Below are 57,671 nucleotides of genomic sequence, written 5' to 3' on the forward strand. Positions count from 1 at the left end.
GGGGGGCGTGCGGGGCCCCCCCCCGCGGGCTTGCCAGCCGGGCGGGCCCGCGGGTGCCTACCCCGGGTGTGGGGGGGGGGGGGGGGGGGGCCCCCCAAGCCCCGCCCAGGTGAGCCCCCCGTCCCCCTACACCCCCGCCCCCACCCGGCCCGAGCTCACGGTCGACCGGCCCCGGGGCCCCCGGGGCAGCCACCGCGGGGAACGCCAGTTCCGCTCGCCGAGGAGTGCCATCAGCGAGGGCAGCAGCACCATGCGTACCACCGTCGCGTCGAGGAGGACGGCCACGCCGAGCCCCACGCCCATCTGCTGCATGTCCTGCATGGACAGCATGCCGAACACCGCGAACACCGCGACCATGATGACCGCGGCCCCGGTCACCGCCCCGGCGGTGCGGGTGATGCCCTCGCGGATGGCGGACAGGTTGTCGAGGCCCCGGTCACGGGCCTCGCGGATCCGCGAGACCACGAACACGTGGTAGTCCATCGACAGGCCGAACAGGACGACGAGGACGAACAGCGGCATCCAGTTCTCGATGGCGCCGACCTTCTCGGAGCCGATCAGGGAGGCGCCCCAGCCGTGCTGGAAGACCGCGGTCATGACCCCGTACGCGGCGCCCACGGAGAGCAGGTTGAGGGCGATCGACGTCACCGCGATCACCACCGAGCGGAAGCTGACCAGCATCAGCAGGAAGGTGACGGCGGCGATGAAGAGGAAGACCGGGAGGATGCCGTCGCCGAGCTGGTCGGTGAAGTCCCGCGACTCGGCCAGGTCCCCGCCGACATACGCCTCGACGCCACCGCCACCGCCACCACCGCCACCGCCACCGCCAGCACCAGCACCAGCACCAGCACCAGCACCAGCACCAGCAGGGCCAGCACCGCCCTCAGCCCCGCCACCGTCAGCACGGCCACCCTCAGCCCCGCGAGACCCATCAGCCCCGCCGCCACGAGCCCCGGCCGCCGTCCCGCGTACCTCGTTCCGGAACTCCCGTACCTCCGACCGGAGGTCGTCCAGGGCCTTCCTCGCGGCCGCGTCCGTGCCCGTGCCCGGCAGCGGCACCTCCAGGACGGCGACGCGTTCGGCGCGGTGGAGGGTCAGCTCGGCGCCCTTGCCCGCCTTCGCGGTGAGCGCGCGCAGCCCGTCCCGGACCGGGGCGGCGTCGAGGCCGCCGGCGGTGTCGGCGCGGACGACCACGCGGGCGGGGGCCGGGCCGCCCGGGAACGTGCCGGTGATCTCCCGGTACGCGACGGACAGCGGCGCGTCGGAGCCGAACTGCTTCTCCAGGCCCAGCTGTTCGGTCTTCATGCCGAGCGCGGGCGCGGCCAGCAGGAGCAGCAGTCCCGCCGATGCGGCGGCGAAGAGCCGCGGCCTGGCGAGCACCGGCCGCACGAGGGACCCGGCGAGCGACCCGCCGGCGTGGGCGCCCTTGCGGGAGCGGCGGTGGAGGAAGGGGACGCGTCCGGCGTCGACGCGGTCGCCGAGCCAGGCGAGCAGCGCCGGCAGGACGGTCACGGAGCCGAGCATGGCCACGCACACCACGAGGATGGTGGCGACGGCGAAGCCCTTGAAGAGGAGCAGCCCGGACAGGAACAGTCCGGCCATGGCCACCATCACGGTGAGGCCGGAGACGAGGACCGCGCGCCCGCTGGTGGCGGCGGCGATCCGCAGGGCGGTGTCGGCGTCGTGGCCCGCGGCCCGCTCGTCGCGCTCGCGCCGCAGGTAGAACAGGCAGTAGTCGACGCCGACGGCGAGCCCCATCAGGAACATCACCGAGTACGTCGTCTCGAACAGGTGCACCGCGTGGCTGACCAGGCCGAGGAGCCCGAAGGCGGCGACGCACGCGGTCAGCGCGAGCCCGACCGGCAGCAGCGCGGCGACGACCGCGCCGAAGGCGACGACGAGGATGCCGAGGGCCAGCGGCACGGCCGTGAACTCGGCCTTCCGCAGGTCGTCGGCGAGCAGGTCGTCCAGGTGCTTCTCGGAGCTGGCGTCGCCGAACTGGTGGATGGCCACGCCGTGCCCCGCCCGCGCGTCCCGGACGTCGTCGACCGCGTCGAGCACCGGCTGGACCCGGTCGGCGGCCCGGTCGGACGGGCCCTTGATCTCGAAGCGGAGCAGCGCGTCCCGGCCGTCGGCGGAGCGCAGCGGCGCCCGTACCCTCGTCGTCTCGCCGGTCCGCTCGACGGCGGCGGCGACGTCCGCGGCCGCCTCGCGCCAGCCGTCGGGCGTACGCGCGCTGACGAGGACGAGTTCGCCCGCCGGGTCGTCGATGCCCGCGTCGTCGAGGATCTTCGCGGCCCGGGCCGAGTCGCCGGTGCCCATCTCGCTCTCGTCGGCGGTGACGACCCCCGTCGCGCCACCGACGACCGTGGCGAGCACCACGAACAACAGCCAGCCCAGGATGGCTTTCCTGCGATGGTGTGCGCTCCACACCCCTAGTCGTGCCGCGAGGTTCCGCCTCTTGGCGTCCATGGCCTTCGCCCCCATTGCTCTGCGTGACGTGAACGGATCCGTGTGGCGTCGACGAGCCCGTCTGACGTGTACGGATCGACGCGGTTCACGCTAGGAACGGGCGCGGGGCGGCCCCAGCCGTCGAGGCCCCCTGCCGCTGAAGCACAGGGCGAGGCCGGGAGGTGTCGTCAGGTACACCCCTGGTGCGGGGGCGGGGCCGAGTGACCGGACCCGCCCCCACCAGGGAGACTGTCCTCGTGCCCGGCGGCCCGAGCACGAGCGGGACGTACGGGGCCGGGGGCGGCAGGGCGCGTGGGGACACCGCCGGGCGCGTACGCGGCACGCCGGACGCCGCGGGGGCGGTCGGATGAGGAGAGGGACAGCATGAAGACGTCGAGGGTGCGCGAGAGCCTGCTCGCGGGAGCGCGCGGCCTGTATCTGGCGAGCGCGTCGCTGGCCGGGTCCATCACGCTGTTCGTGTTCGCGGTGGTGTCGCTCGTGCTGATCCCGCTGGGGATCGGGCTGTTCACCACGCCCTCGGTGCTGCTGGCCGTACGCAGGTTCGCGACGCTGCACCGGGTGCAGGCCGGGGAGTGGGCGGACGTGGGCATCGCGGTGCCCTACCGCCGGGAGCCCGCGCGGCCGCGGCCCGGCCTGGCCGGGCAGGTGGCGCGCTGCACGCGGATGCTGAAGGACCCGGCGACCTGGCGGGACCTCCAGTGGCTGCTCGCCCACATGACGTTCGGCACCGTGCTGGCGCTGATCCCGCCCGTCCTGGTGCTGTACATGCTCTACGGCTGGGTGCTCGCCTGCGGCGTGTGGAAGCCGATCTACGAGGCCGGCGGCGGCGAGTGGTACGCGTTCATCCACGTCACCTCGCAGAGCGCAGCGTTCGCCGCGGCCGCGCTCGGCACGGCCCTGTTCATCGTGAGCCTGTACGTGAACCGGCCGCTGCTGCGCGCCCACTTCCTGCTGTCGCGGACCCTGCTCGCGCCCACCGCCACCATGCGGGAGCGGGAACTGGCGCTGCGCGTCGGCCGCCTGGAGGAGACCCGGCACGACGCGGTGGACAGCTCCGCCGCCGAGCTGCGGCGCATCGAGCGCGATCTGCACGACGGCGCGCAGGCCCGGCTGGTCGCCATGGGCATGGACCTCGGCACCATCGAGGCGATCGTGGAGAAGGACCCCGCCAAGGCCAAGGAGATGATCGCCAAGGCCCGGCAGAACTCCGGCGAGGCCCTGACCGAACTGCGCGACCTGGTCCGCGGCATCCATCCGCCGGTCCTCGCCGAGCGCGGCCTCGGCGACGCGGTGCGGGCGCTCGCGCTGCGGCTGCCGGTGGCGACGGACGTGGACGTGGAGCTGCCGGGCCGGGTGGACGCGTCGGTGGAGGCGGCGGCGTACTTCGCGGTCAGCGAGGTCCTGACGAACGCGGTGAAGTACGCGCACGCGGACCGGGTCTGGGTGGACGTGCACCACGCGGACGGCATGCTGCGGATCGCGGTCACGGACGACGGCAGGGGCGGTGCCGTGATCGGCGCCGGCACGGGGCTGAGCGGCGTCGAACGGCGGCTCGGTACATTCGACGGCGTACTGGCCGTCAGCAGCCCCGTTGGCGGCCCGACCATGGTGACCATGGAGATCCCTTGCGAGTTGTCCTAGCCGAAGATCTCTTCCTGCTGCGTGACGGCCTGGTGCGGATGCTGGAGGCGTTCGACTTCGAGATCGCGGCTGCCGTCGAGTCCGGACCCGAGCTGACCAAGGCCCTCGCGGAGCTGGAGCCGGACGTCGCCGTCGTCGACGTCCGGCTGCCGCCGTCGCACACCGACGAGGGCCTGCAGTGCGCCCTCGCCGCGCGCCGCGCCCGGCCGGGCCTGCCGGTGCTCGTACTCTCCCAGCACGTCGAGCAGTTGTACGCGCGTGAGCTGCTCGCCGACGGCAACGGCGGGGTCGGCTACCTCCTGAAGGACCGGGTGTTCGACGCCGAGCAGTTCGTCGACGCGGTACGCCGGGTCGCCGCGGGCGGCACCGCCATGGACCCGACCGTCATCCAGCAGCTCCTCACGCGCCGCTCCGGCAACGAGCCGCTGGGCGCGCTGACCCCGCGCGAGCGGGAGGTCCTGGAGCTGATGGCGCAAGGGCGCTCCAACGCCGCGATCGCCGCGCAGCTCGTGGTGACCGAGCGGGCCATCGCCAAGCACACGTCCAACATCTTCGCGAAGCTCGGCCTGCCGGTCTCGGACGACGACAACCGCCGTGTCCTCGCGGTCCTCGCCTTCCTCGACCAAGGGCGCTGATCAACTGACGCCGCGCGAAGGGGACTTCACGGACTTCCCCCGGGGAACTTCCCGCCGCTTTGAACGCGGTGGGTCCGTGGCGCGTACGTAGTCCCATGGGACGCACCACACGACGCACGTCACGAAAACGACCGAAGCTGGCCGGCCGGGCGATCACCGCGTCGGCGGCGCTCATCCTGGGCGGCGGCGGACTCGTCGCGGTGAATGTCTACGCGAACGCCGAGGACAGCCCGCCGCCGGACGCCCGGAGCCGGAGCCAGGTCCAGGGCGGCGCGGCGGAGGCCACCACCATCCGCTGCCCGGACGTGGGCAACGAGCTGCCCGAGGTCCCGGCGGACGCCCGGGCCGAGGTGGACCGCGAACTCGCCGCCCTGGACACGCAGATCACCCAGGCCTACGCGCGGTTCGCCGAGGCCGACACCGCCGGGGAGCGGAACGCGGTCCTCGGGCCGCTGGAGGAGCGGCGGCGGCCGGCCATCGACACCATCCAGGCCGCGATCGAACGCGGCGGCCGGGCGTCGGCCCCGGCGTCGGCTCCGGCCGCGAAGGAACTCGACCGGCTCGACAGCATGGCGCCCTGCACCCTGCGCGCCGACGACGACGGCCCGCCGGGAGGCGGCCAGGACCAGGGCCCGGGCCAGGACCAGGACCAGAACTCGGATCAGGGGCCCGGGCAAGGGCAGGACCAAGGCCAGGGCCAGGACCAAGGCCAGGGCCAGGATCAAGGTCCGGGGCAGGGGCAGGGGCAGGCGGGGAACGGGCCCGAGGCCGGGGACTTCGTCGACATCACCTCCGTACGGCCCAACGTCCAGAAGCCGCGCAAGCAGCGCGGCGCGTCACGCGGAACCTTCACCACGCGCTGCGGCACCAACCGGAACGGCAAGTTCAACCCGGACAACGTCATCGTCGCGCCCGGCGTGAGCAACGGCGCCCACCACATGCACGACTACGTCGGCAACCAGGAGACCGACGCCTTCTCCAGCGACCAGGAACTCGCCGGGGGCCGCACGAGCTGCCGCAACCAGGGCGACAGGTCGACGTACTACTGGCCCGTGCTGCGGCTCCAGAACGGCACCGACGAGGACGACGCCGACGCGGACGGCGGCGGCCGGGACAAGAACGTGGGCGAGATCCAGACACCGGAGCAGGTCACGCTGGAGTTCGTCGGCAGCCCCGTCGGCAAGGTGACCGCGATGCCGCGGTTCCTGCGCATCATCACCGGTGACGCCAAGGCGTTCACCAACGGCGACGCGAACGCCAACGCCTCGTGGAGCTGCACCGGGTTCGAGAACCGGCAGCTCAAGGACAAGTACCCGATCTGTCCCGAGGGCAGTGAGGTGGTGCGCACCTTCGCCTTCCAGAGCTGCTGGGACGGGCGGAACACGGACAGCGCCAACCACCGTACGCACGTGGCGTTCGCCGACCCGCGCAGCGGGCGCTGCCCCCGTGGCTTCCGCGCCATCCCGCAGCTCGTGCAGCGCGTGGTGTACGACGTGCCGCCGGGGCCCGGGTTCGCCGTCGACTCCTTCCCCGAGCAACTGCACAAACCGGTCACCGATCACGGTGACTTCATCAACGTCTTCGACGAGCGGTTGATGCGGCGGGTGGCGCAGTGCATCAATGAGAACCGCCGCTGCGCCTGAGCACCACGGCTGCGCTCCGCTGGGGCGCGGGGTTACCGCGGCTCGGCCCTGGCCGGGTGCGCAGTTCCCCGCGCCCCTTACGGGGCGTCCGTGTGATGGGTGGAGTGTTCCAGGGTTCCGCCCAGGTGGGCGCGCAGAGTGGTGAGGGTCCGGGGGGTGCCTACGGCTACCCATTTGCGGCCGACCAGGTACATGCCGCCGTAGTCCTTGGCCTGGTTGAGCCAGTCGGGTTCGCCGCGGTCGGTGGCGAAGGTGGCGAGGACGAAGCGGCCGGCTCCGGTGCGGCAGTTGGCCTGGCGCAGCTCCTGCGCGTCCGTCTGCACGGCGGGCGCGCACTCGGCCTTCGCCGCCAGCTCCTCCAGGGTGCCGGTCGCCGTCGGCGGGACCCGCTCCCCGGGGGCGTCGCCGTCGGCCGCGAGGCCGGCGGCGATCACCAGGCCGATCGCGGTGGCCGAAACCGCCCCCGCCGCCCACACCATGCTCCTCATCCGTCACTCCCGTCTCGCCAGGTGATGTGAACGCGCCGTGTCCGTTCGTTCCGTTCCGCCCCGCTGACCGCGCGGATACCGTGCGCCGCAGCCATCGACGTGACGCAGGGGGTACACATGGACGGACCAACGCGACGCTCGGTACTCGGCACCGCCGGCGCCCTCGGCCTCACCGGCCTGGGCGCCGCCTACGGCCCCGCCCTTCCGGCCCGCGCGGCCGAGAGCCCCGTACGGGTCCCCGCCTTCGATACGGATGCGGCGCGCGCCGTGCTCAACCGGCGGCTTCCGCACCACGCGGACCAGTTCCGGCTCAGACTCGTCCCGGCCGCCGGAGGCCGGGACCGCTTCCGGGTGTCCGGTGCCCCGGGGCGCGTCGAGGTGACCGGGACCACTCCGGCCGTCCTGCTCACCGGGGTCCACTGGTACCTGAAGTACGTCTGCGACGCGCACCTCACCTGGAACGGCGGCCAACTCGACCTGCCGCGGCGGCTGCCCGCGCCCGCGCGCCCGCTGACGCGCTCCACCGCGCTCCCGCACCGGTTCGCGCTCAACGACACCAACGACGGCTACACCGCGCCGTACGCGGACTGGCCGTACTGGGAGTGCATGATCGACATCCTGGCGCTGCACGGCTGCAACGAGGTGTTCGTCATCGCGGGCATGGAGGACGTCTACCACCGCCTCCTGAAGGACTTCCGGTACACCGACGCCGAGTCCCGCTCCTGGCTGCCCGCGCCCTCGCACCAGCCGTGGTGGCTGCTGCAGAACCTGTCCGGCTACGGCGGCCCGCTCTCGCCCGAGCTCATAGCCCGGCGCGCCGCGCTGGGGCGGCGGATCGTGGACCGGCTGCGCGAGCTGGGCATGGCGCCGGTGCTGCCCGGCTACTACGGGCACGTCCCGGACGGCTTCGTCGAGCGCAACGGCGGTGACGCGCGGGTGATACCGCAGGGCACCTGGCACGGCTTCGAGCGCCCCGACTGGCTCGACCCGCGCACGGACGCCTTCGCGCGGGTCGCCGCGTCCTTCTACCGCCACCAGCGGGAGGTGTTCGGCGCGGCCGGGCACTTCAAGATGGACCTGCTGCACGAGGGCGGCACCGCGGGCGACGTGCCGGTACCGGACGCCGCGCGCGGCGTGGAGCGGGCCCTGCGCGCCGCGCACCCCGGCGCGATCTGGGTGATCCTCGGCTGGCAGGACAACCCGCTGCCCGCGCTGCTCGACGCCGTCGACAAGTCGAGGATGCTGATCGTCGACGGCGTCTCCGACCGGTACGCGAGCGTCACCGACCGCGAGAAGGACTGGGGCTCCACGCCGTACTGCTTCGGCACCATCCCCAACTTCGGCGGGCGCACCACCATCGGCGCCCGCACCCACCTGTGGCAGGAGAGGTTCTTCGCCTGGCGCGACAAGCCCGGCAGCGCGCTCGCCGGCACCGCGTACCTGCCCGAGGCCACCGACCGCGACCCGGCCGCCTTCGAGCTCTTCTCCGAGCTGGCCTGGCGCGACGACCTGGACCGGACTGCGTGGTTCCCCGCCTACGCCGACTTCCGCTACGGCGGGCGCGACCGCGCCGCCCGCGCCGCGTGGCGCGCCCTGCGCGACACGGCGTACCGGCACACCGCGCTGGAGCGCAGCGACCCGCACGACTCGCTGTTCGCCGCCCGGCCCGACCTGTCCGCGAACCGCGCCGCCGAGTACGCGCCACGCGCCCTCACCTACGACCCCGCCCGCTTCGACGCCGCGCTCGCCGGGCTGCTCGCGGTGGCGCCCGGGCTGCGCCGCAGCGCCGCGTACCGGTACGACCTCGTGGACGTGGCCCGCCAGGCCCTCGCCCACCGCAGCCGTCAGCTCCTGCCGCAGCTCAGGTCGGCGTACGAGCGCAAGGACCAGGACACCTTCCGCGCCCTGTCGACGCTGTGGCTGCGGCTGATGCGGCTCGCCGACGACGTCACGGGCGCCCACGAGGCGTTCCTGCTCGGCCCCTGGATCGAGGACGCGCGGCGGCTGGCGACGAACGACACCGAGCGCGCCGAGTTCGAGCGCACCGCGAAGGTCCTCATCACGGTGTGGGGCGACCGCCCCACCTCGGAGGGCGGCAAGCTGCACGACTACGGCAACCGCGAGTGGAACGGGCTGCTGCGCGACTTCTACACTCCCCGCTGGCAGCGCTGGCTGGACGAGCTGGCCGACGCGCTCGCGGCCGGGCGCCCGCCGCGGCCGGTGGACTGGTTCGGCGCGTTCGAGGAGCCGTGGACGCGGGAGCGCAAGGACTACCCGCTGCGGCCGGTCGCGGACGCGCACCGCACCGCCGCGCGCGTCCACGACGTCCTCGCCCGGGCGCCCTACCAGGGCTCCCTGGACGTCACCGCCGAGCCGCCCGCGTTCCCGCCCGGCGGCAGCGCCCGCCTGGAGGCCCGCTTCCGCAACGTCAACGGGCTGCGCGCCACCGGCCGCGTCGACTTCACGCTCACCGGCCTCGACGCCGCGCCCGAAGGACCGACGTCCCTGCCCCGCGTGCCTCCGGGCGGCACCGGCACGGTCGCCTGGCGCGTCAGCGCCTCCGACACCCCGCTCGACCGGCCCCTGCGCCCGCTCCCGTACACCCTCACCGCGCGGTACGGCCCCCTGGGCGAGAAGCGCGTCCGGACCGTGCACGAGGGCACCCTCTTCGTGGCGGGGCCGATCGGCCCCGGCTGGCGCACGTACACCACCAACGACGCCGTCTTCGGCGAGCTGGACGGGCGGTACGCGATCCACGGCGGCGGCGCCGACCTGTGGCGGGCCACCGCCGAGTTCGGCACCCTCTACCGGCCGGGGGCCCTGCGCGACGGGGTCTCCGTCACGGTGCGCGTCGACTCCCAGGCGGCCACCGGCCCGTGGGCCCGCGCGGGCCTCATCGCCCGCAACTCCCTGTCCACCCCGGGCTCCCCCGGCTTCCTCAACCTGGCCGTGACCCCCGCGAACGGGGTCGTCCTCTCCTACGACACCACCGGCAACGGCACCCTGGACACCTACCGGCGCGTCACCGGGGTGAAGGCACCGGTGCTGCTGCGGCTGTCCCGGGCGGGCGGTTCCTTCACGGGAGAGCTGTCCACGGACGACGGGACGACATGGCGCACGGTCGCCACGGTGCCCGTCCCCGGCGCGGCCGCGACCCAGGACGTAGGGATGTTCATGACGGCCACCAACGGCGGCACGGAAGCCCGCGGCACAGCGGAGTTCAGCGCCTGGCGCCTGACCTGAGCCCCCGGCCGGGGCTTCGCCCCTGGCCCCCCGGACCCCCTGCACCACCGTTGTCGGCTGTCCGTGATCCGCCGCTCCGCGACGGATGTTCCCCCACCCGCCCGCCCTCCCCAGGGCGGGCGACCGGGCGAGTCAGGGGCATCCGAACTGGACGCGCCCGGCGAGGAATTGGACGACGCCGTCCGGGCGACGCTCGCCCTGTGTCTGGCCGACGCCGGGCGTGCCCGCGAGGGCGTCGGTCTCGCCGTCGGCGCCCTCGCCGCGCTACCAGCGCTCGATGGCCGCCTACGCCCGCCTCCTCGCCGAGCCCGAGGCCGGGAGGTCCAGCCCGTCCGGCGCTTGAGGACAAGACCGGGAGATCCAGCCCGTCCGGCGCTTGAGGACGAGGTGCGGAGCGCCGAGGGAGCGGGGTCCATGGGCGGTGGCCCCTGGCGGTGCCCCGCGCGGGTGCCGGGCCCCGCCGGGTGACCGTCGGCGCATTCGCTCGTTTTGCCGAACGTGCCGTCATCCCAGTCCACCTCGCCGCCCCCGCCCTCCGCACCGACCCCGCGCGACGCCCCGGCCCCCGGCCGGACCGGGCGCCCGGCCGGCCCCGCCGCGGCCGTCGTCGACGTCGAGCAGGCCGAGGCCGCCCTCGTCGAGCACTACCCCCGCCTGGTCCGCCTCGCCTACCTGGTCCTGCCGCCCGGCCTCGGCCGCAGCCGCCGGGTCCTGACCGCGCACGCGCTCGCGCAGCGGGCCCTGCCCCGCGGCCGCGCCCGGGCGGCGGTCGTACCGGACCAGCGCGGCACGGGCCAGGGCCGGGCCGGGAGCCCCGGTTACACGTACGTACGCGGCCAGGTGCTGCGCGCCGCGCTGGAGGCCGGGCTGCCGCTGCGCCGCCGGGCCTGGCCCAAGCGGGCCCAGCTCCCGCCGGGCCTGCCCCAGGTGTGGGGCCTGCGGCTGTTCCCGCGCTCGGGCGGCGCCGACGAACTCGCCCTGGACCAGCGGCTCGCCGCGCTGTCCGGGCCCGCCCGGGCCGCGTACGTGCTGCGCGGCCTGGAACGCCTCCCGGACGACGAGGTGCGCCGCGCCCTCGCGGCCGCCGGAGCCGCCGACCCGGACGCCGCGCTGACCGAGGCCGACGGCGTCGGGGCCCGGTACGCGCTCCTGGAGTCGCCGGAGTTCGACCCCTGCTCCCTCCAGGCCAGGCCCACCGACCTGGTGCGGCGCAGGCAGCACCTGCGGGCCGCGGCCGTCGCCGCCGTCGCCGCCCTGGTGTGCGGGGCGCTGCTCGCCATGCCCGGCGACGGCTGGGGCCCGGACGGCGCCGCCGCGCCCCCGTACGCGAAGAACCCCGCGGCCGAGGCCGCCCTCGACCCCGCCAAGCTGACGAGGGTCGCGCCCGCCGCCTGGAAGCGGTCCCCGCGCACCGACTTCACCGCCTGGCCCGCGCGCGGTGAACTCACCGGCGACACCGCCCTGCTGCGGCGCGCGCTCGCGGTGTGGGCGCGGCCCGGCGCGTCCGTGCGGGTCTCGGCGACGCCCGGCACGCCGGCGGGGGCGCCGCCCGGCCCCGCGCAGCTCCTGTTCGCCGGGGAGGTGGACGCGGCGCGGGTGGTGCTGCTCCACGACGGCCTGCGCGTCGCGCGGTACGCCGAGCCGAAGGAGGGCACCGGCGGCGCCGCGCTCGACCTCGCCCGGACCGACGGCGCCACCGCGGCCGACGCCGGGGCCGTCGTCCTCGGCCGCTCCGACGGCAACGTCCGCTATCTGACGGCGCCCTGGGTGCGGGAGGCGGCCGTCCGCGACCTGCTGGAGCCGTCCGCCGCGGCCGCCCCCTTGACGCGCGGTGCCGACGGCGTCACCGCGCCGTTCGCGAGCCCCGCCCTGGCCCGCGACTGCCGTACCTGGAACGCGCTCCAGCTCCGCGACCGGGACGGCACCACGCGGCTCGCCACCGACCTCGGCGAGCTGGTCCCCGCGCGCCTGACCGCGGGCCGGCCGGACGCGCCCCGCGAGGCCACCGCCGCCGACTGGACGCGCACCGCGTGCTCGCTCGCCGCCGCGCGGTCGCACGGCGTACGGGCCGTGCACGCCTGGTCGTACGCCGCTCAGCCCCTGCCCGACGGCAGCGGGCAGGCGCGCTGGGTGTGCACGCGGGCGGAGACCTGGCGCGGCGCGGGGAGCCGGGTGCTCGCCCAGGTGGTGACCCCCGGCGCGACGGCCGGCGCCGTCGCCGCGAAGGCGGAGGGGGTGCCCGCGTGCGGCGAGCGGGAGCCCCGGGTGCTCGCGGGCGTGCTGTGGAAGGCCCGGACCGGCGACTGGTACGTGTTGGCCGCGGGCAGCGAGGACGTGACGTCGGTGCGGGTCTCGGGCCGCGACCCGGTCCCCGGCAGCGCCGCCGTGCTCCCCGCCGAGCGCGGCGAACGCCTCCACCTCACCGCGCGGCTCGCCGACGGCACGCGGCTCACCTCCCTCCACTGAGCGGCCCGGCCGCCGCGTACGGCACCGCGTCCGTCCGCCCCCCCTCCCCGGGGGCGGGCGGACGCGGAAAAGCGGGTTCCGAGGGGTGTACCCGGCGGTTACCCGGCCGTACATTGACGCCATGTCTCATAAGCAGGCCCGGTTCCCCCAGCCCGTCGCCTCCGAGCACATACCGCTCAAGGCCCGCGCCGTCTCCTTCTCCTGGGACGACACGCCCCTCCACTGGCTGCCGGGCGACCCCTTCACCACGCACACGATCAACGTCCTGCACCTGCTCCTGCCCGCCGGTGAGCGGTGGTTCGTGCACGTGTACAAGCAGGCGCTGCCCCTGGTGCGGGACGAGCGGCTGCGCGCGGACGTCATCGGGTTCATCGGCCAGGAGGCCATGCACTCCCAGGCCCACGACGCGGTCCTGCCGCACCTGCGGGAGCAGGGCCTCGACCCGGCCCCGTACACCGCGCAGGTCGACTGGCTCTTCGAGAGGCTGCTCGGCGACCGGACGCTGCCGCCGGGCCGGGCGCGCCGGTGGTGGCTGCTCGAGCGGGTCGCCCTCATCGCGGCCATCGAGCACTGCACGGCCTTCCTCGGCGACTGGGTGCTCAACGCCGAGGAGCTGGACCGGCGGGGCGCCGACCCGACCATGCTGGACCTGCTGCGCTGGCACGGCGCGGAGGAGGTCGAGCACCGCTCGGTCGCCTTCGACCTGTTCCTGCACCTGGACGGCGGCTACCCGCGCCGCGTCCGCACCTGGGCCACCGCCTTCACCGCCCTGGTGTTCCTGTGGCAGCGCGGCACCCGCTTCTTCCTGGAGCACGACCCGACGCTCACCGGTGCGGCGGCCCGCAAGGCGACCTTCGGGGACTTCCGCCGCAGCGGGCGCGCCGGCACGCTGCCCACCACCGGCGCCATGCTCCGTTCCATCCCCCGCTATCTGAGCCGCTCGTACCATCCCTCGCGGGAGGGCAGCACCGCGCAGGCGGTCGCGTACCTCGCCTCGTCCCCCGCCGCCACCGCCGCCGAGGCCCGCGCGAACGGAGCCGCGTGACCATGGTTCCACCGCGCCCCCTCCCGCCGCGCGCCTTCCCGCCCGGCACCGCGCTGCCCCGCACCGCCCGCGCCGCCCTGCTGGTCACCGGGGCCGCCCTCCTCGCCGGCCGCGCCCGGCGCGCCCTGCGCCGCCGCGTCGCGGCGTCCCCGCTGTGGCCGCTGCCCGCCCTGGACGAACCCGTCTCGGGGCGGCCGCGCCCCCGGCCGCTGCGGCTGCGCGTCGCCCGGCACGAGCGGATCGCCGACGGCGTCGTGCGACTGCGCCTGGAGGGCGCGGACCTGCCCGCCTGGGAGCCGGGCGCCCACCTGGACCTCGTGCTGCCGTCGGGGCGTGTCCGGCAGTACTCGCTGTGCGGCGACCCCGCGGACACCTCCTCGTACACCGTCGCCGTACGCCGGATCGGCGCGGACGCGGGCGGGCGCGGCGGGTCGCGCGAGGTGCACGAGGCGCTGCGCCCGGGCCGCGAGGTCGAGGTCCGCGGGCCGCGCAACCGCTTCCCGCTGACCGCCGACGCCCCGGCGTACGTGTTCGTCGCGGGCGGCATCGGCATCACCCCGGTGCTGCCCATGGTCCGGGCCGTCGAGGCCCGCGGCGGCACGTGGCGGCTGCTGTACTGCGGGCGCGGCCGGGCCTCCATGCCGTTCCTGGAGGAGGTGGAGGAGTTCGGCCGGCAGCGGGTCGCCGTGGTCGCCGGGGACGAGGACGGGCGGCCGGACGTCGCCGGGTTCCTCGCGGGCGCCGCGGGCGACGGCGCCGCCGTGTACGCGTGCGGGCCCGAGGGCCTCATGGACGCCGTCGCCGCGGCGCTGCCCGGCACCTGCTCGCTGCACCTGGAGCGGTTCGCGCCCCGCGCCGCGGCCGGCGGGGGCGGCCATGCCTTCGAGGTCGAACTGCGGCGCAGCGGACGCACGGTGGCCGTCGGCCCGGACACCACGGTGCTCGCCGCCGTCCGCGCGGCGCTGCCGGGCACGGCGTACTCCTGCGAGCAGGGTTTCTGCGGCACGTGCCAACAGCGCGTCCTGGAAGGGGAGATCGAGCACCGGGACGAGCTGCTCACCGACGCGGAGCGGAGCGGCACGATGCTGCTCTGCGTGTCGCGGGCGCGCGGCGAGCGGATCGTCCTGGACCTGTGACGGCGCCCAGGGCGGGCGCGAACGGGCGGCTCGGGGCGTCCGTTCCCGGCCGGAACGTATCGGTATTGTGTTCGCATGACTACCGGGACGCGGCGCAGGATGGGTGTCGAGGAGCGGCGGCAGCAGTTGATCGGGGTCGCGCTCGAACTGTTCAGCCACCGCTCGCCGGAGGACGTCTCCATCGACGAGATAGCCACGGCCGCCGGCATCTCGCGCCCGCTCGTGTACCACTACTTCCCCGGAAAGCTCAGCCTGTACGAGGCGGCGCTGCGGCGGGCCGCCGACGAGCTGGCCGAGCGGTTCGTGGAGCCGCACGAGGGGCCGCTCGGGGCGCGCCTGCTGCGGGTGACGGGCCGGTTCTTCGGCTTCGTCGACGAGCACGGGCCCGGCTTCTCCGCGCTGATGCGCGGCGGCCCCGCCGTCGGCTCCTCGACGACCAACGCCCTCATCGACTCGGTGCGGCAGGCGGCGTACGAGCAGATCATCGCGCACCTGGGCATCAGCGCCCCGTCCGCGCGCCTGGAGCTGGTGGTCCGCTCGTGGATCTCGCTCGCCGAGTCCACGGCGCTCATCTGGCTGGACGGCCGCCGCGTCCCGCGCGCCGAGCTCGAACTGCAACTGGTGCACGACTTCGCGGCGTTGGCCGCGGTCAGTGCCGCCTACGATCCGGAGATGGCCGAGCTGCTCGCCGTCCTGCTGGCGAACGAGCCGGCCGACGGCCCGTTCGCGGACCTGCTGACGCGGCTCGCCGCGCTCGCGCCGGCCGCGACGCTGCCGTCGTAGCCTCCTAGGGCCGGTACGGGCCCGTGCCGGTGAGGCGCAGGGCGACCAGGGCGATGTCGTCCTCGCGCTCCCGGCCGAAGCAGGCGAAGAGCGTGTCGCACAGGTCCGCCACCCCGGGCGGCGCCTCGGCGGCGGCGAGGCGCAGGTGCTCCATCGACAGGGCGAGGTCGGTGCCGCGCGTCTCGATCAGGCCGTCGGTGACCATCAGGAGCCGGTCCGCGGGCGTGAGGCGGACCTCCGTCGGCGCGGGCCGCTTCAGGCCGAGGCCGAGCAACGCCCCGCCGGCCTCCACGTACTCGGCCGTGCCGGCGTCGCGGACGAGCAGCGGCGGGATGTGGCCGGCGTTGGCGACGCGGGCCCGGCCCGATTCCGGATCGATGAGCGTCAGGCACATCGTGGCCGTGGTCTCCGGGTGGTAGCGCTGGAGCATGGAGTCGAGGCGCTCGGTGAGCACACCGGGGTCCGGGTCCTCCAGGCAGTAGGCGCGCAGCGCGTGGCGCAGCTCCACCATCACCGTGGCCGCGTCGAGCGAGTGCCCGGCGACGTCGCCGATACCGACGAGGGCGCCCGCGGGCGTGGGCAGCGCCGCGTAGAAGTCGCCGCCGATCTCCGCCTGCCGGGAGGCGGGTTCGTAGCGCACGACGACCTCCGTGCCGGGCAGGTGCGGCAGCCGGCTCGGCAGGAAGCTGCGCTGGAGCGTGAGGGCGACGTGGCGCTCCTTCTCGTACATCAGCAGCTGCTCGGCCACGCGCGCGGTCGCGTGGGCCAGGCGCACCAGATCGTCGGCGTGCTCGCGCGCGTAGGCCGGGGTCGCCAGGCAGACCGGGGCGTGGTCGTCGCGGGTGCGGGCGAGGGCGAGCAGCGCGCCGTCGGGCAGCGCGAGCCGCAGGCCGGCGGACAGCGTGTCCGGGGGCGTGAGCAGGGTCTCGCGCGGTGCGAGCAGTGCGTCACCGGAGGGCGTGACCAGGCTCTCGCCGGGCGGCGCGCGCAGGGACTGCTCGGGCACGGCCCACACCCGCCGGGTGCCCTCGGCCGCGTCGTGGCCGTCGGTACGGGAGCCGTTGCCCGGGCCGAGGCGGTCGCGGCCCGGCCGAGGGAGGCCGCGGTTCTGCTCCGGCATGTCGTGGCCCGGCCCCGGGGTGCCCGGGCCGAAGAAGCCCTCGGGCCACACCGGGGCGGGGATCACCGTGCTGTGGGCGCCGGTCCGGCCCGACATCAGGCTGCGCATCAGCCGGGCCACGGCGTCGTGCGCGCCCTGGTCCGGCAGGGCGGCGGCGGCCCGGCGGCGGGAGAGGCCGCGGTGCATCTCGCCCTCGTCGCCGAGGACGAAGGCCGCGGCGGGCGCCCCGCTGACCCGGGAGGCCTGCGCCGCCGCGGTGTCGGCCAGCTCGCCCGGGCAGCCCGCGGACTGCACGTCGAGGACGGCCTCGGCGAGGAGCGTGAGCCGGCCGGCGCGGGTCCGGTCGGCGGTGCGGCGCCGGGCGACGCGGGCGGCGGCGCGCACCACCGCCTGGATCTCCTCCGGCTCGGCGGGCACGCTCAAGTACGCCTCGCCGCCCGCGTCCAGGCCCCGGCAGCGGTGCACCGAGCCGTGGGCGACGGCGGAGAAGTGCACGACGGGCACGGCCGCGGTCGACGGAGAATCCTTCATCCGGCGGCACAGGTCGAAGCCGTTCATGTCGGGCAGGCCGACGTCGATGAGCGCCACGTCCGGCAGTTCGCCGGCGCGCAGGCCGACGTCGAGGGCGATCAGGGCCTCGCTGGCGCTGCCGGCGAGGATGACGTGGTGGCCGACGCGGCGCAGTACGGCGCTCAGCGCGTACCGGCTGGCCGGCGCGTCGTCGACCACCAGGACCGTGGTGGTGTGCACCCAGGCCTCCTCGTGGTCCTCGACGGTTTCCATGACGCCCACGCGGACATCCCCCAGGAGCGGCTGACGGCAGCAGGCCACCCGGCCCACTCTCGGATCGTCTCCCCACGCTAGCGTTCCGGCACCGTCGAGGGGAGCGCACGGCAGCCGTACGCCCCCATTGGTGGCATACGCGCAACCCCGCCCGCCGCGGGTCGGGTTCTCGGTAGAATCCGCTCTTCGCACGCCCTGCCCCCGGTGTCCCTCGGTGCGTTCCGGCCCGTTTGGACACTTCAGGCACTGCCGACACCGCAGGTGGTCCCGGCACTTCACGGGGTACCGGCACGTCACGGGGTACCGGCACGTCACGTGGTGCCGGCACTTCAGGTGCTTTCGCCGCTTCAGGTGCTTCCGCTGCTTCCGCTGCTTACGGTGCTGCCGTACCGTCCGCCCCGCAGACGCTCCGCGCCCGCCCGCCCCGTGCGCCGCCGCACCGGCCCGCTCGTGACCTCCGCCTCCCGCCGGGCGTTCTCCAGGGTGTCCGGCTCCCTGGGCACGACGCCGGGAGCACCGCAGCCGACCCGTACCGGCAAGGGACTCCATGACCCAGCACCTCACCGACGTCACGGCCGACGAGACCGAGCACCGCGACGCCGCGGGGCGCACCGGCTGGTGGCGCGACGCCGTCATCTACCAGGTGTATCCGCGCAGCTTCGCCGACTCCAACGGCGACGGCATGGGCGACCTGCGCGGCGTCATCGCCCGTCTGCCCCATCTGAGACGCCTCGGCGTCGACGCCGTGTGGCTCTCGCCGTTCTACGCCTCGCCGCAGGCCGACGCCGGGTACGACGTGGCGGACTACCGCGCGGTGGACCCGGTGTTCGGCACCCTCGCCGACGCCGACGACCTGGTGCGCGCCGCGCACGGGCTCGGCCTGCGCGTGATCGTCGACATCGTGCCGAACCACTGCTCGGACCGGCACGCGTGGTTCCGCCGGGCCCTCGCCGAGGGGCCCGGCTCGCCGCTGCGGGAACGGTTCCACTTCCGCCCCGGCAAGGGCCCGCGCGGCGAACTGCCGCCGAACGACTGGGAGTCGGTGTTCGGCGGCCCGGCGTGGACGCGCACGGCCGACGGGGAGTGGTACCTCCACCTCTTCGCGCCCGAGCAGCCCGACTTCAACTGGGACCACCCGGCCGTGCACGAGGAGTTCCGCTCCGTGCTGCGGTTCTGGCTCGACCTCGGCGTCGACGGCTTCCGCGTCGACGTGGCGCACGGCCTGGTCAAGGCGCCCGGCCTGCCGGACGTCGGCCGCGGCGAGCAGGTCAAGCTGCTCGGCGTCCGGCCCACGCCGTACTTCGACCAGGACGGCGTGCACGAGGTCTACCGCGACTGGCGCGCCGTCCTGGACGCGTACGACGGCGAGCGCATCGCCGTCGCCGAGGCGTGGACGCCGACGGTGGAGCGCAGCGCGCTGTACCTGCGCCCGGACGAGCTGCACCAGGCCTTCAACTTCACCTATCTGACGACGGGGTGGGACGCCGTCGCGCTGCGGGCCGTCATCGACCGCTCGCTGGCGGCCATGAACGCCGTCGGCGCCCCGGCGACCTGGGTCCTGTCCAACCACGACGTGGTCCGGCACACCACGCGCTTCTCCGACGGCGACCCGGCGCGCGGCCTGCGCCGGGCCCGCGCGGCGACGCTGCTGATGCTGGCGCTGCCCGGGTCGGCGTACCTGTACCAGGGCGAGGAGCTGGGCCTGCCGGAGGTCACGGACCTGCCCGACGAGGTGCGCCAGGACCCGGCGTTCTTCCGCGGCTCCGGGCAGGACGGGCCCGGGCAGGAGGGCAGGCGCGACGGCTGCCGGGTGCCGCTGCCCTGGTCGGGGACGAAGCCGCCGTTCGGCTTCGGACCGGCCGAGGGCGGGCCGAGCTGGCTGCCGCAGCCGGCCGCCTGGAAGGACCTCACCGTCGAGGCACAGGAGCGCGACCCGGACTCCACGCTCCAGCTCTACCGGGCGGCGCTTGCGCTGCGCCGCGAGCACCCGGCGCTGGGGGCGGGCGAGTCCGTGGAGTGGCTGGACACCCCGCCGGGCGTCCTCGCCTTCCGCAGGCGCGCGGCGGACCGCTCCCTCGTGGTCACCGTGAACCTCACGGACCGGCCGGTGGCGCTGCCCGTCCCCGGGGAGCTGCTCCTGTGCAGCGGCCACGCGCACGCGCCCGGCGCGCCGTTGGGCGGCTGCGAGTCGGCGGCCGTGCTGCCGCCCGACGTGACGGTCTGGTGGGCAGCGTGAGGGCCGCCCGGTACAGTCCGGTGCTGTGACCGCGCGACTGGCCGACATCGCAGCCCAGGCGGGGGTCAGCGAGGCGACCGTGAGCCGGGTCCTGAACGGCAAGCCGGGCGTCGCTGCGGCCACCCGCCAGTCCGTGCTCGCCGCGCTCGACGTCCTCGGCTACGACAGGCCCGTACGGCTGCGCCGGCGCAGCGCGGGCCTCGTCGGCCTGATCACGCCCGAGCTGGAGAACCCGATATTCCCCGCGCTCGCCCAGGTCATCGGGCAAGCCCTGACCCGGCAGGGGTATACGCCGGTCCTGGCCACCCAGACGCCCGGCGGCTCCACCGAGGACGAGCTGACCGAGATGCTGGTGGACCGGGGCGTCGCGGGCATCATCTTCGTGTCGGGGCTGCACGCGGACACCACGGCGGACACGTCGCGCTACGAGCGGCTGCGGGCCCAGGGCGTGCCGTTCGTCCTCGTCGACGGCTTCTCCCCGGCCGTGCGGGCCCCGTTCATCTCGCCCGACGACCGCGCGGCGATGCGCCTCGCGGTGACCCACCTGTCCTCGCTCGGCCACACCCGGATCGGCCTGGCGCTCGGACCGCGCCGCTTCGTGCCGGTGCAACGCAAGATGGAGGGGTTCACCCGCACCATGCGGGAGCGCTTCGCGCTGGCGCCGGACGCCGTGGAGGCGGACCTCGTCGAGCACTCCCTGTACACGCTCGAAGGCGGTCAGGCCGCGGCGTCCGCGCTCCTGGACCGCGGCTGCACGGCGGTCGTCTGCGCCAGCGACATGATGGCGCTCGGCGCGGTGCGGGCCGTGCGGGACCGGGGGCTGCGGGTGCCGGACGACGTCTCCGTCGTGGGTTTCGACGACTCGGTGCTCATCGCCTTCACGGACCCGCCCCTGACCACGATCCGCAAGCCCGTCCCGGCGATGGGCCAGGCCGCCGTGCGCACCCTCCTGGAGGAGATCGCGGGGACGCCCGCGCCGCACAGCGAGTTCGTCTTCCTGCCGGAGCTGGTCGTACGGGGTTCAACGGCCATGTGCCCGCCCGCCCGGCCGGGTGCGGGGCGGCCCCTGGGGGACCGGCCCGAAGCGTCTCGTCCCTGAGGTGTAGGGCGTGCGCCCGGAACCCATCGGGGGGATGATCTGAGGGGAGGCGGGCATCTGGCAGACTCTCTGCCCATGGGTGAGATGACTGTGACGACACTGGAAGGCCGCCAGCGGCCCACCACATCACCCATCGCGGGCGCGTCCGATGACCGCAATGGGCGGAATGTCCTGCGCCGGCTGCGCACGCCCCGGCGGCCGCGCCTGTGGTTCGAGATCCTGTTGATCGCGGTGAGTTACTGGACGTACTCACTGGTCCGCAACGCGGTGCCGGAGCAGAAGACGGCGGCGCTGCGCAACGCGGACTGGCTCTGGGACCTGGAGCAGACCCTCGGCATCGCCGTGGAGCGCTCGGTCAACCACGCCGTGGACTCGGTGACATGGCTGATCGTGGGCATGAACTACTACTACGCGACGCTGCACTTCGTCGTCACGCTGGGTGTCCTCGTGTGGCTGTACCGCAGTCATCCCGGCCGGTACGCGGCCACGCGCCTGGTGCTGTTCGCGACCACGGCGGTGGCCCTCCTCGGCTACTACCTGTATCCGCTGGCGCCGCCGCGGCTGGTGCCCGGCGGGGACTTCATCGACACGGTCATCGCGCACAACACCTGGGGCTCGATGGCCTCCGGCGACCTGAAGAACATGTCGAACCAGTACGCCGCGATGCCGTCGATGCACATCGGCTGGTCGCTGTGGTGCGGCCTGACCATCTTCGCGCTGGCGTCCGTGCCCTGGGTGAGGGTCCTGGGGCTGCTGTACCCGGTGGCGACGCTCGTCGTCATCGTCGCCACCGCGAACCACTTCTGGCTGGACGCGGTGGGCGGCATGATCTGCCTGGCCTTCGGTTACGCGGTGGTACGGCTCTGGTACGGGCGGCTTCCGTACGCCCTGCCGCAGCACGTCGAACCCGTGGCGGTGACCCGCTCCAGGTCCTGAGGGGGCCGCGGCCGCTCCAGGAGACCTGTGAGGGGCCCTTCGGCCCCGCCCAGGGGTGTCAGGCGCCGTAGAAGCGGTCCTCCACCACGGCGCGGGCCCGGCGGGTGGTGCGGCGGTAGTCCTCCAGCATGTCCCCGACGTGACCGGACTCGTAACCCAAGTAACGGCCGACGGCCGCGAGTTCCCGCCCGTCGGAGGGGAAGGTGTCCCCGGCCCGCCCGCGGACGAGCATCACGGCGTTGCGCACCCGGGTGGCGAGCACCCACGCCTCGTCGAGGATCTGCGCCTCGTCCGCCGGGATGAGGCGGGCGGCGCACGCCGCGGCGAGGGCCTCGCGGGTGCGGGTGGTGCGCAGGCCGGGTTCGGCCCAGCCGTGCCGGAGCTGGAGGAGCTGGACGGTCCACTCGACGTCGGAGAGGCCGCCGCGGCCGAGCTTGGCGTGCAGGGTGGGGTCGGCGCCGCGCGGCAGCCGCTCGGTCTCCATGCGGGCCTTGAGGCGGCGGATCTCGCGCACGGCCTCGTCGCCGATGCCCTCGGCGGGGTAGCGCAGCGGGTCGGCCAGCTCGATGAAGGCGGCCCCCAGGTCGGCGTCGCCCGCGACGGGCTCGGCGCGCAGCAGCGCCTGGGACTCCCAGCCGAGGGACCAGCGGCGGTAGTACGCCGCGTACGACTTGAGGGTGCGCACCAGGGGGCCGCTCTTGCCCTCGGGGCGCAGGTCGGCGTCGATGAGCAGCGGCGGGTCGGCGGTGGGGAGCTGGAGGAGGCGGCGCATCTCGGCGACGACGGTGTTGGCCGCCTTCGCCGCCTCCTGCTCGTCGACGCCCTCGCGCGGCTGGTGCACGAACAGGACGTCGGCGTCGGAGCCGTAGCCCAGTTCGCGGCCGCCGAAGCGGCCCATGCCGATGACGGCGAACCGGGTGGGCAGCTCGTCGCCCCAGTGGCCGCGGACGACGGCGCGCAGGGCGCCCGCGAGGGTGGCGGCCGTGAGGTCGGAGACGGCCGCGCCGACGCGGTTCACCAGGGCGCCCGCGGCGGACCCGCCCGCGGCGCCGACCCCGGTGCCGGCCGCGCCGTCCGCGGACCCGCCGGCGGCTTCGGCCGCGGTGCCGGCCGCGGTGCCGCCTTCCGTGCCGTACGAGGCGATGAGGTCGGCGGCCACGGTGCGGAACAGCTCGCGGCGGCGCACCCCGCGGGCCGCGGCCACCGCCTGCTCGGGCCCGTCGGCGCGGCCCACGGCGGCCAGGACCTCCTGTTCGAGCGCGGCTCGGCCGCGGGGTTCGAGGCCGCGCTCGTCGCCGAGCAGGGCGACCGCCTCGGGGGCGCGAAGCAGCAGGTCGGGGGCGAGGCGCCCGGCCGAGAGGACGCGGGCGAGGTTCTCCGCCGCCGCGCCCTCGTCCCGCAGCAGGCGCAGGTACCAGGGGGTCTTGCCGAGCGCGTCGGACACCTTGCGGAAGCCGAGGAGGCCCGCGTCCGGGTCGGCGGAGTCCGCGAACCAGCCGAGCAGCACCGGCAGCAGCGTGCGCTGGATGGCGGCCTTGCGGGAGACGCCGGAGGCGAGGGCCTCCAGGTGGCGCAGGGCGGCGGCCGGGTCGGCGTACCCGAGGGCGACGAGCCGCTCGCGGGCCGCCTCGGTGCTCAGCCGGGTCCCGCCGGACGGGGGTCCGTCCGCTCGGGCGAAGTCGAGGGTGGGGGGAAGCTGGGCGACGGCGTCGAGCAGCGGGCGGTAGAAGAGCTTCTCGTGCAGGCGGCGGACGACGGAGGTGTGCCGCTTCCAGGCGCGCCCGAGCTCGGTGATGGGCTCGGTGCGCATGCCCAGGGAGCGGCCGATGCGGCGCAGGTCGGCGTCGTTCTCGGGCACCAGGTGGGTGCGGCGCAGCCGGTGGAGCTGGATGCGGTGCTCCAGGGAGCGCAGGAAGCGGTACGCGTCCTCCAGCTGGGCGGCGTCGACGCGGCCGACGTAGCCGCCGGCGGCGAGCGCGGCCAGGGCGTCGAGCGTCGTACCGCTGCGCAGCGAGGCGTCCGCGCGGCCGTGCACCAACTGCAGGAGCTGGACGGCGAATTCGACGTCGCGCAGGCCGCCGGGGCCGAGCTTGAGCTCGCGGTCCACCTCGCCCACCGGGATGTTGGCCACCACGCGGCGGCGCATCTGCTGCACGTCGGCGACGAAGTTCTCCCGCTCGGCGGCCTGCCACACCAGCGGGGCGACGGCGGCGCAGTACTCCTCGCCCAGCTCGGCGTCGCCGGCCACGGGCCGGGCCTTGAGCAGCGCCTGGAACTCCCAGGTCTTGGCCCAGCGCTGGTAGTAGGCGATGTGCGAGGACAGGGTGCGCACGAGCGGGCCGTTGCGGCCCTCGGGGCGGAGGTTGGCGTCGACGGGCCAGATGGTGCCCTCGACGGTGGTGTCGGAGCAGATCCGCATCAGGTGCGAGGCGAGCCGGGTCGCGGCCTGGAGCGCCTTGTCCTCACCGGTGCCTTCACCCGCGCCCTCCGCGGCTTCCGCGACGAAGATGACGTCCACGTCGGAGACGTAGTTCAGCTCGTGGCCGCCGCACTTGCCCATGGCGATCACCGCGAGGCGGCACTTGGCGGCGTCCTCCGGCGCGGCGGCGCGGGCCAGGGCGAGCGCGGCGCGGAGCGTCGCGGTGGCGAGGTCGGCCAGCTCGGCCGCGGTCTGGGCGATGTCGGTGGTGCCGCACACGTCGCGGGCGGCGATGGACAGCAGGCAGCGGCGGTAGGCCACGCGCAGCGCGTCGGGGTCGGTGGCCGCGGCGAGGCCGCGCTCGAACTCCTCGACGCCGGGGTGCAGGTCGGCCGCCTCGTAGGTGACCAGGGCGCGCCAGTCGCCCGGGTGCCGGGCGAGGTGGTCGGCGAGCGCCTCGGAGGCGCCGAGGACGCCGAGCAGCCGGTCGCGCAGCGGCTTGGAGCTGACGAGGGTGTCGAGCAGCTCGCGGCGGTCGGTGCCCTGGTCGTCGGGGGACTGCGCCTCCACGAGGCGGACGAGGCCGAGCAGGGCCAGGTCGGGGTCGGCGGTGGCGCCGAGCGCGTCGAGGAGGACCGGGTCGGTGCGCACGGCGTCGAGACCGGGCGCGGCGAGCAGCCGCTCGGCGGCCGAGGGGTCCGTGAAACCGTGCCGCAGCAGCCGGGTGAACGTGCTGCTCCTGCGCCCTTGCGGCAACGTCATGCCCGCGCCCTTCGCTCGCCTGTTCCTGGCCAGAGCCTACCGAGCGGCGCCGACGCGCGGTCCGGGGCGTTCCTCCGCCCCGCGTGCGGGGCCCGCCCCGGGGCGGGAGCATGGGACAGCACGCGCCGCCAAGAAGGATGTCCCGTGCACGCGGCGCGAATCCCCTCCCATTTCGAACAGACGTCCGTACGATGTGAGCGGGCCGGGCCGCATGGGCCCGTACCCGCACCGCGAGGAGGAGCAAGCCATGGAGTGGACGCTCGAGGTCGTGCTGTTGCCCGTGTCGGACCTGGACCGGGCCAAGGACTTCTACGAGAACAAGTGCGGCTTCAAGGCGGACATGGACGGCGAGGTCGCGCCCGGCGTGCGGGTCATCCAGATCACGCCGCCGGGGTCGCGCTGTTCGCTGGCGATGACGGAGGGCATGCCGCCCGCGCCGGGCCAGGGGCGGGCGGAACCCGGTTCGCTGCAGGGGCTCCAGCTCTGCGTGACCGACATCGAGGCCGCGCACGCGGAGCTGGCCGGCCGGGGCGTGGACATCACGCCCGTGCGGCACCTGGGCCCGGAGGGCTGGACGGAGGGCCGGAGCGAGGCCCCGTGGAGCTCGTTCTGCTTCTTCAAGGACCCGGACGGCAACGGCTGGGCGGTGCAGGAGGCTCCGGCGCCGCTGTCGGAGCGCTGAGGTCCGCCGGGCGGGCCGTGGCCGGGGCCGGGAGTCGGCGCCGGGGCCGGGCCGTGCTCGTGGCGGTCGGCGCCGGGGCCGGGGGCCGGGCCGCGCGTCGGCGCCAGGGCCGCGCTCGTGACGGCGGGCGGGAGGCCCGCGCGGGTGGCGGGCGAGCGGCGGGCCCGCACGGGGGCTGGGTGAGCGGCTGGGGTGGGCGGACAGGCCCGCCCAGGTGGCGCGGGCGGACGGGGTCACCCGGTCAGCCGCCCAGCTTCTCCTCCATCCAGGCCACGCCGAAGTCCACGACGTCGCGGGCCTCGAAGAGGTGGCACTCCGCCGCGCCGACCCGGCCCCGCAGCCCCTTGCCGGTGGCGAGCAAGTCCCGCGCGATGACCTCGAACGGCCAGACGTCCTCCGGCACCACGGAGGAGTAGTCGAAGGCGCCGTCCTCCGAGTCGATGTCGTGGAAGCGGCGCCAGACCCGCTCGCCGTTCTCCACGACGGGCTGTTCGTAGTCCACGAAGCGCTTGCCGGGGGCCTCGGCCAGGGCCTCGGCGTGGTGCAGCAGCGTGATCGAGTCGAGCGGCGCGCCGAGCAGCAGCACGCGGCCGCCCTTCTCGACGAGCCGCGCCAGCGGGCTGCCCGGGCCGTGCGGGTCGTCCCAGGGATGGTCGGCCATCAGCTCGTCGGCGGCGGCCCCGAGGGCCGCGAAACTGGCGTCGGGGTGGCGGCTGCGGACCGCGCCGGGCCAGCGGCGCAGGGCCTCCGGCAGCCGGCCGTTGTTGTGGTCGGCCTCGCTGAGGACCGGGTCGTACGCGGGGTGCTCCGCGCGCAGGGCGTCCTGCCACTCCTGGGGCCAGTCGGTGCTCCACTCGTACGGCGGCGCGTCGTTCCAGCCACAGGTGACCATGAGCGTGCCGCGCTCCCCCACGACGTCCAGCAGCGCGCCGATGACGGTGGCCGGTCCGCCCGCCACGTACCCGAGGGCGGACATCTGGGTGTGGAACATCGCGACGTCGCCCTCGGCGAGGCCGAGCTCCCGCAGCTCGCGGGCGAGCCGCCCGCGCGTCACCGGCCCTTCGCACCGCTTCAGCAACTCCATCTCGTCCATGCCCGCGACGCTAACCGATCAACGACCCTGCCCGGCAACCCATTTACGGCACGGCCCCGGCCGCCCCGCCCGCGGGCACGTCAGCGGCGACGCGGACAGCGCGACCACCCCTCAGCGGCCGGTCACGGCACCCAGGGGCTCGCCGACGACCCGGGCGGCGAGCCGTGCCGCCAGGACCTCGGCGTCCCGCGCGAGGACGGCTTCGGCGGCGGCGCGCTCCGCGGCGATGCGGGCGGTGCCCTCGGCCACGAGCGCGTCACGCTCGCGGGCGCCCTCGGCGCGCGCGGCCTGGATCGCGGCGACGCCCTCCTCCGCGGCGCGCTGGCGTATGCGGGCCGCTTCGTGGCGCCCCTCGGCCAGCACCGACTCGCACACCGCGCGCACCTCGTCCGCCTCGCGACGGATCGCGGCGGCCTCGCCCTCACGGCCCGATATGAGCCGCTCCCGGTCGGCCAGGACCCGGTTGATGCGGGGCAGCAGCACCCCGGCCACCATCCAGAAGGAGGCGGCGAACGTCACGAGGGCGACCATCAGGTCGGCGCCCCGCGGCTTGAGCGGACCGAGATCAAGGGCAAGCAGCTCCATGCCCCTGATCCTTCCCACCCGCCCCACCGCGCGAACACGCTTTCGAGACAGATCGTGTCCGAACCGCGCCCCCCAGGCCACGGAGCCCGCCGCCTGGGAAGCACACCAGCTGGCGTCGATCGGCATCGACGTGGCGGACATCCGGCGCCGGGCCGACGCCTCCTTCGGGCCCGGCGCCTTCCAGTTCCCCCGGCCCGTCTACACCCCCGAGGCCCGCAAGGCGCTGGAGAACACCCTGGGCGAGGCCCGTGCACTGGGCTGCGACAGGTTCGGCACCGCACACATCCTGCTCGGCCTGCTGACCGTGCCCGAGGGCCACGCCCTCCAGGTCCTGGCCGCTCTCGGGGTCGACCCCGCGGGCCTACGGGAGACGGCCCTGGACCGGGCCGCCCAGGAGGGCGCATGACAGCGGGAGGACGCCTGACAGCCGGAGGGCGCGCGACAGCGGGAGGGCGCGAGGCAGCGGGCCGGGTCACCGCGGTGAGCCGCAGCGCCTCGTACGCGTTCAGCAAGCCCAACCACGCGTCCATCACCCTGCTCGCCGGCCTGGGCGTGGAGGGCGACGTCCACGCGGGGGAGACGATCCGCCACCAGTTCCGCATGACCTACGAGCCGGGCCTACCCAACCTGCGCCAAGTCCACCTGATCCACGAAGAGCTCTTCGACGAACTCGCCCTGAAGGGGTTCGCGGTCTCCGCGGGCCGGCTGGGCGAGAACGTCACCACCCGCGGGGTGGACCTCCTGGGCCTGCCCACAGGGTCCCTGCTGCGCCTCAGGGCCGACGCGGTGGTCGAGGTGACCGGACTGCGCACCCCGTGCTCGAAGATCAACGACTTCCGGGCGGGTCTCCTGAACGAGATGTTCGCCGTGGACCCGCTCTCCGACGAGCTCACCCTCAAGTGCGGCGTCATGGCCGTGGTCCGCCGGACGGGCACCGTCCGGCCCGACGACACGGTGGAGGTGGAACTCCCCGCGCCCCCGCACCGCGCCCTGGAGCGCGTCTAGACCCGGCCCCGGACGACACGGAGACGGCCACAGCGGCCCGTCACGCGGCGGCCGGAACGGGCTCGGAGCCGTGCCGTCCCTCGGGTCTCCTCCGCCGTACCCGGACACCTACAGGTACAGGTTCCGTACCCGGTCACCTACAGATACAGGTTGTCCAGGAAGTTGCCGACGGCCTCCACGACGCGGTTTCTGCGGCGGTGCGCCCTGCTGCAGTAGCGCCGCCTCCGCCACCGTCCGCGCGGCTGCGGCACAGGCGCGTGACACCAGTCGCACGGCAGCGTGCGCTGCGTTCCCCCGTTCACGCCCACCACCCTAGGCAACGCCGCCCGCGGCTACAGCACCGGCAGATTCTTCCGCAGCTCGAAGGCCGTGACCTCGCTGCGGTACTCCTCCCACTCCTGCTTCTTGTTGCGCAGGAAGAAGTCGTAGACGTGCTCGCCGAGCGTCTCGGCGACGAGTTCCGAGCGCTCCATCAGGGAGATCGCCTCGCCCAGGTTCTGCGGCAGCGGTTCGATGCCGAGGGCGCGGCGTTCGGCGTCGCGGAGGGCCCAGACGTCGTCGTCGGCGCCGGGCGGGAGCTCGTAGCCCTCCTCGATGCCCTTCAGGCCGGCCGCGAGGAGGACGGCGTAGGCCAGGTAGGGGTTCGCGCCGGAGTCGAGGGAGCGGACCTCGACGCGGGCCGAACCGGTCTTGCCGGGCTTGTACATGGGCACGCGGATGAGCGCGGAGCGGTTGTTGTGGCCCCAGCAGATGTACGAGGGGGCCTCGCCGCCGGCGCCCGCGGTGCGCTCCGAGCCGCCCCAGATGCGCTTGTAGGAGTTGACCCACTGGTTGGTGACGGCGGAGATCTCGGCGGCGTGCCGCAGCAGGCCCGCGATGAAGGAGCGGCCGACCTTGGAGAGCTGGTACTCGGCGCCGGACTCGTAGAACGCGTTCCGGTCGCCCTCGAAGAGGGAGAGGTGCGTGTGCATGCCGGAGCCCGGGTGCTCGGAGAACGGCTTCGGCATGAACGTCGCCTGGACGCCCTGCTCCAGCGCCACCTGCTTCATGACCAGGCGGAAGGTCATGATGTTGTCGGCCGTGGAGAGCGCGTCCGCGTAGCGGAGGTCGATCTCCTGCTGGCCCGGCGCGCCCTCGTGGTGGCTGAACTCGACCGAGATGCCCATGGATTCGAGCATCGTGATGGCCTGGCGGCGGAAGTCCATGCCCACGTTCTGCGGGGTGTGGTCGAAGTAGCCGCTGTTGTCGGCGGGGGTCGGGCGTGAGCCGTCGGTGGGCTTCTCCTTGAGCAGGAAGAACTCGATCTCGGGGTGGGTGTAGAAGGTGAACCCGAGGTCGGAGGTCTTGGCCAGAGCGCGCTTGAGGACGTAGCGCGGGTCGGCGAACGACGGCGAGCCGTCGGGCATCAGGATGTCGCAGAACATCCGGGCGGTGCCGGGGGCCTCCGCGCGCCAGGGCAGGATCTGGAAGGTGCCCGGGTCCGGCTTGGCGATCATGTCGGACTCGTAGACGCGGGCGAAGCCCTCGATGGCGGAGCCGTCGAAGCCGATGCCCTCGTCGAAGGCCTGCTCCAGCTCGGCGGGGGCGACCGCGACCGACTTCAGGAAGCCGAGTACGTCCGTGAACCACAGGCGTACGAACCGGATGTCGCGCTCCTCCAGAGTGCGGAGCACGAACTCCTGCTGCTTGTCCATCTCGACTTCCACCCATCCTTGCTGGTCGGAACCGGCTGCCCCCGAGCCACGGGACGTCGCCCCGGCACATGAGCATCCCACCACACGGTTTCGTCCGCGTTGCGGCCGCTCCTTGCCCATACTGCACGGTCATCCGGACAGGGTGACAGCGGCGTCGGACCACTCCCTTAAAGTGACATTTGAGCGTCGCGCACAAACCCGCCTCCCTGGGAGTCGCGCCCCAGCAGTACGCGACGGTGCGCGAGCACCTCTTCGCGGCCGTCGCCGAGGTGCTCGGCGACGCCGTCACGCCCGAGGTGGCGGCGGCCGGGGACGAGGTGTACTGGCTGATGGCGAACGCCCTCGTCGCGATCGAGGCGCGCCTTTACGCCGAGCGGGGCATCGCGGCGGGCGCGGACGCCCTGCGCGCGTGGGAGGTGGTGGAGCGGGTCGAGGAGACGGCGGACGTCGCCACGTTCCGGCTGCGCCCCGCCGACGGCTCGCCCGCGCCCGCCTTCCGCGCGGGCCGGTACGTGTCCGTCCAGGTCGAGCCGGCGGACGGGGCCCGCCAGATACGGCAGTACAGCCTGACCGGGGCGCCCGCGGCGGACGTACGGCAGATCAGTGTGAAGCGGGTGCGCGAGGTCACTACGAGGTCTTCGGCCCCGACCTGTGGCTGGTGAGCCCGAGCAGCAGCGGCCCGGTCGGCGAGGCGACGATGTCGTCGACGGTCACGGGGTCGAGGGCGGCGTAGAACGTCTCCTGGGCGCGGCGCAGGGCGCCCCGCAGCCGGCACCCCGAGCTGAGCGGGCACGGCGTCGCTCCCTCGCAGTCCACGACGTCGCCCCGGCCCTCCAGCTCCCGCACCAGCGCGCTCACGGACGCCGTGCGCCCCGCCTCGGTGGGCGCGAGGCCGCCGCCCCGGCCGCGCCGGGCCTGCACCAGGCCGAGGCGCTGGAGGCGGGCGGCGACCTTCGCGGCGTGCGTGTAGGGCACCGCCATGTCACCGGCCACTTCGCGCGTGGTGGGCGCGGCCGCCGCGCCGCCGGCTCCCTTGGCCGCGGCCACCACGGCGAGACGCATGAGCATGCGCAGCACCAGGTCGGTGGAGTGCAGGAGCCGCGTGCCGCGCAGCGTAGGGAATGCGCCCGGGTCGTTCAAATTGGCGAGCGGCCCTGCCACCGGGGGGCGCGAGAGCTACGATCAACGCACTCGCAACGCCCGTGCACGCCTCGCACCGCCCCGGCACCACCCTCCGCGCACCGCCCTTCCGCACCGCCCCGGCACCACCGCCCGCGCACCGCCCCGGTGCCGGGCCCGCACCGCCCCGGCACCACCCGCAAGGCCCTCGCGCACCACCCCCGCACCGCCCCTGTGCACCACCCTCGCACCGCCCTCAGCTCGACCCATCCGATCCGTCCCTTTCCGCAGAAGGACACACCATGGGTTCCGCCAAGAAGACGAGCAGCGCCGAACGCAAGGCCCGAATAGCGGAGATGCGGCGCGCCGAAGCCGCCCGCGAGCGCCGTGCCCGCGCGCTCACCATCACCCTGAGCGCGGTCATCGTCGCGGCCGTCGGCATCGGCGGCTACTTCCTCGTGGCGTCCGCCGACGACGACTCCTCGGACTCCGGCAAGCCGGGCGACGCCAAGGCCGTGGCCGAGTTCACCCGGACCAAGGACGGCGAGAAGGTCTGGGACGCCAAGAAGCTGGGCCGCACGCACGTGGCCGGCAAGGTGAAGTACCCGGTGACGCCGCCGGTGGGCGGCAACCACCACCAGGTGTGGATGAACTGCAACGGCGACGTCTACAAGAAGGAGATCCCGAACGAGAACGCCGTGCACTCCCTGGAGCACGGCTCGGTCTGGGTCACCTACAACGACCAGGCGAAGCCCGCGGACCTGAAGAAGCTCGAGGCGAAGGTGAAGAAGACGCCGTACTCGCTGATGAGCCCGGTCAGGAACCAGAAGGAGCCGCTGCTGCTCACGGCGTGGGGCCACCAGCGGGCCGTGACGGGCGCCGACGACCCCAAGGTCAACTCCTTCTTCTCCACGTACGTGCAGGGCAAGCAGACCCCCGAGCCGGGTGCCGCCTGCACCAACGGCATGAGCCAGTGACGGCCCGTGGTGACGGCGGTGGGACGGCGGCGACAATGGCGGGGTGGGCGATGACGGGGCGGGCGATGACAGGGGCCGGGACCATGGCTTCGGCCGTGACTCCGGCCGCGACTCGGGCAGGGGTGGAGCGGGCGTGAGGCGTACCGACTGGCTGATCGGCGCCGTCGCGGGCGCGGTGCTCGCGGCGGGCGGCATCACGGCCGCCGTCGCGTCCACCGACGACTCCCCGGGCTCGGGCTCCGGCTCGGCGTCCGGGGGCGCGCCGTCGAGTTCCTCGGCCGACGCGGGGTTCGCGCGGGACATGTCCGTGCACCACCAGCAGGCCGTGGAGATGTCGTACGTCGTCCGCGACCGCACCGGGAACGAGGAGATCCGGCGGCTCGCGTACGACATCGCGCAGACCCAGGCCAACCAGCGCGGCATGATGCTCGGCTGGCTCGACCTGTGGGAGCTGCCGAAGGTGTCCGAGAAGCCGCCCATGACCTGGATGGGCATGAGCGAGGCCCCGTCCCCCGGCGAGGGCTCGCTGATGCCGGGCATGGCGACGAACGCGCAGATGAAGCGGCTCGGCGAGCTGAACGGCCGCGCGGCGGAGGTCTACTACCTGCGCCTGATGACCACCCACCACAAGGGCGGCATCCACATGGCCCAGGGCTGCGTGGAGCGCTGCGAGGTCGACGCCGAACGCCGCCTGGCCCAGGGCATGGTGGAGTCCCAGGAGTCGGAGGTCGCCCTGATGACGACGCTCCTGAAGAAGCGCGGCGCCAAGCCGTAGCCACCCGCCGCACGGCCCGTGGCCGAGGGCTGCCGCCGGGGCTGACGCTTCGGCTGCGCTGCGGCTGACGCTGTGGCTGGTGCGGCGTCCGGCGTGCCCTGCCGCCCTCGCCCCTCTCATCCCGCCCGCCAGGTCACGCGCGGCGGGCGGACCGCCGCGCACAGGGGCAGGCCCGCCTCGTCCGTGAGGGTGAGTTCGGCGGTGGCCGAGCCGGTGGTGAGCGCCTCGGGGGGTATGTCGGCGAAGTACAGCTTGGCGCGGCGGAACATCGTGAACCGGCCTCCGGGCGGCAGTTCGCCCCAGGTCAGGTAGAAGAACCGCGCGCCCCGCCTGCCCTGCGCGTACGGGCCCTTGAAGTCCTGCGTGCCGTCCGGCGCGGGGGCGAGGTCGACCTCGAACTCCCAGACCGCCTCGGCCGCGTCCGCGCGCACCGGGGCATCGGGCTCCGCGCCGCGCTGGACCGCCACGTGCACGTCCCGGTACTCCTCGCACGCCGCCCCGGGCAGCTCCCGCCCGACCACGCGCACCGTCAGCTTCCGCGTCTCCTGCGTCATGCCCTCCATGGCACCACGAGGGTCTGACAACGCCCGCCCCGCCGCGGACGAGCGCCCCCGCCTACCGCGCCCGGCGCACCGCGTCGGCCACCGCGCGCGGCCGGTCCCGCATCAGCAGGTGCCCGGCGGGCCAGAGCCCCCGGAAGTCGGCGCCCAGGGCCCGTGCCAGCGCCCGCTGGCGGGACATCCAGGGGCCCGTGCCCGTGGAGTCCGCCGCGAGCACGGTCACCGGCGCCCCGCCCGGCAGAGGGGCCCGCCGCCGCAGCAGGGCGAGTTCGCGCGCCACGTCGCCGTACGTCGCGTACTCGACGAGCGCCGCCCGCCACACCCGGCTCGTCCCGTAGACCTCACGCAGCGCACGCGGCACAGCGCCGCCGCGCAGCAGCGGACCGAGGGCGTGCGGCACCCCGGCCGCCCCGAGGAGCGCCCCGCACGCCCGCGCGCCCGCCACCCGCACGCCCCGCCCGGGCAGGGCCCGGGGCCGCTCCTCCACGCTGGAGTCGACGAGCACGAGCCCCGCCGTCCGCCGCGGGTGGAGGCGCGCGAAGGCCTCCGCGTGGAACCCCGCCAAGGAGTGCCCCACCACCGTCGCGGCCCGGCCGCCCAGGCCGGCCGCGTCCAGGACCCGCCCGATCCGCGCCGCCTCCCCCGCCGCCGTCGGCACCCCGCGTGCGGGCCCGCTGCGGCCGAGGCCGGGGCGGTCGAAGCGGACGACGGTGCGCGTGGCGGCGAGCAGGTCCACCACCGGGTCCCACTCGAACCAGGCGAGCCCGAGCCCCGCGCTGAGCACGCACACCGGCCCGGTGCCGGTCACCTGGACGTGGTGCGGCACTCCGTCGATCCGTACGAACACGCCCCGCTCACCCCCTCCGTCCCTCACGACCGCCCCGCCGTACGTGCCACGCCAGGACCACCAGCCACACGGCGATCGCGAGCACCTGGAGGCGCTGGCCGACCCCCAGGCCCCAGGTGCCGTGCCCGGCGTCGAAGGCGAGGACGGCCGCCACGGTCCACGCGGAGGCGGCGACCTCGACGGCCACGAGCACCGCCAGTGTCCCGCGCAGCCGGGCCCCGCCCTCCCCGGCGCGGCGTACGGCGGCCGTGAGCAGCACCATCCCCGCCAGCGCCCCGGCCACGGCCACGCTGCTGCTGACCGCGTGGGCGGCGTGCGTGGCGGGGACGAGCCCGGCCCGCTCGCGCGCCGCGCACGCCGCGTCGACGGTGGGCGCGCAGCTCAGCGGCAGCCACGCGTCGGCCGCGGTGGCCGCGCCGAAGACGGCGGTACCGGCCCAGCCGAGGCCGGACAGGGCGCGGGCGCGCGGCACGGCACCACCGGCGCGCAGCCGCACCAGCCCGCCCACGGCCCCCGCGCCCACCAGCAGCCCCGCCGCGCAGTCCACCGCCCGGAAGAAGGCACCGTACGGCTGGTCCCGCGCGGCGAGCTCGCTCACGTACGACCGCAGCGGCGACAGCCCGGTCGGCAGGACGGCCTCCAGGGTCCAGGAGGTGTAGGCGGCGGCCCCGAGGACCAGCAGCGCGGCGACGGTGGCGCGGACGGCCCGCGGCGCCGCGGCGGCGGGCGGCGCGGGGGGCGTCCGCGGACGGGCGCTAGTGGGCATGCGACCCCTGGTGGTCCGGGTGCACCCATTCCGGTTTGCGGAACTTGAGGAAGGCGAACGGTGCCGCCACCCCGAGCGCGAGCAGCCCGCCGCCGACGATCAGCAGGTAGCGCCAGAGCGGCGCGTCGCCGAACTGGTCCGGCGGTACGAAGCCGATCGCGAGCGCGCACGCCGAGGCGGCGAAGCCGACGCCGGCCACGAGCGTGACGGCGGGCACGACGAAGCCGCGCGGCACGTCCGGCCGGGTCCGGCGCAGCCGCACCACGGCCACGAACATCAGCAGGTAGGCGATGAGGTAGATCTGCACGGTGATCACGGAGAACATCCAGTACGCGCTGGACACGTCGTCACTGAACGCGTACAGGACACCGATCAGGGTGGTGACCACGCCCTGCGCGACCATGATGTTCAGCGGCACGCCGTGCCGGTTGAAGCGCTGCAGGAACGGCGGCAGATAGCCCTCCTGGCGGGCCAGCGTCACCAGGCCCTTGGCGGGGCCCGCGAGCCAGGTGAGCATGCCGCCGAGCGCGGCCAGGACGAGCATGATCCCGACGACCTTCGTCAGCCAGCCGACGTGGAAGCGGTCGAAGAACGCCTGGAAGGCCTGCATCAGCCCGGCGGTGAGGCTGAGCTGCTCGGACGGCATCACCCAGCTGATGGCGAGCGCCGGAAGGATGAAGATCAGCAGCACCAGGCCGGTGGCCAGGAAGATCGAGCGCGGGTACTCCGCGCGCGGGTGCCGCAGCGCCGACACGTGGACGCCGTTCATCTCCATGCCGGCGTAGCTCAGGAAGTTGTTGACGATGAGCACGAGGCTCGCGAGGCCGGTCCACGGCGGCAGCCAGTGGTCGGTGGACATGGGCGCGGCGGACTCGTTGCCCTGGCCCAGGAAGACGATGCCGAGCGCGATCAGCACGACCCCGGGGACGAGGGTGCCGATCACCAGCCCCAGGGAGGAGAGCCCCGCGACGGTCTTGGTGCCGCGCGAGGTGATCCACACGCCGGTCCAGTAGATGACGACGATGACGATCGCCACGTAGACGCCGTCCTCGGCGAGGCTCGGGTGGACGACGTACGCGAACGTCGAGGCCACGTACGCGAGCAGGCTCGGGTAGTACGCGATGGTCATCGCGAACTGGCACCACACCGCGACGAACCCGAGCGGCTTGCCGAGCGCCTCGCTGACCCACCGGTAGATGCCGCCCCGCCAGCCGGAGGCCAGCTCCGCCCCCACCAGGGCGGTGGGCAGCAGGAACACCACGGCGGGCAGGAGGTAGAGGAAGACCGCCGCGAGGCCGTAGATGGCCATGGTGGGCGAGGGCCGCAGGCTGGCCACCGAGGCCGTGGTCATCAGGGCGAGCGTCACCCAGGAGATGAACTGCCGCTTGGTCCCGGCGTCGTCGCCGAACTCCGCGGCCTCGTCGCCCCGGTCCTCCGCGGCCGTCCCGGGCACCGCGGCCGTCCCGGGAGCCGCGGATGCTCCGGGCACGGCGGACGCTCCGGCCGCCGCGCCCGTCGCGGCCTCCCCGGCCGCCGTCGTGTCGCCCGCGCTCTGTCCGGGCTTGTCCGTACTCGTCATGCGTTCATGATCAATGTTCCGCGCGCACCCCGCACATCGCCCGATACCGGGGAGGGGTAGTCTCCGGCCCATGCGTCCCGACCGGCAGCCAACAACCGCGAGCGGATTCCTGCTCGTTGTCGCGCTGCTGTGCGGCATCGTGACGATGCACACGTTGGGCCATCCCCGGGAGCACGGGGCGGGGCCCTCGGGGTCCGGTGGCCCGGCGGCCGCCGCGAGCCACGCTGTCACGGGAGCCTCGGCCGTTGGCCCAGGGGCCCGCGTCGCGGGCTCGGGGCACCACGCGCGCGTGGCGGCCGTTACCGGGGCCGACGCCGGGCACAGGGCTGATGCCGTTCCCGGGGCCGATGCCGCATACAGGGCTGATGACGCACACAGGGTGCGGTGGTCCGGGTCCGTGGGGACCGCTCCGCGGGTGGACGCGCCCGGGGCCGCGTCGCACGGCACCGGCATGGACCCGCTGTCCGTGTGCCTGGCCGTCCTGGGCGGTGCCCTCGTGCTCGCGCTCGTGGGCGCGGTGGTGGCACGGGCCCCGGCCGCCGTGGCGGTCCGCCTCCCCGCCGGGCTGCGGTGCGCGCCCCGGCCCGACCCGCCCCCGCCCCGCGCGCTCCTCGCCCGTCTCTCCGTGCTGCGGATCTAGGCCGCCGTACCGGCTGCTCCGCGCTGCCCGCGCCGGGGGGAACCTCCGGCGGCCGAGCGGTGTACCAGAAGCAGCGGACGCGACCTTCTGCACGCATCACTTCAGTACGGACGAGGTGTTCCCGTCATGCACGACCGCACCACCCGCACCACCCCCACTCAGCGCACCCCGCGCACTCAGCGCACCCCGCGCGCCTCGCGACGCGCCCTGCTCGGCGCCGCCCTCGCCGCCGCCGGGACCGGGCTCGTCACCGCCTGCTCCGGCGACGGCCCGCACAACGGCCACGGCGGCGGGGCCGGACCGTCGGCCGGTACGGAGGGCTATGTGTCGCCCACCGGCCGCGAGGTGGCCGCCGCGGAGGAGAAGCGCCCCGGCGGCGGCCGGCTCCGCGAGCTGAAGCTCATGGCGATGCCCGCGACGCTCGACCTCGGTGGCCGTACGGTCAGGACCTGGGCGTACGGGGACGCGCTGCCCGGCAAGGAGGTCCGTGTGACGGCGGGCGACACCCTGTCGCTCACCCTCGCCAACCACCTCCCCCAGGCCACGAGCCTGCACTGGCACGGCCTTGCGCTGCGCAACGACATGGACGGCGTCCCCGGGCTCACGCAGCGCGCGATCGCGCCGGGCGCCGACTTCACGTACCGCTTCAAGGTCCCGCACCCCGGGACGTACTGGTTCCATCCGCACTCCGGCACCCAGCAGGACCGCGGCCTGTACGCGCCGCTGATCGTCGACGACCCCCGGGAGCCGCTGGCGTACGACAAGGAGTGGGTGGTCGTCCTGGACGACTGGGTCGACGGCGTCGACGGCTCCACCCCCGACGCCGTCCTCGCCGAGCTGCGCCGCGGCATGGACCACGGCGGCGGCTCCGGCGGCATGGACCACGGCGGGGGCACGGACCACAGCGGCGGCTCGGAGAACTCCGGAAACTCCGGGAACTCCGGCGGCACCGGTGGCTCCGGTGGCTCCGGGCACGAAGGGCACATGTCCCGTACCGCCGTGACCGGCGGGCGGCGCTCCCCCGGGGCCGCTTCCGGGCCCGGGCCGGACCCCGCGGGCCCCTCCCGCATGCTCATGGGAGCCACCAGCGACATCCTCGGCCGGGACGCGGGCGACGTGGCGTACCCGTACTACTTGATCAACGGTCGCACCCCGGCGGACCCGTCGACGTTCCGCGCGCGCCCCGGCGACCGCATCCGGCTGCGGCTGATCAACGCGGGCGGGGACACGGCCTTCCGCGTGGCGCTCGGCGGCCACGAGCTGACGGTCACGCACACCGACGGCTTCCCGGTGCGGCACCGGAAGGCCGACGCCCTGCTCATCGGGATGGGCGAACGGTACGACGTCCTGGTCACCGCCAAGGACGGCGTCTTCCCGCTGACCGCGGTGGCCGAGGGCAAGAAGGCGGCGGCCCGCGCGCTGCTGCGCACGGGCGGCGGCTCCGCGCCGTCCCCGTCCGCGCGCCCCGAGGAGCTCCGGGGACGCGTCCTCCTCGCCGACCGGCTCACGGCGGACGACTCCGTGGCGCTGGAGGCCGGAGAGGTGGACCGTACGGTGAGGATCCGGCTGACGGGCGGCATGGCGAGGTACGACTGGGCCTTCGACGGCGAGCCGTACGACCACGGCCGGCGCCACCCGGTGCGCGCGGGCGAGCGCGTGCGCCTGGAGTTCACCAACGCCACCTCGATGTGGCACCCGCTGCACCTGCACGGCCACACCTTCGCCGTGGCGAGCGCCTCCGGCCGCCCCCGCAAGGACACCGCGGTCGTCCTGCCGAACGGCCGCCTGGCGGTGGACTTCACGGCGGACAACCCGGGCCTGTGGATGATCCACTGCCACAACGTGTACCACGCGGAGGCGGGGATGATGACGGTGCTCGGCTACCGCAGCTCATGACCCCCTCATGACCGCTCCTGAACACTCCTGATCGCCCCTGACTGCTCCTGGCTGCTCCCGAGCTGGGGGGCCGCCCCGGCGCGCCGCGCTTCCGGACGGGTCCTGACGGCCTCGTCCGGGGGCGCGGAACCGCCTCTTCCAGGGGTATCGCGTCGAGGTGACGATTAGACTGGCTCCGTGCCTCAGCTACGCGTTGCCCTGAATCAGATCGACTCGACCGTCGGTGACCTCGACAAGAACGCCGACGCGGTACTCCGCTGGGCCCGGCACTCGGCCGAGCAGGGCGCGCACCTCGCCGCGTTCCCGGAGATGGCGCTGACCGGCTACCCGGTGGAGGACCTGGCCCTGCGCTCCTCCTTCGTGGAGGCCTCCCGCCGGGCCCTGCGCGCCCTCGCCGCCCGGCTGCGCGACGAGGGCCTCGGTGAACTGCCCGTCGTCGTCGGCTATCTGGACCGCTGCGACGAGGCCGCGCCGCGCTACGGCCAGCCCGCCGGGGCGCCGCGCAACGCGGCGGCCGTCCTGCACCGCGGCGAGGTGGCGCTCACGTACTCCAAGCACCACCTGCCCAACTACGGCGTCTTCGACGAGTTCCGCTACTTCGTGCCGGGCGAGACGCTGCCGGTCGTCCGCGTGCACGGCGTGGACGTGGCGCTCGCGATCTGCGAGGACCTGTGGCAGGACGGCGGCCGCGTCCCGGCCACCCGCACGGCCGGGGCCGGACTGCTGCTGTCCGTCAACGCCTCACCGTACGAGCAGCACAAGGACGACCTGCGCCTCGAACTGGTCCGCAAGCGGGCGCAGGAGGCCGGCTGCACCACCGCGTACCTCGCCATGACGGGCGGTCAGGACGAGCTGGTCTTCGACGGCGACTCCATCGTCGTCGACAGGGACGGCGACGTCATCGCGCGGGCCCCGCAGTTCACCGAGGGCTGCATGGTGCTCGACCTGGACCTGCCCGCGGCCGCCGCCGAGCCGCCGTCGGGCGTCCTGGACGACGGGCTGCGCGTCGAACACGTCACGCTGTCCGCCGAGCCGCTGCCGCCCTACGAGGCGGAGCACACCGGCTCGTACGCGGAGCGCCTCGACGACGACGAGGAGGTCTACTCCGCGCTCGTGGTGGGCCTGCGCGCCTACGTGACGAAGAACGGCTTCCGCTCCGTGCTCGTCGGCCTCTCCGGAGGCATCGACTCCGCGCTCACCGCGGCGCTGGCCTGCGACGCGCTCGGCGCGGAGAACGTGTACGGGGTCGCGATGCCGTCCCGCTACTCCTCCGGGCACTCGGTCACCGACGCGGAGGAGCTCGCGCGGCGCACCGGGCTCCACTTCCGCACGGTGCCGATCGTCCCGATGTTCGACGCGTACATGAAGTCCCTGGAGCTCACAGGGCTCGCGGAGGAGAACCTCCAGTCGCGGCTGCGCGGCACGCTGCTGATGGCCCTCTCCAACCAGGAGGGGCACATCGTGCTCGCGCCGGGCAACAAGTCGGAGCTGGCGGTGGGGTACTCGACGCTGTACGGCGACTCGGTGGGCGCGTACGGGCCCATCAAGGACGTCTACAAGACCGCCGTCTTCCGCCTGGCGAAGTGGCGCAACCGGGCCGCCGCCGAGCGCGGTGAGACCCCGCCGATCCCCGAGAACTCCCTCAGCAAGCCGCCGAGCGCGGAGCTGCGGCCGGACCAGGTCGACACGGACTCGCTGCCGGACTACGCCGTCCTCGACGCGATCCTGGAACGGTACGTGGACCGGGACCAGGGCGCGGAGGCGGTCGCCGCGGCGGGCTTCGACGCGGGGCTCGTGGCCGAGGTGCTGCGGATGGTGGACACCGCGGAGTACAAGCGGCGGCAGTATCCGCCGGGGACCAAGATCTCGGCCAAGGGGTTCGGGAAGGACCGGCGGCTGCCGATCACCAATGCCTGGCACGAGTAGCCTCCGGCGGGGTGGGGCTTTCCCACCCGCCCACCCGTGCGGCCCGGCTGCGCCAGGCGGGGCCTGAAACGCGGCCCTCGGCCATGCACCGGGCCCCCTGCCGCGAGGCGAGCTTTCCCACCCGCCCACCCGTGCGGGCCTGGCTGCGCCAGTGCGGGCTTCACGCGGAGCGGTCCAACCGGGCGGGGGCGGTGGGCGGGACCGGGCCGGGAGGCCGGTGCCTGGTCGGTGGGCCCCAGGGGTCAGCCCCGGTGGGAGACCGGGCGGGGAGGTACCGCCCCGGTGACGACCCGGGCCGGGGCCGTCGCAGGGGTGCGGCGGCGGTCGACCGCGTAGGCCACCGCCGCCACGCCGAGGCCGAGGACCGCGAGCGCCGCCCCGGCCACCGCCGGCGAGGTGACGCCGAGGCCCGCAGCGAGGGCGAGCCCCCCGATCCACGCGCCCCCGGCGTTGGCGAGGTTGAACGCCGCCTGGTTGGCGGAGGAGGCCAGGGACGGCGCCGCCGCGGCCTTCTCCATGACCATGAGCTGCAACGGCGACCCCGTCGTGAACGCGGCCATCCCGAGCAGCGCCACGCCCACCGCCGCACTCCACTCCGCCTTCATGAGCAGCGGGAAGAGGGCGAGGACGAGGACCAGCGCCCCCAGGCCGCCGAAGAGCGTGCCGCGCAGGGAGTGGTCGGCGAGCCGCCCGCCCAGCAGGTTCCCCACCGTGGCGCCGACGCCGAAGAGCGCCAGCAGCAGCGTCACACTGGCCTCCGCGAACCCGGCGGCGTCGGTGAGCATCGGCGTGACGTAGCTGTACGCGGCGAAGAGCGCCCCGAAGCCCGCGACGGTCGTACCGAGGGCGAGCCACACGGGCAGCGAGCCGAGGGCCCGCATCTCGCCGCGCAGGCCGACGGCGTCCCCGTGGCCGTGGTCGGCCGGGACGAGCAGCGCGAGCGCGGCGATGGCGGCGAGGCCGATCGCGCTCACGGCGAGGAACGTGGCGCGCCACCCGAGCTGCTGCCCCATGAGCGTGGCGACGGGCACGCCGACGATGTTGGCGACGGTGAGCCCGAGGAACATCAGGGACACCGACCGGGCCTTGCGCTCGGGCGCGACGAGCCCGGTGGCGACGACCGCGCCGACGCCGAAGAACGCCCCGTGCGGCAGGCCGCTGAGGAAGCGGGCCGCGGCGAGCAGGTGATAGTCGGGCGCGGCGGCGGACAGCGCGTTGCCGACGACGAAGAGGACCATGAGGCCGATCAGCACCCGGCGCCGTGGCAGGCGCGCGGTGAGGCCGGCGAGCAGCGGGGCGCCGATGACGACGCCGAGCGCGTACGCGGAGACCAGGTGTCCCGCCGTCGGGATGGATATGTGCAGGTCGTCCGCGACGTTGGGCAGCAGGCCCATCATCACGAACTCGGTCGTGCCGATGCCGAAGGCGCCCACGGCGAGGGCGAGCAGGGCCAGGGGCATGGAGACGTACTACCTTCCGGAACGCCCTCGAAGAGGGACAGGGGAGATCAGGGGGGTGGCGGGGGGGGGGTGTGCTTAATGCGTTAGTTCACGTACGGAACAAAGGGGCCCCGGCGGAGTATTCCGCGGCCTCCCCCACTCCCCCGGCCGCCACGGCCAACGCAGGCACCACAGGCACCACGGGCAACGCAGCCACCACAGGCAACGCGGGCAACAGGGGCACCACGGCCCCCACCGTCACGCCACCCGTCACAGATCCAGCCCCGCCGCCACCGGCAGGTGGTCGCTGCCCGTCTCGGGCAGGGTCCAGGAGGACACCGGTTCGAGGTCCTTGACCAGGATCTGGTCGATGCGGGCCATCGGGAACGACGCGGGCCAGCTGAAGCCGAAGCCGTCGCCCGCGGCGCCCTGCGTGGAGCGCATCTGGGAGGTGACGGCGTTCAGGGCGCGGTCGTTCATCGTGCCGTTCAGGTCGCCGAGCAGGACGACCTTGCCGACGGTCTCGTCGGCGATGGCCTCCCCGAGGGCGTTCGCGCTGTCGTCGCGCTGCCCGGCGGTGAACCCCGCGTCGAGCTTGACCCGCACCGAGGGCAGGTGGGCGACGTACACCGCGACCTCGCCCTTCGGCGTGTCGACGACCGTGCGCATCGCGCGGGTCCAGCCCAGCTTGATGTCGACGGGCTGGGTGCCGGACAGCGGGTACTTGCTCCACAGGCCGACGGTGCCCTGCACGGAGTGGTACTTGTACGTGTCCGCGAGGGCCCGCTCGTACGTCGGCACGGCCGCGGACGTGAGCTCCTCCAGGGCGATGACGTCCGCGCCGGACGCGGCGACGTCGCGGGCGGTGCCGGCCGGGTCGGGGTTGTCGGCGTTGACGTTGTGCGTGGCCACGGTGAGGTCGCCGCCGCTGCCCGACTTGTCGGTGATGAGGCCGCCGAAGGCGCTGAACCAGACGCTCACCGGGAGCAGCAGGGCGACCAGCGCGGTCGCGGACTTGCGGACGACGGCGATGACCAGGAGTACGGGGATGAAGACGCCGAGCCACGGCAGGAACGTCTCGATGAGACTGCCGAGGTTGCCCACGCCGTTCGGGATCTGGGCGTGCAGCAGCATCACCAGACCGATCACGACCGCGAATCCCGCCGTGACCAGGCCGCGCCGCCAGATGTCGCGGTCGCCCCGCCAGCCGTCGACGAAACGGCGCAGGGGGGAGCCCTGGCGCTCGGGCCGCGAGCTGCCGCTGTCCGTCTCCGCCTTGTACGCCTGCGCCATCACTCTCGTCGCCTCACTGACTGCCGTGCACACCGTCCCCCGCCCCTGAAACCCTAGGCGATGATCCGGTGTCGTCCCCGCCGTCCGTGGACGGCCGTACGGACCCGAGGACGAGCGGGGGCGCACGACAGGTTCCGGATGCGCCGGTGAGGTCCGCACTCTGTGACGAAACGCGCATATTGCCCGTGGGTCGCGAGCCACTTGGAGGGGGCGACACGCTAACATCCCGCGCCCCCCGAGGGGCTCATTCGGCGGGCCGGAGTCCTTCGAGAACGGTGTCGACGATGCGTTCCGACAGTCCCTCGTCCAGCGGCGCGTCGAGGCGCAGCACCGTGCGCACCAGCATGGGGCCGACGAACATCTCGTGGGCGAGGACGATGTCGACGTCGGGGCGCAGCTCGCCGTTCTCCACGCCCCGGCGCAGGACGTCGTAGGCGCGCTGGCGCTGCGGCTCGACGACGGTGGCGTGGTACGCCGTCCAGAGCTTCGGCAGACTCTTCATCTGCGCGAACACGTTGTGCAGGAAGGCGGAGGAGCGCAGGTTCAGGCCGCGGCGGCGGATCTGCTCCAGAAGGGCGACGAGGTCGTCGCGCATGGAGGTGCCCGGCAGCACGGAGGCGGGGGCCTCCAGGGTGCGCAGGACGTCGACGAACAGCTCTTCCCTGCCGCTCCAGCGGCGGTAGATCGTGGCCTTGCCGACGCCGGCGGTGCGGGCGATGCGCTCGATGGACAGCTCGGCGAGCGGGACGCCCTCCTCCAGGAGCCCGATGACGCCCTCCAGGATCGCCCGCTCGACGGCCTCGCTCCTCGGCCGGCCTCGAACGCCGGCGCCCTTGGCGGCGGGGGCTTGCTCCACGGTGTCGACTCCTCTGCGGTGGACGGGGCTGCCCATTTTCCCCGGCCGGGAGGGCAGGGGGAGTCCCCCTGCCCCCAAGCTCCCCTCCGGCCCCGGCGCGACCGGTACGCGGCACCTGGGCCGTGCCCACCCGTTCCGCCCTCCGGGCGGACCGGGTGCCCACAGGGTGTGACGTTCCCCGCCGCCAGCAGTCGTCCCGCACGGTGGGACGGGTGTGCGCAGCCCTGGGTGCCGGGCAACCGGTCACCGGGGGTCAGCGCGGCGTGCCAGCCGGTTCCCGGTCCGCCGGGGCGGGTGCGTCCCGGTCCGGGGGCGTGGGCGCCTTGCCCGGCAGGAAGAGGGCGACGACGACCACGCCCACGAGCGCGACCCCGGCCCCGCACACCGCGGTGACGTGCATCGCGTGCAGGAAGGAGTCGTGCGCCGAGGACACCAGCGCCTCGCCGCGCGGCCCGAGCCGCGCCGCCGCGCCGAGCGTGGCCTCGATGGACTCGCCCGCCGTGTGCCGGGCGCTCTCGGGCAGCAGCCGCAGCTCGCCCTCCACGCCGTTGCGGTACGCCGTGGACAGCACCGACCCGAGCACCGCGATGCCGAGGGCGCCGCCGACCTGCCGGAAGGTGTTGCTGAGCGCGGACGCGGAGCCCGCCTTCTCGCGCGGCAGCGCCTGCATGATGACGACGCTGGTGGGCGTCATGATGTGCGCCATTCCGGCGCCCATCAGGAAGAAGACGACCTCCAGGAGCCAGATCGGGGTGTCCTTGTCGAAGACCGTGAACGCGGCGAGGGTCGCGGCGATCACCAGGAGTCCGCCGGCGCACGTGGCCCGTACGCCGAAGCGGTCGACGACGAGCCGCGCCCGGGGCGCGAAGACGAGCTGCGCGGCGGCGAGCGGCAGCATCAGCAGCCCGGTCTCCAGCGGCGTGTACCCGCGCACGCTCTGCGTGTAGAAGACCGAGAAGAACGTGACGCCCATCAGCGCGAAGAAGACCAGCGCGATCGCGGTGATCGCCGCCGAGAAGACGCGGTTCTTGAAGTACGAGATGTCGATGGAGGGGTGGTCGGCGCGCTTCTCGTACCAGACGAAGCCGACGAGGACGGCGAGTCCGGAGAGGGTGGTGGCGAGCACGGCCGGGTCGGTGAAGTCGGCGAGCTGGCCGCCCTTGATGATGCCGTAGACGAGCAGCACCAGGCCGATCACGGACAGCACGACGCCGACCAGGTCGAGCCGGCCGGGCTTGGGGTCCTTGGAGTCCGGTACGAGGACGACCATGAGGATCACCGCGACGATCACGATCGGCACGTTGATGAGGAAGACCGAGCCCCACCAGAAGTGGTCGAGCAGCACGCCGCCGGTGATCGGGCCGATGGCGACGGCGAGGCCGACGCCGGCCGCCCAGATGCCGATGGCCTTGGGCTGCTCCTCGCGCTCGAAGACGTTCATGAGGACGGCGAGCGTGGCCGGCATCACGAAGGCGGCGCCGAGGCCCATCACGCCGCGGAAGGCGATGAGTTCGAGCGGCGAGCCGGACTGCGCGGCGAGGGCCGAGCCGATGCCGAAGACGGCGAGCCCGGCGAGCAGCACCTTCTTGCGGCCGATGCGGTCGCCGAGCAGGCCCGCGGTGAACAGCAGCCCGGCGAAGACGAGCGTGTAGGAGTTGATGGCCCACTCGAGCTCGCCCTGCGTGGCGCCGAGGCCGGTGGGTTCGGGGGTGGAGATCGTCTTGATGGCGACGTTCAGGATGGAGTTGTCCAGGACGACGATCAGCAGGCTGAGCATCAGGACGCCGAGGATCGCCCAGCGGCGTTTGTGGACGGCCTCCGGGATCCGTGGGGTGCCGGGGACGGCAGGTGTGGTCATGCCGATCAGCGTAGCCACATTTCGATACGAGACCGTCTCGTATTGGAAAGGCTTTGCCAGGCTTTTCCCCGCCGGACACCCGGGAACACCGCGGCCGCCGAGTCGCTTGAGAATGACCGAAAGAGACCCCTCTAGCCTCCGGGCGGCACGCGATGCCACCATGGACGTGATCCGGGGACGCCGTCAGGGCGCCTCGAGACACAGAAGGAGCCGTTGCGATGACGCAGCTTTCGGCTGCCCAGAGCCCCGCCCGCGAAGGGCGGACGACCGACAGCAGCAAGGCGCTGTACGGCGGCAAGGGCACACGCCGCATCACGGTCCGCGACCTAACCGCCGCCAAGGAGCGCGGCGAGAGGTGGCCCATGCTCACCGCGTACGACGCGATGACCGCGTCCGTCTTCGACGAGGCCGGGATCCCGGTCGTGCTCGTGGGCGACTCGGCGGGCAACTGCCATCTCGGGTACGACACCACCGTGCCCGTCACCCTCGACGAGATCGCCATGCTCTCCGCCGCCGTCGTCCGGGGCACGCACCGCGCCCTGGTCGTCGCCGACCTGCCCTTCGGCTCGTACCAGGAGGGCCCGGTCCAGGCGCTCAGGTCCGCGACGCGCCTGGTCAAGGAGGCGGGCGTGGGCGCGGTCAAGCTGGAGGGCGGCGAGCGCTCGCTGGCCCAGACCGAGCTGCTCGTGCAGTCCGGCATCCCGGTCATGTCCCACCTCGGCCTGACCCCCCAGTCCGTGCACACCATGGGCTACCGCGTCCAGGGCCGCGGCGACGAGGCGGCCCACCAACTGCTGCGCGACGCCAAGGCCGCCGAGGCGGCGGGCGCGTTCGCGGTGGTGCTCGAACTCGTGCCGGCCGAGCTGGCCGCCGAGGTCACCCGGTCCCTGCACATCCCGACCGTCGGCATCGGCGCGGGCGTCGACTGCGACGCGCAGGTCCTGGTGTGGACGGACATGCTGGGCCTCACCGGCGGCAAGATGCCGCGCTTCGTCAAGCAGTACGCCGACCTGCGCGGCGTGATGGGCCAGGCGGCGAAGGCGTTCGCCGAGGACGTGGTCGGCGGGGCGTTCCCGGCGGCCGAGCACTCGGTGCGCTAGCCCCGCGGGCCGGCGGGTGCCGGGGCCCGCGGACCGGCAGGCCCGAGACCCCGGCACCCGCGGACCCACGGCCCCGCGGACCGGACGACCCACAACCCCGCGGGCCGGCAGGCCCGCGGCAGGGTCTCTTTCCAGCCACTGTGGCACCAACGGCAGCCCGTCGACCGTCCCCCGTCGGCGGGCTGCCCGCCGTGCGCGGGCGGCCTTTTCCGCCGCTTCGCGCCGCTTGTCCCGCTCTCCCGCCCGCCGCTGCCCCGCCGCCGCGGCACCGGCCGGTGACCGGTGTCGTTTGCCTGTAGGAAATCTGTCGGCGGATTGTCGGTGGCGCCTGCTCTGATGTACGGCATGACAGACATCCACAACAAGCCCCGACGGGGAGCCGACGGCACCGGCAGCGCCGTCTCGGTACGGGGACTGGTCAAGCACTACGGCGAGACCAAGGCGCTGGACGGCGTCGACCTGGACGTGCGCGAGGGCACGGTCCTCGGCGTCCTCGGGCCGAACGGCGCCGGCAAGACCACGCTCGTGCGCTGCCTGTCCACCCTGATCACCCCGGACTCCGGCACCGCCGTCGTGGCGGGCTACGACGTCGTGCGCCAGCCCCGCCAACTGCGCCGCGTCATCGGCCTCACCGGTCAGTACGCGTCGGTGGACGAGAAGCTCTCCGGCTACGACAACCTGTACATGATCGGCCGGCTGCTCGACCTGCCCCGCAAGGAGTCCCGTGCGCGCGCCGACGCCCTCCTGGAGCGCTTCTCGCTCACGGAGGCCGCCAAGCGCCCGGCGCGGACCTACTCCGGCGGCATGCGCCGCCGCCTCGACCTGGCGGCGTCGATGATCGGCAGCCCGGCCGTGCTCTACCTGGACGAGCCCACCACCGGCCTCGACCCGCGCACGCGCAACGAGGTCTGGGACGAGGTCAAGCGCATGGTCCGCGAGGACGGCGTGACCGTGCTCCTCACCACCCAGTACATGGAGGAGGCCGAGCAGCTCGCGAGCGAGCTGACCGTCATCGACCGCGGCCGGGTCGTCGCGGGCGGCGGCATCGGCGAGCTCAAGGCCAAGGTCGGCGGCCGCACCCTGCGGATCCGCCCGGCCGACCCGGCGCAGCTCCGCCCGACGGCCGCCGCGCTCGACGAGGCGGGCCTGACCGGCCTCGCCACCACCACCGTGGACACCGACGCCGGCACGGTCCTCGTGCCGATCCTCAGCGACGAACAGCTCACCGCGGTCGTCGGCACGCTCACCACGCGCGGCATCACGCTCGCCGACATCGCCACCGAACTTCCCAGCCTGGACGAGGTGTTCCTGTCCCTCACCGGGCACCGGGCCAGCAGCCCGGACACCGCGACCACCGAGTACGAGGAGGCCGCCGCATGAGCGCCACCGCAGTCCAGGCGCCGCCCACGGCGCCGGCCCCGCAGCCGACGCACGACCAGGCCGACGCGCGCATAGGCCTGCGTGGACACGTCCGGCACACCGGCGCGCTGGTGCGCCGCAACCTGCTGTGGATCAAGCAGGACGCGGAGTCGATGTTCGACGCCGTGCTGATGCCGATCGTCTTCACGCTGCTGTTCGTGTACGTCTTCGGCGGCTCGGTCGGCCAGGCCCTCGGCGGCGGCCGCGACGAGTACATCCAGTACGTGATCCCCGGCCTGATGGCCATGATGGGGATGAACATGGCCATGGGCGTGGGCACCGGCTTCAACCAGGACTTCCAGACCGGCGTGATGGACCGCTTCCGGTCCCTGCCGATCGGCCGCTCCTCGGTGATGCTGGCCAAGATCGTGGTCGAGCTGCTGCGCATGCTGATCGCCACCACGATCCTGCTTGTCGTGGCGCTGATCATCGGCTTCTCCGTGGAGAGCGTGCTCGGTCTGCTCGCGGCCGTCGGGCTCGCCATGGCCTTCGGCATCGCCCTGATGTGGATCTTCCTCACCATGGGCGTCGTCATGAAGAGCGCCCAGGCCATCCAGGGCATGGGCTTCCTGGTCCTGATGCCGCTGCAGTTCGGCTCGTCGATCTTCGCGCCGACGCAGTCCATGCCGGGCTGGCTCCAGGCGTTCACGGACTACAACCCGCTGTCGTCCCTCGCGGACGCCGCCCGCGGGCTGATGAACGGCGGCCAGCCGGTGGCCCACGACGTGTGGGTGACCCTGGGCTGGTCGGTGGCCCTGACGCTGGTCATGGCGCCGATCGCGATCCACAAGTTCCGTACGAAGACGTGACCTCGCCGGCGCCGCCGACAGGCGTCACAGCCCCGCCGCGGCGACGGCCTCCTCCCAGGTGAGGCCGTCGCCCGCAGCGTACGCGGCGGCGTAGGCGGCGTCCCCGAGGGCGGCGCGGACCGTGCGCTCGGCGGCCCCGCGGACCTCCCGCTCGAAGCGGGTGGGCACATGCCCGGGCGGCAGCCGCCCGTCGGCCACCGCGAGCAGGCGGGCGGCCGCGTCGGCGCGCTCCGGGCGGGTCGCGGCGAGCGCGTGGGCCAGGGTCCACAGGTGACCGGCGAGCAACTGCGGCGCCACCACCAGCGACAGCGGGTCGACGGCCTTCTCCAGGACCTGCCGCGCCCCCGCGAGGGCCTCCTCGTGGCGGCCCTCGACGGTGTCGAGCCAGGCGGCGACGGAGAGCACCACGCCCTCGAACACGGCGAAGCCGATGGCCTTGAACTCCGAGCGCAGCAGCGTCAGATGCTCCCGCGCCTCCGCCACCCGGCCGCTCGTGCCGAGCAGCCCGACCAGGAAGATCCGGGCCGCGGGCAGCGCCCCCTCCATGCGGCCGGCGCCCCCCTCCCGCACCACCTGGCGCAGCAGTGCCTCGCCGCGCTCGGTCTCACCGGCCTCCAGGAGCACCGCGCCGAGCCGGGCGGTCAGGAGCGACACCTGGGCCTTGGCGCCCAGGTCCTCGGCGTACGCGATGGCGGCGCGGAAGTCCTCGGCCGCGCGCCGGTAGTCGCCGCGCCGCTCGTGGGCCTCGCCGCGCGAGGCCAGCGCCTCGGCCGTGCCCCAGGTGTCGCCGAGCCGGGTGTAGATCTCCAGCGCCTCGTCGGCGTCGCGGCGGGCGTCGCCCGCCCAGTCGACGCGGTTGGCCAGCATGTTCGCGCGCCACTGGAGCGCCCCGGCCAGCTCCCAGGTGTAGCCGAACGCGCGGCACGCGGCGACCGTCTCGTCGACGATCGTCATGACCTGCGCAACGTCGCCGCCCAGCAGGACGGCGTAGATCCACATGGTGCCCGGGCTCCGGCAGGTCTGCGGCAGGCCCGGCCGGTAGGCCTCGCGGACGGCGCGCAGCTTCCGGGCGCCCTGCGGGGTCTGCCAGGTGGCCGGGTCCAGGTCCATGCAGGCCATCTGTACGAGGTGCACGCCGCGCCGGGCCTCCTGGAGCACCTCGGGGCGCATCGGCGGCGGCGCGTCGGTGCAGCGCTCGTGCAGCGGCGTCACCGGGGCGACGGGCGGGGTGAACGGGTCGGGCCCGAGCGCCGCCACCTCGCGGGACCAGTGCCTGGCCTCCACCCGCAGGTCCCGCATCAGCCAGAACCCCGCCAGGGAGAGCACCAGGCACAGCGCCTCCTGCTCGTTGCGGGCGGCGACGGCGCGGCGCAGCGCGGTGCGCAGGTTCTCGTGCTCGGTCTCCAGGGTGCGGATCGCGGCCCGCTGGCCGCGCCCGCGCAGCTCGGGGTCGGCGCGCCGGGCCAGCTCCCGGAAGTGGACGAGGTGCGCGCGCTCGGCGGCGGCGCGCTCGCCCGCCTCGTCGAGCCGCTCGGCCGCGTACTCGGAGACGGTCTCCAGGAGCCGGTAGCGCATCCCGCCGCCGTCGGCGGCCGGGGCGGCGACGACGAGGGACTTGTCGACGAGTGAGCCGAGCAGGCCGGGCACGTCCCGGGGGTCGACGCGGGGCCCCTCGGCCGCCGGTCCGCCGGGGGCCGGTTCACCCGGGGCCGGTCCGCCCGGCGACGCGCACACCGCCTCCGCGGCGGCCAGGTCGCAGCCGCCCGCGCACACCGACAGGCGGCGCAGCACGGCGCGTTCGGCGGCGTCGAGCAGGTCCCAGGACCAGTCGACGACGGCACGCAGGGTCTGCTGGCGCGGCAGGACGGTGCGGGCACCGCTGGTCAGGAGCCGGAAGCGGTCGTCGAGGCGGTCGGCGATCTGGCGCGGCGTGAGCATCCGCAGCCGGGCCGCGGCCAGCTCGATGGCCAGCGGCAGCCCGTCGAGCCTGCGGCAGATCTCGGCGACGGCCTCCGGGTCGTCGGTGACCCGGAAGTCCGGCCTGGCCGCCCGGCCCCGGTCGGCGAGCAGCCGCAGCGCGAACGGCTCCGGCAGCGGGTCGACCGGGCGCAGCACCTCGCCGGGGACGCCGAGCGGCTCGCGGCTGGTGGCCAGGACGGTCAGGCCCGGGCAGTGCGCGAGGAGCCGGTCGGCGAGGCGGGCGGCGGCGTCGACGACGTGCTCGCAGTTGTCGAGGACGAGCAGCATGCCGCGCGGCGCGCAGTACTCGGTGAGCCGCGCCAGCGGGTCGCCGGCGTGCCGCTCCGCCGCCGCGCGCAGCTCCTCGGCGCCCGCGCCGCGCAGCACGGTCTCGCGGGCGCCGAGGGCGGTGAGCACGGCCTCGGGCACGTCGTCCGGGTCGTCCACGGGGGCCAGCTCGGCCAGCCAGACCCCGTCCGGCGCGCGGACGCCCTCGGCGACCTCCTGCGAGAGCCGCGTCTTCCCGGCGCCGCCGGGCCCGACCAGGGTGACGAGCCGCGCCCGCGCCAGGTCGGCGCGGATGGCATCGATGTCCTTGGCCCGGCCGACGAAGGAGGTGAGGCGGGCGCGGAGGTTGCCGCGCGCCGCGGAGGCCGGGGGCCGGGCGGGCCACTCCGGAGGTTCCTCCGGCCGTGGGGCGGTGGCCGCGACCGCCGTACGGGCCCCGTCGGCGGCCGGGGCGGCACCGGGCGGAGGCACACCGTCCGCCCCGGGTGCGGGGGGCACGGACCGGACAGGCCCGGACCCGGACGGCGCGGCTCCGGAGGACACCCGTCCGGAGGACGGGGCTCCGGAGGACGCGGCTCCGGACGGCACAGACCCGGAAGGCCCAGCTCCGGACGGCGTGGACCCGGAGGACACGGGGCCGGAAGGCGCGGGCCCGGAAGACGCAGGCCCGGACGGCACGGCCCCAGAAGACGCAGGCCCGGAAGACGCAGGCCCGGACGGCACGGCCCCAGAAGACGCAGGCCCGGAAGACGCAGGCCCGGACGACACGGCCCCGGAAGACGCAGGCCCGGCAGGCGCAGGCCCGGACGGCACGGCTCCGGAGGACGCGGACCCGGAGGACGCGCCTCCGCCGCGCGCGCCGTCCCCGTTCAGCAACTCCTCGTACAGCCCCCGCAGTTCGGGCCCGGCGTCGGTGCCGAGGCGGTCGGCGAGGACGCGGCGTACGTCGTCGTACGCGGCGAGGGCCTCGGCGCCGCGGCCCGCGGCGCGCAGTGCGCGCAGGCGCAGTGCCTGGAGCGGCTCGTCCAGCGGGTGCGTCGCGCACAGGGCGGTGATCTCGGGCAGCGCCGACTCGGCCGCCCCGAGGGCGACGGCCGCCGCGAGCCGGGCGCGCCGGGCCTCCAGGCGCCGGGCCGCCCACCGGGACGCCTCCGCGGCGCGCTCCGGCAGGTCGGCGAAGGCCTCGCCCTGCCAGAGGGCGAGCGCGTCGTCCAGCGCGGCGGCGGCCTTGGCCGGGTCCCCGTCGGCGAGGGCGCGGGTGCCCTCGCCGACGAGGCGCTCGAAGCGGTAGGCGTCCACGTCGTCGGGGGCGGCGCGGAGCTGGTAGCCGCCCTCGGCCGAGGCGACGGCGTCCGCGCCGAGCGTCCGCCGCAACCGGCCGACCAGGGCCTGGAGGGCGCCGGGCGCGTCGGCCGGTGGCTCGTCGCCCCACACGTCGTCGACCAGGACGGCGGCCGGCACGGTCCGCCCGGGTCGCCGGGCGAGCGCCGCGAGCAGGGCACGCAGCCGGGCGCCGCCGACGGGCACGGGGGTGCCGTCGGGGCGCAGGGCCCGGGTGACGCCTAGAACGCGGTAGCGCACGCTCCCATTGTCACCGCTCGCGCCCCGCGCCCGAGTTCGGGCTCCGCCCGCGCGGCGTATGTCCCAGGATCCGTCCCCGGATCCATCCCGGGACCCGTCCCCGGACCGTCCCCGGATTCGCCCGGGAATCCGTCCCGGGAATCCGCCCCGCGATCCGCCCCGGGCCGCGCCCGGCCACCGCCGGGGAACCGCGGCACCGTCCCCGGACGTTCCCGTACTCCTGCTGTACGGTCGGGCAGGCCGCGCCGGGTGGCGTGGCCTGGGACGCCCGCGCCGGGCGTACGGCACCGCACGACCCCCGGGAGTTCCGCACGATGACCGGCCACACCCACGGCGACCGCCGGGTCAGCCCCGTCTTCCTCGGCATCGCCGCCGTCACCGCGGTGAGCGGCTGGGCCGCCTGGACCGGGTTCGCGGACAACCCGGGCTTCGCCGTCTTCCTGTTCGTGACGGCGGCGTGGGTGGTGTCCCTGTGCCTGCACGAGTACGCGCACGCCCGGACGGCCCTGCACGGCGGCGACATCTCCGTCGGCGCGAAGGGCTACCTCACCCTGAACCCGCTGAAGTACACCCACGCGCTGCTCAGCATCGTGCTGCCCGTGCTCTTCGTCGTCATGGGCGGGATCGGCCTGCCCGGCGGCGCCGTGTTCATCGAGCGGGAGCGGATCAGGGGCCGCTGGCGGCACAGCCTGATCTCGGCGGCGGGCCCGCTGACGAACGTCCTGTTCGCCCTCGTGTGCACGGCGCCGTTCTGGCTGGACGCGCTGGACGGCGTCCCGGACACGTTCCGGTACGCGCTGGCGTTCCTCGCGCTGCTCCAGGTGACGGCGGCGATCCTGAACTTCCTGCCGATCCCCGGCCTGGACGGCTACGGCGTCATCGAGCCCTGGCTGTCGCACGCGGTCCGCCGCCAGGTGGAGCCGTTCGCGCCGTTCGGCCTGCTCGCGGTGTTCGGCATCCTGTGGATCCCCGAGGTCAACGACGCGTTCTTCGACGCGGTGGACGCGATCCTGCGCGGCCTGGGCGTCGAGGAGTGGGACACGTACTGGGGCCAGCGGCTCTACCGCTTCTGGCAGGGCCTCCCCGACGTCCCCGAGATCACCGGCTAGCGGCGGCCTCCGCCGCCGCGCGCCCGGCCTTGGCGCGGCGGAAGTAGTACCAGGTCATGTTGGACGACAGGCCCGCGAGCAGCACCCACACGATGCCGAGCATGCTGCCCTTGGCGAAGGAGACCACGGCGGCGGCGACGGACAGGACGCAGACGACGAGGGCGTACAGGGCGAGGCGGGGCATGGGGTGCGGCTCCTGATTCACAGCGCGGGGCATTCCGGGCGGACGTACCGCACCAGTGTCCCCCATGCCCGGCAGGACGCCCGCACGTGCCCCGCCCGCCGCCTCCGCCCGGCTACACGTCGGTGACCCGCAGCCCCGCGTGCGCCTTGTAGCGCCGGTTGACGGAGATCAGGTTGGCCACCAGCGACTCGACCTGGTGGGCGTTGCGCAGCCGTCCGGCGAAGACGCCGCGCATGCCGGGGATCCGGGCGGCGAGCGCCTGCACCACGTCCGTGTCGGCGCGGCTCTCGCCGAGCACCATCACGTCCGTGTCGATCTCCTCGACGGAGGCGTCCTGGAGGAGTACGGCCGACAGGTGGTGGAAGGCGGCCGTGACCCGGGACTCCGGCAGCAGGGCGGCGGCCTGCTCGGCGGCGCTGCCCTCCTCCGGCGTGAGGGCGTAGGCGCCCTTCTTGTCGAAGCCGAGCGGGTTCACGCAGTCGACGACGAGCTTGCCCGCGAGCGGCTCGCGGAGCGCTTCGAGGGTCTTGGCGTGGCCGTCCCACGGCACGGCGACGATCACGACGTCGCTGCGCCGGGCGCACTCGGCGTTGTCCAGGCCCTCGACGCCGAGGCCGATCTCCGCGGCGGCGGCCTCGGCGCGCTCGGCGGCCCGGGAGCCGATGATCACCTTCTGCCCGGCGCGGGCGAACCGGTAGGCGAGCCCGCGCCCCTGGTCCCCGGTGCCGCCGAGGACGCCGACGACGAGCCCGGACACGTCGGGCAGGTCCCAGGGGTCCTTGGCCGGGGCCTTCTGCACACTTTCCGTGGAAGTCATGGTCAGACCTTACGTCCGCGCGTACGGCGGCCGCGGCCGGTCCGCGCGGCCGGAGGCCCGCGTGTACCGGGGCCCGAGTCCCCGGTCAGCGGAGCGGGACGAGCCCGGTCACCGGTCAGCGGAGCAGGTCGAGCGGCACGCGCCGGAAGGTGATCGTCTCGTACGGGCCGAAGTCCCCGGTCTCGTAGAGCAGTCCGAGGGTGGACGCGTCGAGGCGCGCCATGTCGGAGTACGCGGCGGGCAGCCCGTCGACGGTGTGCACGGGGTACCAGGTGGTGCCGTCGTCGTCGCTCCTGCGGATGCTCATCTGAGCGCGGGCGCCGGGGTCGGCGGGGCCGGAGAAGAGCAGCAGGTCCGGGTCGCGGAGCTGGAGCACGCTGCACTCGACGACCGGCCCGGTCAGGCAGGCCTGCGGCCGGAACGGCTTGACGAGGCCGGCGCCGCCGTCGCGGGAGTGGGCGTCGGCGCGGTTGCCGGGGGCCGGGGAGTCGTTGCGGGTGTTGAAGTAGACGCGGCCGTCGGGGAGTTCGGCGGCGGTGGTCTCGTTGACGTTGATGTAGCCGTCGACGTTGTCGTCGACGTAGCCGATGCGCCAGCTCTCGCCGCGGTCGTCGCTGAGCAGGCTGTGGCCGCCGTTGTAGCGGCCCTCGGTGCCGGTGTCGGTGCCCGTCGGCGGCAGCGAGTGGTTGGCGGGGACGACGACCCGGCCGCCGCCGAGCTGGAGGGCGTGGCCCGGCGTGGTCGCGTACCAGCGCCAGTGCGGCTGCTTCACCTGCTTGGTGATCTCCCTGGGTGTGGACCAGGTGAGGCCGTCGTCGTCGCTGTGCTGCACCCAGACGCGGCGGCCGTCGGCCGCGGTGACCTGGCCGCGCCGGATGGCGTCCTCGGTGGCCTTGGCGGCGTTCCTGACCTGCACGAGCAGGATCCGGCCGGTGTCCAGGACGACGGGGGCCGGGTTCCCGGCGAGGTCGGTGCCGTTGGCGCCGACGACCTGGAGCGGGCCCCAGGTGCGGCCGCCGTCGGCGGACCGCTTCAGCACGATGTCGATGTTGCCGTGGTCCTCCTGCGAACCGACGCGGCCCTCGCAGAAGGCGAGGACGGTGCCGTCGTGCGTGACGACGACCGCCGGGATGCGGAAGCTGGCGTACCCTTCGCTGCCCGCCCGGAACGGGACGGACGCCTCAACTGTCTCCACTGCCATTCCCGCCCCTTCCCCATCCCGGGGGAATTCCGGGTGAACTCCCGCTGTACGTCTGGCTTCGTGCGGCAGGATGCGCCGCATGGACGCGGTACGGGTCGCGCTGCTGCGCGACGTTCTGGACGGGACCGAGTGGCCGGGCGCCACGCGCCGCTTCGCCGGGGCGCTGCGCGCCAGCGTGCTGCCGCACGGCGGCGGCCTGCTCCTCGTGGGCACGCCCGAGTACGAGCCGTGGCACCTGGCCGCGCACCTCACCGACGAGGCCGCCTGGTCCGGTACGCCGGAGCTGACGCCGACCCTGATCAGCCACCGGCCGCGCCCCGGCGCGCCCGCGCACCTGTCGGCGGGGCTGGGCCGCGTGGAGGCGGCGCGGCGTGGGGAGACGCTGCTGGTGGTGGCGCCCGGCGCGCCCGCGCCGGGGCTGCTCTCCCGCGTCCACGACGCGCGGCGCGCGGGGGCGACGGTCTTCGCGCTCGGGGCGGACAGCGCGGCGGCGGACGAGCTGGGGGCGCTCGCCCATGAGGCTCTCACCGTGCCGCGGGCCGGTGAGCTCGATCTGGACACCGTCCAGCACCTGGTGAGTGCGGCGGCCGGGGAGAACGGGCTGCCCGCGGCCCGCCCCCGCCACCGCCTGCGCGACCGCCTCTCCCGCCTGGCGGACCACCTGACCTCCCCACCGCCCCCACGCTGGTAGACCCTGGGGCCCGCAG

44 protein-coding genes and 2 pseudogenes are annotated in these 57,671 nt (G+C 74.7%); 26 read left to right on the plus strand and 20 right to left on the minus strand.

Features of this window, described 5'->3' with window-relative positions:
* Positions 1-126: 126 nt before the first annotated feature.
* A complete protein-coding gene (locus QK440_RS18605; protein ID WP_282794251.1) occupies positions 127-2,472 on the minus strand; it encodes an MMPL family transporter in 2,346 nt (781 codons plus the stop codon).
* 363 nt (positions 2,473-2,835) lie between these two features.
* On the opposite strand from QK440_RS18605, the gene QK440_RS18610 reads away from it, so the two are divergent.
* The 3 genes from QK440_RS18610 to QK440_RS18620 all read left to right on the plus strand — a co-directional run bounded on the left by QK440_RS18610 (position 2,836) and on the right by QK440_RS18620 (position 6,391).
* Positions 2,836-4,113, plus strand: a complete 1,278-nt coding sequence (locus QK440_RS18610) for a sensor histidine kinase (RefSeq protein WP_282794252.1) — start codon at positions 2,836-2,838, stop codon at positions 4,111-4,113.
* Positions 4,098-4,748 carry a response regulator transcription factor gene (locus tag QK440_RS18615; RefSeq protein ID WP_282794253.1) on the plus strand — a complete coding sequence of 217 codons (651 nt, stop codon included), beginning with the start codon at positions 4,098-4,100 and terminating at the stop codon, positions 4,746-4,748. The genes QK440_RS18610 and QK440_RS18615 overlap by 16 nt, the downstream gene beginning before the upstream one ends.
* Positions 4,749-4,843: 95 nt before the next feature.
* On the plus strand, positions 4,844-6,391 hold the full coding sequence (locus QK440_RS18620) for a DUF1996 domain-containing protein (RefSeq protein ID WP_282794254.1): 1,548 nt from the start codon (positions 4,844-4,846) through the stop codon (positions 6,389-6,391).
* 77 nt (positions 6,392-6,468) lie between these two features.
* Here QK440_RS18620 and QK440_RS18625 read toward each other — a convergent pair whose 3' ends face one another.
* The gene (locus QK440_RS18625; RefSeq protein WP_282794255.1) at positions 6,469-6,879 is read right to left on the minus strand and encodes a hypothetical protein; all 411 of its coding nucleotides are present in this window, start codon (positions 6,877-6,879) and stop codon (positions 6,469-6,471) included.
* Between the two features lie 117 nt (positions 6,880-6,996).
* Between QK440_RS18625 and QK440_RS18630 the strand changes: the two genes are divergently transcribed.
* The 6 genes and pseudogenes from QK440_RS18630 (at position 6,997) to QK440_RS18655 (ending at position 15,552) form a co-directional block, all read left to right on the plus strand.
* Complete coding sequence (locus QK440_RS18630; protein ID WP_282794256.1) at positions 6,997-10,122, plus strand: alpha-N-acetylglucosaminidase; 3,126 nt, start codon at positions 6,997-6,999, stop codon at positions 10,120-10,122.
* 144 nt (positions 10,123-10,266) lie between these two features.
* Positions 10,267-10,465 (plus strand): annotated as a pseudogene (locus QK440_RS18635) (tetratricopeptide repeat protein); the annotation flags it as partial.
* 155 nt (positions 10,466-10,620) lie between these two features.
* On the plus strand, positions 10,621-12,588 hold the full coding sequence (locus QK440_RS18640; RefSeq protein WP_282794257.1) for a hypothetical protein: 1,968 nt from the start codon (positions 10,621-10,623) through the stop codon (positions 12,586-12,588).
* Between the two features lie 121 nt (positions 12,589-12,709).
* Positions 12,710-13,633, plus strand: coding sequence for a metal-dependent hydrolase (locus QK440_RS18645; protein WP_282794258.1), 924 nt, complete (start codon positions 12,710-12,712; stop codon positions 13,631-13,633).
* 2 nt (positions 13,634-13,635) lie between these two features.
* Positions 13,636-14,769, plus strand: coding sequence for a PDR/VanB family oxidoreductase (locus tag QK440_RS18650; RefSeq protein ID WP_282794301.1), 1,134 nt, complete (start codon positions 13,636-13,638; stop codon positions 14,767-14,769).
* Positions 14,770-14,844: 75 nt separating this feature from the next.
* Positions 14,845-15,552: a TetR/AcrR family transcriptional regulator gene (locus QK440_RS18655; RefSeq protein ID WP_282794259.1), complete on the plus strand. Its 708-nt coding sequence runs from the start codon at positions 14,845-14,847 to the stop codon at positions 15,550-15,552.
* 4 nt (positions 15,553-15,556) lie between these two features.
* On the opposite strand, the gene QK440_RS18660 is transcribed toward QK440_RS18655, so the two are convergent.
* Positions 15,557-17,455, minus strand: a complete 1,899-nt coding sequence (locus tag QK440_RS18660) for a fused response regulator/phosphatase (RefSeq protein ID WP_282794302.1) — start codon at positions 17,453-17,455, stop codon at positions 15,557-15,559.
* Positions 17,456-18,002: 547 nt separating this feature from the next.
* Between QK440_RS18660 and QK440_RS18665 the strand changes: the two genes are divergently transcribed.
* The 3 genes from QK440_RS18665 to QK440_RS18675 all read left to right on the plus strand — a co-directional run bounded on the left by QK440_RS18665 (position 18,003) and on the right by QK440_RS18675 (position 21,726).
* Entirely contained in the window at positions 18,003-19,691 is a 1,689-nt protein-coding gene (locus QK440_RS18665; RefSeq protein WP_282794260.1) for a glycoside hydrolase family 13 protein, read from the plus strand.
* Positions 19,692-19,716: 25 nt separating this feature from the next.
* Positions 19,717-20,790 (plus strand): LacI family DNA-binding transcriptional regulator, encoded by a 1,074-nt coding sequence (locus QK440_RS18670; RefSeq protein WP_282794261.1) that lies wholly within the window; start codon positions 19,717-19,719, stop codon positions 20,788-20,790.
* 75 nt (positions 20,791-20,865) lie between these two features.
* Positions 20,866-21,726, plus strand: a complete 861-nt coding sequence (locus QK440_RS18675; protein WP_282794262.1) for a phosphatase PAP2 family protein — start codon at positions 20,866-20,868, stop codon at positions 21,724-21,726.
* A gap of 58 nt (positions 21,727-21,784) precedes the next feature.
* Here QK440_RS18675 and QK440_RS18680 read toward each other — a convergent pair whose 3' ends face one another.
* Positions 21,785-24,907 carry a bifunctional [glutamine synthetase] adenylyltransferase/[glutamine synthetase]-adenylyl-L-tyrosine phosphorylase gene (locus tag QK440_RS18680; protein ID WP_282794263.1) on the minus strand — a complete coding sequence of 1,041 codons (3,123 nt, stop codon included), beginning with the start codon at positions 24,905-24,907 and terminating at the stop codon, positions 21,785-21,787.
* Between the two features lie 247 nt (positions 24,908-25,154).
* Between QK440_RS18680 and QK440_RS18685 the strand changes: the two genes are divergently transcribed.
* Positions 25,155-25,589 (plus strand): VOC family protein, encoded by a 435-nt coding sequence (locus tag QK440_RS18685; RefSeq protein ID WP_282794264.1) that lies wholly within the window; start codon positions 25,155-25,157, stop codon positions 25,587-25,589.
* A 241-nt stretch (positions 25,590-25,830) separates the two neighbouring features.
* On the opposite strand, the gene aac(3) is transcribed toward QK440_RS18685, so the two are convergent.
* Positions 25,831-26,682 carry an aminoglycoside 3-N-acetyltransferase gene (gene aac(3), locus QK440_RS18690; RefSeq protein ID WP_282794265.1) on the minus strand — a complete coding sequence of 284 codons (852 nt, stop codon included), beginning with the start codon at positions 26,680-26,682 and terminating at the stop codon, positions 25,831-25,833.
* Between the two features lie 111 nt (positions 26,683-26,793).
* The gene (locus QK440_RS18695) at positions 26,794-27,267 is read right to left on the minus strand and encodes a hypothetical protein (RefSeq protein ID WP_282794266.1); all 474 of its coding nucleotides are present in this window, start codon (positions 27,265-27,267) and stop codon (positions 26,794-26,796) included.
* Between QK440_RS18695 and QK440_RS18700 the strand changes: the two genes are divergently transcribed.
* Entirely contained in the window at positions 27,266-27,673 is a 408-nt protein-coding gene (locus QK440_RS18700; RefSeq protein WP_282794267.1) for a Clp protease N-terminal domain-containing protein, read from the plus strand. The two genes, QK440_RS18695 and QK440_RS18700, sit on opposite strands and share 2 nt — an antisense overlap.
* The gene (locus QK440_RS18705) at positions 27,670-28,272 is read left to right on the plus strand and encodes an MOSC domain-containing protein (protein WP_282794268.1); all 603 of its coding nucleotides are present in this window, start codon (positions 27,670-27,672) and stop codon (positions 28,270-28,272) included. Before QK440_RS18700 ends, QK440_RS18705 begins: the two co-directional genes overlap by 4 nt.
* 332 nt (positions 28,273-28,604) lie before the next feature.
* Here the strand turns inward: QK440_RS18705 and QK440_RS18710 are convergent, their stop codons facing one another.
* Positions 28,605-29,966 (minus strand): glutamine synthetase family protein, encoded by a 1,362-nt coding sequence (locus QK440_RS18710; RefSeq protein WP_282794303.1) that lies wholly within the window; start codon positions 29,964-29,966, stop codon positions 28,605-28,607.
* A gap of 185 nt (positions 29,967-30,151) precedes the next feature.
* On the opposite strand from QK440_RS18710, the pseudogene QK440_RS18715 reads away from it, so the two are divergent.
* Positions 30,152-30,586, plus strand: a pseudogene (locus QK440_RS18715) (hemin transporter); the annotation flags it as partial.
* Positions 30,587-30,593: 7 nt separating this feature from the next.
* Here the strand turns inward: QK440_RS18715 and QK440_RS18720 are convergent.
* The gene (locus tag QK440_RS18720) at positions 30,594-31,106 is read right to left on the minus strand and encodes an Rrf2 family transcriptional regulator (protein ID WP_282794269.1); all 513 of its coding nucleotides are present in this window, start codon (positions 31,104-31,106) and stop codon (positions 30,594-30,596) included.
* A gap of 281 nt (positions 31,107-31,387) precedes the next feature.
* On the opposite strand from QK440_RS18720, the gene QK440_RS18725 reads away from it, so the two are divergent.
* Both QK440_RS18725 and QK440_RS18730 read left to right on the plus strand, forming a co-directional pair.
* Positions 31,388-32,062 (plus strand): DUF3105 domain-containing protein, encoded by a 675-nt coding sequence (locus QK440_RS18725; protein ID WP_190138736.1) that lies wholly within the window; start codon positions 31,388-31,390, stop codon positions 32,060-32,062.
* Between the two features lie 133 nt (positions 32,063-32,195).
* Positions 32,196-32,837 carry a DUF305 domain-containing protein gene (locus QK440_RS18730; RefSeq protein WP_282794270.1) on the plus strand — a complete coding sequence of 214 codons (642 nt, stop codon included), beginning with the start codon at positions 32,196-32,198 and terminating at the stop codon, positions 32,835-32,837.
* Positions 32,838-32,953: 116 nt separating this feature from the next.
* On the opposite strand, the gene QK440_RS18735 is transcribed toward QK440_RS18730, so the two are convergent.
* The 4 genes from QK440_RS18735 to QK440_RS18750 all read right to left on the minus strand — a co-directional run bounded on the left by QK440_RS18735 (position 32,954) and on the right by QK440_RS18750 (position 36,589).
* Complete coding sequence (locus QK440_RS18735; protein WP_282794271.1) at positions 32,954-33,391, minus strand: DUF5990 family protein; 438 nt, start codon at positions 33,389-33,391, stop codon at positions 32,954-32,956.
* A 61-nt stretch (positions 33,392-33,452) separates the two neighbouring features.
* Positions 33,453-34,244 (minus strand): alpha/beta hydrolase, encoded by a 792-nt coding sequence (locus tag QK440_RS18740; protein WP_282794272.1) that lies wholly within the window; start codon positions 34,242-34,244, stop codon positions 33,453-33,455.
* 7 nt (positions 34,245-34,251) lie between these two features.
* On the minus strand, positions 34,252-35,010 hold the full coding sequence (locus QK440_RS18745; protein WP_282794273.1) for a DUF998 domain-containing protein: 759 nt from the start codon (positions 35,008-35,010) through the stop codon (positions 34,252-34,254).
* On the minus strand, positions 35,000-36,589 hold the full coding sequence (locus QK440_RS18750; protein WP_282794274.1) for an APC family permease: 1,590 nt from the start codon (positions 36,587-36,589) through the stop codon (positions 35,000-35,002). Before QK440_RS18750 ends, QK440_RS18745 begins: the two co-directional genes overlap by 11 nt.
* Before the next feature lie 397 nt (positions 36,590-36,986).
* Here QK440_RS18750 and QK440_RS18755 point away from each other — a divergent pair, with 397 nt between their 5' ends.
* The 3 genes from QK440_RS18755 (at position 36,987) to QK440_RS18765 (ending at position 41,051) form a co-directional block, all read left to right on the plus strand.
* Complete coding sequence (locus QK440_RS18755) at positions 36,987-37,229, plus strand: hypothetical protein (protein ID WP_282794275.1); 243 nt, start codon at positions 36,987-36,989, stop codon at positions 37,227-37,229.
* Positions 37,230-37,355: 126 nt separating this feature from the next.
* The gene (locus QK440_RS18760; RefSeq protein WP_282794276.1) at positions 37,356-39,125 is read left to right on the plus strand and encodes a multicopper oxidase family protein; all 1,770 of its coding nucleotides are present in this window, start codon (positions 37,356-37,358) and stop codon (positions 39,123-39,125) included.
* A gap of 177 nt (positions 39,126-39,302) precedes the next feature.
* On the plus strand, positions 39,303-41,051 hold the full coding sequence (locus QK440_RS18765; protein ID WP_282794277.1) for an NAD+ synthase: 1,749 nt from the start codon (positions 39,303-39,305) through the stop codon (positions 41,049-41,051).
* A 242-nt stretch (positions 41,052-41,293) separates the two neighbouring features.
* Here the strand turns inward: QK440_RS18765 and QK440_RS18770 are convergent, their stop codons facing one another.
* The 4 genes from QK440_RS18770 to QK440_RS18785 form a co-directional block, all read right to left on the minus strand.
* Entirely contained in the window at positions 41,294-42,511 is a 1,218-nt protein-coding gene (locus QK440_RS18770) for an MFS transporter (RefSeq protein WP_282794278.1), read from the minus strand.
* A 249-nt stretch (positions 42,512-42,760) separates the two neighbouring features.
* Positions 42,761-43,786, minus strand: coding sequence for an endonuclease/exonuclease/phosphatase family protein (locus tag QK440_RS18775; RefSeq protein WP_282794279.1), 1,026 nt, complete (start codon positions 43,784-43,786; stop codon positions 42,761-42,763).
* A gap of 241 nt (positions 43,787-44,027) precedes the next feature.
* Positions 44,028-44,639, minus strand: a complete 612-nt coding sequence (locus tag QK440_RS18780) for a TetR/AcrR family transcriptional regulator (RefSeq protein WP_282794280.1) — start codon at positions 44,637-44,639, stop codon at positions 44,028-44,030.
* 253 nt (positions 44,640-44,892) lie between these two features.
* Positions 44,893-46,497 carry an MFS transporter gene (locus QK440_RS18785; RefSeq protein ID WP_282794281.1) on the minus strand — a complete coding sequence of 535 codons (1,605 nt, stop codon included), beginning with the start codon at positions 46,495-46,497 and terminating at the stop codon, positions 44,893-44,895.
* Between the two features lie 218 nt (positions 46,498-46,715).
* On the opposite strand from QK440_RS18785, the gene panB reads away from it, so the two are divergent.
* From panB to QK440_RS18800, 3 genes are all read left to right on the plus strand, one after another.
* Positions 46,716-47,597, plus strand: a complete 882-nt coding sequence (panB, locus tag QK440_RS18790) for a 3-methyl-2-oxobutanoate hydroxymethyltransferase (RefSeq protein ID WP_282794282.1) — start codon at positions 46,716-46,718, stop codon at positions 47,595-47,597.
* Positions 47,598-47,933: 336 nt separating this feature from the next.
* Positions 47,934-48,977 (plus strand): ATP-binding cassette domain-containing protein, encoded by a 1,044-nt coding sequence (locus QK440_RS18795; RefSeq protein ID WP_282794283.1) that lies wholly within the window; start codon positions 47,934-47,936, stop codon positions 48,975-48,977.
* Positions 48,974-49,825: an ABC transporter permease gene (locus QK440_RS18800; RefSeq protein WP_282794284.1), complete on the plus strand. Its 852-nt coding sequence runs from the start codon at positions 48,974-48,976 to the stop codon at positions 49,823-49,825. Before QK440_RS18795 ends, QK440_RS18800 begins: the two co-directional genes overlap by 4 nt.
* Before the next feature lie 24 nt (positions 49,826-49,849).
* Here QK440_RS18800 and QK440_RS18805 read toward each other — a convergent pair whose 3' ends face one another.
* The gene (locus QK440_RS18805) at positions 49,850-53,653 is read right to left on the minus strand and encodes a BTAD domain-containing putative transcriptional regulator (protein WP_282794285.1); all 3,804 of its coding nucleotides are present in this window, start codon (positions 53,651-53,653) and stop codon (positions 49,850-49,852) included.
* A gap of 314 nt (positions 53,654-53,967) precedes the next feature.
* On the opposite strand from QK440_RS18805, the gene QK440_RS18810 reads away from it, so the two are divergent.
* On the plus strand, positions 53,968-54,762 hold the full coding sequence (locus QK440_RS18810; RefSeq protein ID WP_282794304.1) for a site-2 protease family protein: 795 nt from the start codon (positions 53,968-53,970) through the stop codon (positions 54,760-54,762).
* Here QK440_RS18810 and QK440_RS18815 read toward each other — a convergent pair.
* The 3 genes from QK440_RS18815 to QK440_RS18825 all read right to left on the minus strand — a co-directional run bounded on the left by QK440_RS18815 (position 54,752) and on the right by QK440_RS18825 (position 56,964).
* On the minus strand, positions 54,752-55,012 hold the full coding sequence (locus tag QK440_RS18815; protein WP_282794286.1) for a hypothetical protein: 261 nt from the start codon (positions 55,010-55,012) through the stop codon (positions 54,752-54,754). The two genes, QK440_RS18810 and QK440_RS18815, sit on opposite strands and share 11 nt — an antisense overlap.
* A 46-nt stretch (positions 55,013-55,058) precedes the next feature.
* On the minus strand, positions 55,059-55,763 hold the full coding sequence (npdG, locus tag QK440_RS18820) for an NADPH-dependent F420 reductase (RefSeq protein WP_190136405.1): 705 nt from the start codon (positions 55,761-55,763) through the stop codon (positions 55,059-55,061).
* A gap of 115 nt (positions 55,764-55,878) precedes the next feature.
* Entirely contained in the window at positions 55,879-56,964 is a 1,086-nt protein-coding gene (locus QK440_RS18825; protein WP_282794287.1) for a sialidase family protein, read from the minus strand.
* A gap of 79 nt (positions 56,965-57,043) precedes the next feature.
* Here QK440_RS18825 and QK440_RS18830 point away from each other — a divergent pair, with 79 nt between their 5' ends.
* On the plus strand, positions 57,044-57,655 hold the full coding sequence (locus QK440_RS18830; RefSeq protein WP_282794288.1) for a hypothetical protein: 612 nt from the start codon (positions 57,044-57,046) through the stop codon (positions 57,653-57,655).
* Positions 57,656-57,671 lie beyond the last annotated feature (16 nt).

Source organism: Streptomyces sp. CC224B (assembly GCF_030010595.1).
GTDB lineage: Bacteria > Actinomycetota > Actinomycetes > Streptomycetales > Streptomycetaceae > Streptomyces > Streptomyces longispororuber.

What these genes read in the sequence shown, in the direction of transcription:
- QK440_RS18700 (WP_282794267.1), top strand. Translation starts at nt 27,266, where the DNA reads ATGCCCCTGATCCTTCCCACCCGCCCCACCGCGCGAACACGCTTTCGA.
- QK440_RS18785 (WP_282794281.1), bottom strand. Translation starts at nt 46,497, where the DNA reads ATGACCACACCTGCCGTCCCCGGCACCCCACGGATCCCGGAGGCCGTC.
- QK440_RS18660 (WP_282794302.1), bottom strand. Translation starts at nt 17,455, where the DNA reads ATGGAAACCGTCGAGGACCACGAGGAGGCCTGGGTGCACACCACCACG.
- QK440_RS18680 (WP_282794263.1), bottom strand. Translation starts at nt 24,907, where the DNA reads ATGACGTTGCCGCAAGGGCGCAGGAGCAGCACGTTCACCCGGCTGCTG.
- QK440_RS18825 (WP_282794287.1), bottom strand. Translation starts at nt 56,964, where the DNA reads ATGGCAGTGGAGACAGTTGAGGCGTCCGTCCCGTTCCGGGCGGGCAGC.
- QK440_RS18605 (WP_282794251.1), bottom strand. Translation starts at nt 2,472, where the DNA reads ATGGACGCCAAGAGGCGGAACCTCGCGGCACGACTAGGGGTGTGGAGC.
- QK440_RS18650 (WP_282794301.1), top strand. Translation starts at nt 13,636, where the DNA reads ATGGTTCCACCGCGCCCCCTCCCGCCGCGCGCCTTCCCGCCCGGCACC.
- npdG (WP_190136405.1), bottom strand. Translation starts at nt 55,763, where the DNA reads ATGACTTCCACGGAAAGTGTGCAGAAGGCCCCGGCCAAGGACCCCTGG.
- QK440_RS18655 (WP_282794259.1), top strand. Translation starts at nt 14,845, where the DNA reads ATGACTACCGGGACGCGGCGCAGGATGGGTGTCGAGGAGCGGCGGCAG.
- panB (WP_282794282.1), top strand. Translation starts at nt 46,716, where the DNA reads ATGACGCAGCTTTCGGCTGCCCAGAGCCCCGCCCGCGAAGGGCGGACG.
- QK440_RS18675 (WP_282794262.1), top strand. Translation starts at nt 20,866, where the DNA reads ATGGGTGAGATGACTGTGACGACACTGGAAGGCCGCCAGCGGCCCACC.
- QK440_RS18815 (WP_282794286.1), bottom strand. Translation starts at nt 55,012, where the DNA reads ATGGGGGACACTGGTGCGGTACGTCCGCCCGGAATGCCCCGCGCTGTG.
- QK440_RS18760 (WP_282794276.1), top strand. Translation starts at nt 37,356, where the DNA reads ATGCACGACCGCACCACCCGCACCACCCCCACTCAGCGCACCCCGCGC.
- QK440_RS18645 (WP_282794258.1), top strand. Translation starts at nt 12,710, where the DNA reads ATGTCTCATAAGCAGGCCCGGTTCCCCCAGCCCGTCGCCTCCGAGCAC.
- QK440_RS18735 (WP_282794271.1), bottom strand. Translation starts at nt 33,391, where the DNA reads ATGACGCAGGAGACGCGGAAGCTGACGGTGCGCGTGGTCGGGCGGGAG.
- QK440_RS18630 (WP_282794256.1), top strand. Translation starts at nt 6,997, where the DNA reads ATGGACGGACCAACGCGACGCTCGGTACTCGGCACCGCCGGCGCCCTC.
- QK440_RS18770 (WP_282794278.1), bottom strand. Translation starts at nt 42,511, where the DNA reads ATGCCCCTGGCCCTGCTCGCCCTCGCCGTGGGCGCCTTCGGCATCGGC.
- QK440_RS18800 (WP_282794284.1), top strand. Translation starts at nt 48,974, where the DNA reads ATGAGCGCCACCGCAGTCCAGGCGCCGCCCACGGCGCCGGCCCCGCAG.
- QK440_RS18830 (WP_282794288.1), top strand. Translation starts at nt 57,044, where the DNA reads ATGGACGCGGTACGGGTCGCGCTGCTGCGCGACGTTCTGGACGGGACC.
- QK440_RS18625 (WP_282794255.1), bottom strand. Translation starts at nt 6,879, where the DNA reads ATGAGGAGCATGGTGTGGGCGGCGGGGGCGGTTTCGGCCACCGCGATC.
- QK440_RS18725 (WP_190138736.1), top strand. Translation starts at nt 31,388, where the DNA reads ATGGGTTCCGCCAAGAAGACGAGCAGCGCCGAACGCAAGGCCCGAATA.
- QK440_RS18810 (WP_282794304.1), top strand. Translation starts at nt 53,968, where the DNA reads ATGACCGGCCACACCCACGGCGACCGCCGGGTCAGCCCCGTCTTCCTC.
- QK440_RS18685 (WP_282794264.1), top strand. Translation starts at nt 25,155, where the DNA reads ATGGAGTGGACGCTCGAGGTCGTGCTGTTGCCCGTGTCGGACCTGGAC.
- QK440_RS18665 (WP_282794260.1), top strand. Translation starts at nt 18,003, where the DNA reads ATGACCCAGCACCTCACCGACGTCACGGCCGACGAGACCGAGCACCGC.
- QK440_RS18745 (WP_282794273.1), bottom strand. Translation starts at nt 35,010, where the DNA reads ATGCCCACTAGCGCCCGTCCGCGGACGCCCCCCGCGCCGCCCGCCGCC.
- QK440_RS18705 (WP_282794268.1), top strand. Translation starts at nt 27,670, where the DNA reads ATGACAGCGGGAGGACGCCTGACAGCCGGAGGGCGCGCGACAGCGGGA.
- QK440_RS18610 (WP_282794252.1), top strand. Translation starts at nt 2,836, where the DNA reads ATGAAGACGTCGAGGGTGCGCGAGAGCCTGCTCGCGGGAGCGCGCGGC.
- QK440_RS18710 (WP_282794303.1), bottom strand. Translation starts at nt 29,966, where the DNA reads ATGGACAAGCAGCAGGAGTTCGTGCTCCGCACTCTGGAGGAGCGCGAC.
- QK440_RS18695 (WP_282794266.1), bottom strand. Translation starts at nt 27,267, where the DNA reads ATGGAGCTGCTTGCCCTTGATCTCGGTCCGCTCAAGCCGCGGGGCGCC.
- QK440_RS18620 (WP_282794254.1), top strand. Translation starts at nt 4,844, where the DNA reads ATGGGACGCACCACACGACGCACGTCACGAAAACGACCGAAGCTGGCC.
- QK440_RS18750 (WP_282794274.1), bottom strand. Translation starts at nt 36,589, where the DNA reads ATGACGAGTACGGACAAGCCCGGACAGAGCGCGGGCGACACGACGGCG.
- QK440_RS18795 (WP_282794283.1), top strand. Translation starts at nt 47,934, where the DNA reads ATGTACGGCATGACAGACATCCACAACAAGCCCCGACGGGGAGCCGAC.